The sequence below is a fragment of the Ruminococcus sp. 1001136sp1 genome (genome assembly GCF_039841815.1).
GTDB classification, from domain to species: Bacteria; Bacillota; Clostridia; order Lachnospirales; family Lachnospiraceae; genus Blautia_A; species Blautia_A faecis.
This window is the reverse complement of the sequence record NZ_JBDPGY010000006.1, coordinates 173,015-216,567: the sequence shown is the minus strand read 5'-3', so window position 1 is coordinate 216,567 and position 43,553 is coordinate 173,015. Positions and strand designations below refer to the sequence as shown.

The 43,553-nt window shown below is 42.8% G+C and carries 34 protein-coding genes and 2 tRNA genes (1 of these 36 cut by a window edge); 9 read left to right on the top strand and 27 right to left on the bottom strand.

The features are described from left to right. The coding region (locus tag ABHC48_RS07525) for a hypothetical protein (RefSeq protein ID WP_243284612.1) at positions 1-270 on the top strand (270 nt) is incomplete at its 5' end. Positions 271-556: 286 nt separating this feature from the next. Here ABHC48_RS07525 and ABHC48_RS07520 read toward each other — a convergent pair. From ABHC48_RS07520 to ABHC48_RS07505, 4 genes are all read right to left on the bottom strand, one after another. Continuing rightward, positions 557-625: transfer RNA gene (locus ABHC48_RS07520), tRNA-Gly, on the bottom strand. Between the two features lie 66 nt (positions 626-691). Beyond that, on the bottom strand, positions 692-1,150 hold the full coding sequence (locus ABHC48_RS07515; RefSeq protein ID WP_195700419.1) for a CYTH domain-containing protein: 459 nt from the start codon (positions 1,148-1,150) through the stop codon (positions 692-694). Positions 1,151-1,288: 138 nt separating this feature from the next. After that, entirely contained in the window at positions 1,289-2,824 is a 1,536-nt protein-coding gene (gene malQ, locus ABHC48_RS07510) for a 4-alpha-glucanotransferase (RefSeq protein ID WP_195700418.1), read from the bottom strand. A 436-nt stretch (positions 2,825-3,260) separates the two neighbouring features. Beyond that, the gene (locus ABHC48_RS07505) at positions 3,261-4,445 is read right to left on the bottom strand and encodes a DnaJ C-terminal domain-containing protein (protein ID WP_195589188.1); all 1,185 of its coding nucleotides are present in this window, start codon (positions 4,443-4,445) and stop codon (positions 3,261-3,263) included. A 536-nt stretch (positions 4,446-4,981) separates the two neighbouring features. On the opposite strand from ABHC48_RS07505, the gene ABHC48_RS07500 reads away from it, so the two are divergent. Continuing rightward, positions 4,982-6,352, top strand: coding sequence for an MATE family efflux transporter (locus ABHC48_RS07500; protein ID WP_195700417.1), 1,371 nt, complete (start codon positions 4,982-4,984; stop codon positions 6,350-6,352). 75 nt (positions 6,353-6,427) lie between these two features. Here ABHC48_RS07500 and ABHC48_RS07495 read toward each other — a convergent pair whose 3' ends face one another. The 7 genes from ABHC48_RS07495 to ABHC48_RS07465 all read right to left on the bottom strand — a co-directional run bounded on the left by ABHC48_RS07495 (position 6,428) and on the right by ABHC48_RS07465 (position 15,600). Further along, on the bottom strand, positions 6,428-6,871 hold the full coding sequence (locus ABHC48_RS07495; RefSeq protein WP_173719362.1) for a hypothetical protein: 444 nt from the start codon (positions 6,869-6,871) through the stop codon (positions 6,428-6,430). Next, positions 6,871-9,927: a glycoside hydrolase family 3 protein gene (locus ABHC48_RS07490; protein WP_195700416.1), complete on the bottom strand. Its 3,057-nt coding sequence runs from the start codon at positions 9,925-9,927 to the stop codon at positions 6,871-6,873. Before ABHC48_RS07490 ends, ABHC48_RS07495 begins: the two co-directional genes overlap by 1 nt. 144 nt (positions 9,928-10,071) lie before the next feature. Further along, the gene (locus ABHC48_RS07485; RefSeq protein ID WP_195700415.1) at positions 10,072-11,091 is read right to left on the bottom strand and encodes an ATP-binding protein; all 1,020 of its coding nucleotides are present in this window, start codon (positions 11,089-11,091) and stop codon (positions 10,072-10,074) included. A 257-nt stretch (positions 11,092-11,348) separates the two neighbouring features. Next, entirely contained in the window at positions 11,349-12,062 is a 714-nt protein-coding gene (locus ABHC48_RS07480) for a LytTR family DNA-binding domain-containing protein (protein ID WP_118582663.1), read from the bottom strand. Between the two features lie 50 nt (positions 12,063-12,112). Beyond that, entirely contained in the window at positions 12,113-12,838 is a 726-nt protein-coding gene (locus ABHC48_RS07475) for a nitroreductase family protein (RefSeq protein WP_195700414.1), read from the bottom strand. Between the two features lie 429 nt (positions 12,839-13,267). Next, positions 13,268-14,713 (bottom strand): M20 family metallopeptidase, encoded by a 1,446-nt coding sequence (locus tag ABHC48_RS07470; RefSeq protein WP_334285606.1) that lies wholly within the window; start codon positions 14,711-14,713, stop codon positions 13,268-13,270. Next, positions 14,710-15,600: a 4Fe-4S binding protein gene (locus tag ABHC48_RS07465; RefSeq protein ID WP_173717264.1), complete on the bottom strand. Its 891-nt coding sequence runs from the start codon at positions 15,598-15,600 to the stop codon at positions 14,710-14,712. Before ABHC48_RS07465 ends, ABHC48_RS07470 begins: the two co-directional genes overlap by 4 nt. Before the next feature lie 147 nt (positions 15,601-15,747). On the opposite strand from ABHC48_RS07465, the gene ABHC48_RS07460 reads away from it, so the two are divergent. Next, positions 15,748-15,921 carry a chorismate--pyruvate lyase gene (locus ABHC48_RS07460; RefSeq protein ID WP_118582657.1) on the top strand — a complete coding sequence of 58 codons (174 nt, stop codon included), beginning with the start codon at positions 15,748-15,750 and terminating at the stop codon, positions 15,919-15,921. A 38-nt stretch (positions 15,922-15,959) separates the two neighbouring features. On the opposite strand, the gene ABHC48_RS07455 is transcribed toward ABHC48_RS07460, so the two are convergent. Together ABHC48_RS07455 and ABHC48_RS07450 are read right to left on the bottom strand one after the other, a co-directional pair. Further along, complete coding sequence (locus ABHC48_RS07455) at positions 15,960-16,559, bottom strand: HDIG domain-containing metalloprotein (protein ID WP_195700413.1); 600 nt, start codon at positions 16,557-16,559, stop codon at positions 15,960-15,962. A 139-nt stretch (positions 16,560-16,698) separates the two neighbouring features. Beyond that, positions 16,699-17,736 (bottom strand): helix-turn-helix transcriptional regulator, encoded by a 1,038-nt coding sequence (locus tag ABHC48_RS07450; protein WP_195700412.1) that lies wholly within the window; start codon positions 17,734-17,736, stop codon positions 16,699-16,701. Positions 17,737-18,002: 266 nt separating this feature from the next. On the opposite strand from ABHC48_RS07450, the gene ABHC48_RS07445 reads away from it, so the two are divergent. From ABHC48_RS07445 to ABHC48_RS07430, 4 genes are all read left to right on the top strand, one after another. Next, a complete protein-coding gene (locus ABHC48_RS07445) occupies positions 18,003-19,022 on the top strand; it encodes an ABC transporter substrate-binding protein (RefSeq protein ID WP_195700411.1) in 1,020 nt (339 codons plus the stop codon). A gap of 314 nt (positions 19,023-19,336) precedes the next feature. Further along, positions 19,337-20,236, top strand: coding sequence for an ARMT1-like domain-containing protein (locus tag ABHC48_RS07440; RefSeq protein WP_195700410.1), 900 nt, complete (start codon positions 19,337-19,339; stop codon positions 20,234-20,236). 135 nt (positions 20,237-20,371) lie between these two features. Then, positions 20,372-21,484: a sn-glycerol-3-phosphate ABC transporter ATP-binding protein UgpC gene (gene ugpC, locus ABHC48_RS07435; protein ID WP_118582627.1), complete on the top strand. Its 1,113-nt coding sequence runs from the start codon at positions 20,372-20,374 to the stop codon at positions 21,482-21,484. A 224-nt stretch (positions 21,485-21,708) separates the two neighbouring features. After that, entirely contained in the window at positions 21,709-22,791 is a 1,083-nt protein-coding gene (locus tag ABHC48_RS07430; RefSeq protein ID WP_173717464.1) for a helix-turn-helix domain-containing protein, read from the top strand. 293 nt (positions 22,792-23,084) lie between these two features. Here ABHC48_RS07430 and glpK read toward each other — a convergent pair whose 3' ends face one another. The 5 genes from glpK to ABHC48_RS07405 form a co-directional block, all read right to left on the bottom strand. Next, positions 23,085-24,593 (bottom strand): glycerol kinase GlpK, encoded by a 1,509-nt coding sequence (glpK, locus tag ABHC48_RS07425; RefSeq protein ID WP_195700409.1) that lies wholly within the window; start codon positions 24,591-24,593, stop codon positions 23,085-23,087. Positions 24,594-25,337: 744 nt separating this feature from the next. Next, the gene (locus ABHC48_RS07420; RefSeq protein ID WP_195699138.1) at positions 25,338-26,240 is read right to left on the bottom strand and encodes an undecaprenyl-diphosphate phosphatase; all 903 of its coding nucleotides are present in this window, start codon (positions 26,238-26,240) and stop codon (positions 25,338-25,340) included. A 149-nt stretch (positions 26,241-26,389) separates the two neighbouring features. Next, positions 26,390-29,605, bottom strand: a complete 3,216-nt coding sequence (gene carB / locus ABHC48_RS07415; RefSeq protein WP_187565431.1) for a carbamoyl-phosphate synthase large subunit — start codon at positions 29,603-29,605, stop codon at positions 26,390-26,392. Then, positions 29,605-30,681, bottom strand: coding sequence for a carbamoyl phosphate synthase small subunit (locus ABHC48_RS07410; RefSeq protein WP_195699137.1), 1,077 nt, complete (start codon positions 30,679-30,681; stop codon positions 29,605-29,607). The genes carB and ABHC48_RS07410 overlap by 1 nt, the downstream gene beginning before the upstream one ends. Positions 30,682-30,917: 236 nt before the next feature. Continuing rightward, positions 30,918-31,001, bottom strand: a tRNA-Leu gene (locus ABHC48_RS07405). A gap of 267 nt (positions 31,002-31,268) precedes the next feature. Between ABHC48_RS07405 and ABHC48_RS07400 the strand changes: the two genes are divergently transcribed. Beyond that, the gene (locus ABHC48_RS07400) at positions 31,269-31,517 is read left to right on the top strand and encodes a helix-turn-helix transcriptional regulator (RefSeq protein ID WP_118579639.1); all 249 of its coding nucleotides are present in this window, start codon (positions 31,269-31,271) and stop codon (positions 31,515-31,517) included. Positions 31,518-31,554: 37 nt separating this feature from the next. On the opposite strand, the gene ABHC48_RS07395 is transcribed toward ABHC48_RS07400, so the two are convergent. The 9 genes from ABHC48_RS07395 to ABHC48_RS07355 form a co-directional block, all read right to left on the bottom strand. After that, entirely contained in the window at positions 31,555-32,019 is a 465-nt protein-coding gene (locus tag ABHC48_RS07395) for a signal peptidase II (protein WP_173771091.1), read from the bottom strand. A gap of 13 nt (positions 32,020-32,032) precedes the next feature. Beyond that, a complete protein-coding gene (locus ABHC48_RS07390) occupies positions 32,033-32,557 on the bottom strand; it encodes a zinc ribbon domain-containing protein (RefSeq protein ID WP_195699136.1) in 525 nt (174 codons plus the stop codon). Between the two features lie 107 nt (positions 32,558-32,664). Next, positions 32,665-34,098, bottom strand: coding sequence for an ATP-dependent Clp protease ATP-binding subunit ClpX (clpX, locus tag ABHC48_RS07385; RefSeq protein ID WP_195699135.1), 1,434 nt, complete (start codon positions 34,096-34,098; stop codon positions 32,665-32,667). 164 nt (positions 34,099-34,262) lie between these two features. Beyond that, on the bottom strand, positions 34,263-35,948 hold the full coding sequence (locus tag ABHC48_RS07380; protein WP_173719289.1) for a trypsin-like peptidase domain-containing protein: 1,686 nt from the start codon (positions 35,946-35,948) through the stop codon (positions 34,263-34,265). Between the two features lie 216 nt (positions 35,949-36,164). Then, positions 36,165-37,085, bottom strand: coding sequence for a glycosyltransferase family 2 protein (locus ABHC48_RS07375; protein ID WP_173716144.1), 921 nt, complete (start codon positions 37,083-37,085; stop codon positions 36,165-36,167). Positions 37,086-37,238: 153 nt separating this feature from the next. Next, positions 37,239-38,651, bottom strand: a complete 1,413-nt coding sequence (locus ABHC48_RS07370; RefSeq protein ID WP_118579654.1) for an LCP family protein — start codon at positions 38,649-38,651, stop codon at positions 37,239-37,241. A 14-nt stretch (positions 38,652-38,665) separates the two neighbouring features. Next, positions 38,666-40,069, bottom strand: a complete 1,404-nt coding sequence (locus ABHC48_RS07365; protein WP_173734901.1) for an undecaprenyl-phosphate glucose phosphotransferase — start codon at positions 40,067-40,069, stop codon at positions 38,666-38,668. A 228-nt stretch (positions 40,070-40,297) separates the two neighbouring features. Further along, on the bottom strand, positions 40,298-41,254 hold the full coding sequence (locus ABHC48_RS07360; protein ID WP_204453856.1) for a glycosyltransferase family 2 protein: 957 nt from the start codon (positions 41,252-41,254) through the stop codon (positions 40,298-40,300). A gap of 9 nt (positions 41,255-41,263) precedes the next feature. Next, positions 41,264-43,132: a glycosyltransferase family 2 protein gene (locus ABHC48_RS07355; RefSeq protein WP_347505341.1), complete on the bottom strand. Its 1,869-nt coding sequence runs from the start codon at positions 43,130-43,132 to the stop codon at positions 41,264-41,266. Positions 43,133-43,394: 262 nt separating this feature from the next. Here ABHC48_RS07355 and ABHC48_RS07350 point away from each other — a divergent pair, with 262 nt between their 5' ends. Beyond that, positions 43,395-43,553, top strand: the beginning of a protein-coding gene (locus ABHC48_RS07350) for a D-alanyl-D-alanine carboxypeptidase family protein (RefSeq protein ID WP_347505339.1). It continues 1,095 nt past the right edge of the window; only the first 159 of its 1,254 coding nucleotides appear in the window; its start codon is at positions 43,395-43,397; the stop codon falls past the right edge of the window.

Genomic DNA, 43,553 nt, shown 5'->3' with positions numbered 1-43,553 from the left:
TGTGGTGACTTAACAATACTACTTGTAGGACTTGGTTTCCACTGCTTTTTATTAAAGTGTAAAGAAAAACTGCGCCATAGCCTTGGCAGGCCATCGCGCAGCGATTTTGTTCAATTTGAAATTGTTGTCTTCGATACTCCAGCCCTCTTTGCCACCTCTGCTATTGTTACTTTTTTATCTGCCATAAATCCCTCACCTCAACTCTTACTGTCAGAAACCAAACTTTTTGTTTCTAACTTAATGCCAGTATATCCTATTTTGTCCAATTAGTGAAGCGGTTTACTAAACAAATAAAAAAAATTAACTAATCTTTTTTTCTCAATATCAGATTTTGGTAAATCGGTTTAGTGGAACGGTTTAGTAAAGCGGTTTACTTGTGAAATCTGAATTTATTATATTTTCGATTATCGGATTTGTCAATAGACTTTCTCATTTTTTATTTTTTTTGTACAAAATACATATTTTAAATTTGAAAATTTTGTGAACTTTATTTTTCAAGTTCTAGGATGCGCTTTTTTTCACAAAAAAACCGCATCTCTGCGGTCAGTCACTTATAAGCAAATAACGGAAATCGCCCCGCCCCTCAGCTTGGGAAGCTGATGTTCTACCAATGAACTATATCTGCGAACGAGTTTATTATAGTACCAGCATCTCCAAGATATAAGATGTGTACTGCAATTTATGGGAGATTTTACACTCCCACTCCTTTACTCAAGGTACTGTTGTGATACTCTGTGGAATACGTCACATCCTCCCCGAACCACTTTGGCGGCTGGTAAGCGTGAGCGGCTTCTTCGTTTGGGAATTCCACTTCTGCCAGGAGAAGACCTTCGTAGGGGGCTTTGAACACGTCCAGTTCGATGGACAGGCCGTCTTTCTCGGGGATCACATAGCGGATCTTGGAGATCACGATTCCGTCTGCTTTGGGTTTTAAGTGCTCATAAGCTTCTTTTGTCAGCGGCAGATTGTATTCCTCTCTTGCCAGAAGTCCCTTTGATTTATAAGTCAGATAGTAATTGTCATTGGATTTGCGGATCCGCACTACCGGCTCTGTGCACAGATAGCCCTGCTCAATTGCCTTGCTTGGATACTGTTCCAGGTTTTCCGGAAGGTTTTCTCTCTTAATAAGAAACTTTCTCTCAATTTCCAACTTAGTTTCCTCCTCATGTTTTTTATGAAAAGCACAAACTTTTCAGCTCTCCGTATATACAAAATTGAGGGCAAACACCCTTGCCCTCAATTTTACTCTTCTACTTTTTTTTATGCAACAACTGATTAAATATTAAATTTATTCCTTTTTCTCTTCCACCGGATCCGGGGTCCAGTTTTTCCTTCCGAATCTGGTTGCCAGCGTCAGCATTTCCTTCTGCAATTCTTTGCTGAACTGTCCTTCTTTCAGGCGCCACTTCCAGTTTGTTCCCAGAGTGGATGGCTGATTAATGCGGGCAGAATTATCAAGCTGCAGATAATCCTGAATCGGAATAATACATCTTCCGGCTACACTTCCCATAACCAGACGGATCATATTCCGGCAGATGCCTTTCTCATCATCGTGGAAGTTCCACAGATATTCCCGAACCATATGACGCTCCTCAGGAGTGATATCCCCATACCAGCCAAGCAGTGTCTCATTGTCGTGGGTTCCGGTATAAACCACACAGTTATTTGTGTAGTTATGAGGCAGATAATCACTGGCATTTCCAGTATCCCGCTCATCAAAGGCAAACTCGATTACCTTCATGTTTGGATAACCGCTCTCTTCCACAAGACGCTTCACAGAATCAGTCATGAAACCAAGGTCCTCAGCAATAATGTCCTTGTGTCCCAACCGATAGGAAACGGTGCGGAAAAGATCCATTCCAGGTCCTTTTTCCCACCAGCCACGTTTTGCATCCTTGTCACCATATGGAATCGCATAATATTCATCAAATCCACGGAAATGATCAATGCGGACAACATCATACATATTAAAGCAATGTGCCAGACGTTTGATCCACCACTCGAATCCGGTATTTTTATGCACATCCCATCTGTACAGCGGATTTCCCCAAAGCTGTCCTGTTGCAGAAAATCCATCTGGCGGACATCCGGCTACCTGTGTAGGCTCGTTATTTTCATCCAGTTTGAAAAGTCCTGGATTTGCCCAGGTATCTGCGCTGTCCATGGCAACATAGATCGGAATATCTCCGATAATACGAATTCCTCTTCTGTTTGCATACGCTTTCAGTTTCGCCCACTGTTCATAAAATTTGAACTGCATATACTCCTGGAATTCAATTTCAAAATACAGTTCTTTTCTGTAATAATCCAGTGCATTATTCCAGCGAAGACGGATGTCCTCCGCCCATTCTGTCCACGGAATTCCCTCAAAACGATCCTTCACCGCCATAAAAAGTGCATAATCGCCAAGCCAATGCGCCTGCTCCTGCTGGAATCTTACAAAGTCAGGATTTTTGGAAATATCGCTTCTCTCATAGGCTTTACGAAGAAGTTTGTATCGTCCTTTGTAAATTTTCTCATAATCCACATCATCTTCTCTGGAACCAAAATCCACAGCATCACACTCTTTTTCCGTAAGCACGCCCTCTTCGATCAGGTCTTCCAGACTGATAAAATAAGGATTTCCTGCAAAGGTGGAAAAAGACTGATAAGGTGAATCACCGTAGCTGGTTGGTCCAAGGGGCAGAATCTGCCAACAGCCCTGTCCAGCTGCCCTCAACTGATCCACAAACTCATAGGCACTTTTTGAAAAACATCCAATTCCGTATTTTGAAGGCAGACTACTGATTGGAAGCAGCACGCCACATTCTCTCTGATTTCCCATTTTTTCCTCCCTGTTCAAAAGCATCATACTTTAGCATATATTGTTACACTTATTACAGTTTAACATACATGTTTATATCATGCCACAATTCATGTACTTAAATCAATATCATTTTTTCAAGAAATATAGTGTTTTTTCTAATAATAATGATATTTCTTTTTATTCTTCACCAGACAGGACACAGAACCGGTCAATCCCAGAGCTTCTGCCATATGCGTTTTCTCTCCTTTTTGCTTTCCCGATCTGTAAAGCAGCACAAAAAATCCGAAATCGGACCTTTTTTAATAGATTTAGTCCGATTTCGGATTATGATCAAGACATAGAAACAAACTGCTTACATGCATTCAGCTTAGATTTAGCAAACCAAATTTTATACATGTAAGCTATATTGTACCTTTCGCTTATTTAATAAATAGTTATTTAATAGCAGGCAATTTTACGCTGTTCGGCTTCCTCTTGTACCAGCCATTCTGGTACTGGTATCAAATTCACGAAGTTTCCGTTTGGATTCCTCGCTTAAATTTCTCGGTACCTGAACCTGGACGGTTACGTACAGATCACCGTAGACTCCAGCTTTTCCCATTGCCTGGATACCTTTTCCTTTCAGACGGATCTTGCTGCCAGACTGTGTGCCTTCCGGGATACGGCACATTACCTGGCCATTCAGGGTCTGGACTTTTGCCTCACCGCCCAGAGCAGCTGTGATGAACGGCACATTTACGGTGGTGTAAACGTCGGTGCCTTTTCGCTCAAAGCCAGGGCGCTCGCCTACATGAACCTTCAGAAGAAGATCCCCTGCGGGAGCACCTCCGTAACCTGGATTTCCTTTGCCTCTCAGACGGATACTCTTGCCGTTGTCAATTCCGGCAGGAATGTGAACTTTCAGAGTCTGTTTGCCACTGCCGTCTGCACCAGAAAGATTAATCAGCTTGTCGCAACCAAATGCTGCCTCGTTGAAGCTGATGGAAATTTCTGCGTTCAGGTCCTGGCCTTTCTGCTGGTGACTGCCACTAAAGCCGCTATTGCAGCTGTTTCCAAAGCCATCTCCATAACCGGTACCATCAAAACCTCCACTGCCGAAACTACCATTAAATCCGCTTCTAAAAGAGCCGTTTTCAAAACCAGAGTGACCAAAACCGCTTCCTCCAAATCCGTGTGCGGAACCAGCCTTTCCAGAATTACTTCCTCCTCCGAAGCCTCCTCCAAACAGATTCTTCAGAATATCGTCCATGTCACCACCTTCGAAATGAAATTCCTGATAGCTGCCATCCGGACTTCTGTAAGCACCGCTATGACTATTTCCAAAACCGCCAAAGCCACTGAATCCAGAGCCGTCAAAGCCACCGTTTCTATTAAAGCCACCTTCACCATATCCGGCACCGCCAGCACCTTCTTCAAATGCTGCATGACCGAACTGATCATAGAGTTTTTTCTTCTCAGGGTCACTGAGCACATTATATGCTTCTGTGACTTCCTTAAACTTTTCTTCAGCATCCGGATTTCCCGCGTTTGAATCCGGATGGTATTTCTTTGCCATCTTACGATAAGCTTTCTTTATAGCATCTTTATCCGCGCTGCGACTGATTCCCAGCACTTCATAATAATCTCTCTTTGCTCCCATACTGGTCACCTCTGACTCCTCATATTGCGAAATAAATTCATTACTGCCCACAGCTTTCATCCATATACTTTGTAATATATTTTCTGAATACAGTAATGTCAATTTATTGTAACTATTCAGTATCTACAAATTCCCCGGAATCTCTTCCGGGGAATGCTGTTGTCCATCTCCCGAACATCCACGGGAAATAACTTTTATTTTTGTTCTATTTGTAATATAACATTCATTCTTTTAAAAGTCAAGGTATGGAACATAATTTCATATTTTTTTCACATTAGGCTTTTTCAAACAGGCTTTAGAGTATTTTCAAGGTTACTGTTCACTGGTAACATTCCGCGAGGTGTTTTTTGTGAACAAAGTTCACAAAAAACCCGAGAATTGCGGCGCGAAATCATGCGAATGCATGATTTCTGTGCATCGCGAAGCGAGTTACTGGTCACGGAGTGAATAGTAACTTTTCAAGTCATATTTCATCTTCTTAAAATGCGTTTTCTATGGTATAATAATGATACTTTACTATTTTCAGGAGATCTAAAATGAAAAAGAAACAATTAAATCTCACCTCCGGTCCTATTTTACGGACTTTGTCTGAGCTGGCACTGCCAATCATGGCTTCTTCCTTCCTGTCTACCGCCTACAACATTACAGATATGGCATGGATAGGAATGCTGGGCTCTAAAGCAGTGGCGGGTGTGGGCGTGGGAGGTATGTATGTCTGGCTCTCCCAGGGACTTTCTTCCCTGGCAAGAATGGGAGGACAGGTAAACATGGCGCATTCCCTTGGAAGAGGTGACCAGAAGACTGCCGCAGGCTTTGCACAGGCGGCTCTGCAGCTTACCATACTCTTCTCTCTTTTTGTTACCTTGATCAGTATGTTATTTACGAATCCGCTGCTGCATTTTTTTGCATTAAATGATGCAGAAACTTACAACAGTGCCAGAATTTATATGCGGATCACCTGCGGGCTGATCCTGTTTTCCTTCCTTTCCCAGGTGCTGACAGGTCTTTTCACAGCCCAGGGCGATTCCAAAACACCATTGAAGGCAAACTTCTTTGGCCTGATACTGAATATGATCCTTGATCCGCTTCTTGTTCTTGGTGTAGGACCATTTCCCAGATTAGAAGTTGTAGGAGCAGCAGTTGCAACTGTTACCGCACAGATTATAGTTCTGCTGATCCTTGTTACAGAAATTCTCCGTGACCACGGTGAAGCCAATGTACTACACAAAATCCGTCTGCTTTCACGACCGGATATTGCCTGTTTAAAAGGTGTCTTTCGCATTGGAACCCCCACTGCGCTTCAAGGAAGCCTTTACTGTATCATCTCCATGATACTCACCCGAATGGTTTCCGGATTCGGGGACGGTGCTATTGCCGTACAGCGTGTAGGCGGACAGATTGAGTCCCTTTCCTGGAACACAGCTGATGGTTTTGGCTCCGCCCTGAACGCTTTCATGGGGCAGAACTACGGAGCAGGAAAAAAAGATCGAATCAAATCAGGATACCATATTTCCATTCGGCTTCTGATATGCTGGGCTGCACTGATCACTATTGCCTTTGTATTTTTCCCGCGGCAGATTTCTGTGCTCTTTTTCCACGAGGAGGAAGTTATCCGGCTTTCCGTTGATTACCTGCGAATCATCGGATTTTCCGAAATTTTTCTCAGCGTGGAAATGATGACTGTGGGTGCCCTGTCTGGTCTTGGACGGACACAGCTTTGCAGTCTGATCAGCGTTGGCCTGACTGTTATACGAATCCCCCTTGCACTGGTTCTGTCAAACACTGCACTGGGACTGAATGGAATCTGGTGGGCACTGACACTTTCCACCGTTTCAAAGGGAATTATTTTTTATTTTGTGTTCCAGTATATTTGCGAACATAGTTTGTTAAGAACTACAAACAGATAAAAAAAGATCCGACAGATGGTATTTTCATACCTGTTCTGTCGGATTTTTTTATAATTAAGTTTTACACTTCTGAAATTATTTTTCAGAAACAACCACCTTCATTGCATTCTTTTTCTCTCTGCTCAGGAAACAGGATACGATTTCCAGCACCAGCATGATAACCATAACCACCGCTGTCACAATAATATAACCGATCACACCAGAAGAACCGAACATGGAAATTCCGTTCAAGGCATCTGCAAAAGTGTTGATACTGTTTACGATCATTTTTCCAATGGAAAGTGTAATAAACACAACTGCAATCAGATTGAAAATATCCGCAATCACATAATCTGCAAATACGTAAATCCCACAGCACATAATGGCCAGTACAAGATAAAAATCAACAGCTTTATTAAACTCATTTACACGGTTTGCGTTGATACTGTAATAAATAATGCAGAACAGGCCGAGCAGAATATTTAATGCATTAAAAATGCCGCTGATTCTTTTTCCTAATATCTTATCTTTGATATTCATTATGCATTTTCTCCTCTCTTTTTACTCCAAACCAGCATTTCCAGATAGTAAAGTACAATAAACAGTATAGTAATTGTTCCAAATCCAATTGTTGCCGCTTTCAAAGCTGTTTTCCACCATGGAGTAATATGTACTACATGAGAGGTTTCATCCAGTCCATTAATCAGGATAGAATGAACCTGTGCATAAACATTGTGCTTGGTTGCATTACGCAGAGTCTGAAGCATGTAACCGTCACCATTTTCGATGGCTTCCGTAACCATGTCTTTACTGAGCACTACAGAAGAATCATCGGAAGCTCCGAATCCTGCCATATCCCAGCACCAGTAGTCAAGTCCTGCTGTAATGTTAGAAGTATAATGTTTCTTGTAATCCATATTTACAACCGCATCAGAAGTAACATGTCCTTTGTAAGCCCATTCTCCTCTCATAACAGTTGTAAGAAGTGCTGAGGAGCTTCCGCAGTAAGTGCAGCCGATTCTGTTAAATGCTGTCATACAACCCATTGCGCCGCCTTTTGTATAAGCTCCCTCAAAAGCTCGCAGATACTGCTCACGAAGAGCCTGTTCATTGGTAAAGGTTGCCGCACTCTCACGATGTGCTTCCTGGTCGTTTACAACCATGTGTTTATAGCCAAGGATAATTCCATATTTCTGAACGTTTTCAGCAACAACAGTTCCTACCAGATATCCCATGTTTCCATCTTCAGAATAGTAAGCAGAAGCTCGTCCGTTAAACTGTGTACGATGGCAGTTCGGGCCGCCAGACCAGATTTCTGTTGCGCCCATAAAATAAGCTTCATTTGCAGTCATGCTGCTTCGTTTCGCAACATCATCTTTATTCCAGGTGCAGGTCATAACAACGGTGGAAGGCCATACAATACCGGATTTTCCAGTAAGTTTGAAAGTTACCTGCTCCAAACAGTCCATATCATCCCCACGGTAGGTAGACGGCATTGCAATACTCTCAACTAGTACAGAACCGTTCTGGTCAGGGAGAATAGAAGCCATTTCTTCTACCGTGAGTTGGTCAAGGAATTTATCCCATGTGGCATCGTCATCGTAATCTACATCTTTCATTGCAACAAAGTTAATGCCAGCATCTACTCCCTGGGTAAAATCATCTACAGATGGTGCATCTTCTGGTTCTGTATAAAGATCACCATTTAAAGTTTTCATCATATCCTCAGTTGCAGTTACAGAAACCTGCTCTGCTGGATATGTTCCCTCCCAGTCACTTCTGGAAAGATAAGTTACAGTGTCTGTTCCAAGGTTATTTAAATTGGCATCGTCGAACTGGTTTGTTACTTCCATATCAGAATAGCGGGACATTTTATAGGACTCTGTATCCAGTTTTGCATTGTTCCAGGAGTATGCTTTCTCTGCATCTCCTTTAGCCTTCTCGCCCAATGCATCTGTCATTCCCTTGGCACCTTTTGCAGCAAGAATATTGTTCAGGGCATCGTGTGCATCATCGCCGATGGCAAAGTAATAATCGCCTTCGCTTAAAATATAGCCTTTGGCATTGGTGTAATCGTAGCTTGCAAGGAGATATCTTTCTACTGGAATTTCCAGTGTCTCAGAAGCACCTGGCGCCAGGATATCTGTCTTATCAAAGCCCACAACCTGGACTGCAGATTTCTCCACATTGTTCTCTTTTTCATAATCCCCATATGGGGTCTGTGCATAGACTTCTGCAACAGATTTTCCAGCTACATCACCAGTATTTGTCACGGTAACTTTTACGTTGTAAGTATCTGTTGTTTCGTCATACTCTACACCATCAAGGGTCTGGGAAAAGGTTGTGTAGGAAAGTCCATAGCCAAATGGATAAGCGATTTCGTCATTATAATTCCATGCTTTTCCAGTTGAGGAACCAACTATACTGTCTGCATTTCCGTTTCCAAGTACGGTATCCTCATAACGGGTTTCATAATATTTATATCCTACATAAATATCCTCTGCATAGATCAGATAGTTGGAAACATACTGATCGCTGTCTGAACAATATTCCAGAACCTCATCCAGATTCGCCCACTCTGGCGTATTTTTCATCTGTGCATAGGTGATAGCCGGAGCTGACAGGGAATTTTTCGCATAGGTATCAACCAGTTTTCCAGATGGGTTCGCCTCTCCTTGAAGCAGATTTACAACACCTGTAAATCCAACAATACCAGGGGAACCAATCCACAGGCATGCATCCACATCATAATCATCCAGGTCTCCAAGCTCCATAGCCCAGTTAGAATTTACAAGAAGAATAATTTTCTTAAATACGCCCTGCTCTTTCTGTTCTTTCAGCATATTCAAAAGATCTTTTTCGTCCTGATGAAGAGCCAGCTGACTGATTCCCTCTGAATCTTCAAGAAGAAGGTCACAATCCTCACTTGCCTGTCTTGTAAGCATAACAACAGCTGCATCATTATACTGATCCTGCCAGCTATTTTTCAGATTTTCTGTGTAAAAATCTGCTGGTGCTTCTCCAATCTGCGGATCGTCAACAGATTTTACACGCATATAACCGCTCTCCTGATAAGCCTTTACCATTGTCTGATTAACATCATAAACGGACTCCATTGCTCCAAGATAAGTTACCAGTTCCTGGGTAGAATTAGCCGTAGAATGATAACTGTAAAAAGGTCCTGAGTAGGATTGCGGACCGCCAAAACCTGTACTTCCAGCTACACTTTCCGTACTCTCAATAGAATTTTGTCCAAAAAGTGTAATGCTGCTTCCAGCCGCCAGTGGAAGTGCATTGTTGTCATTTTTCAAAAGAACAGAACCTTCTTCCTGTTCTGCAACTGCCTGTGCTGCCGCATCATCCTCCAGCTGCTGCAGCTTATCTCCATCATAAATATCAGTTCCATAATCGCTTTTATAATAATCTGTATCAACATCTAAGCCTTCATCCGAAACTGTCTTTGTAGTTTCAATGCCAAGCACTGTGTTTAGTCTGCCCTCATAGGCCTCTGCCACAGGAGTTCCTATGGACACAACTGTAAGCAGACAAGCTGAAACAGCACCCAGACCACGGGTGATTTCCTTCTTGATTTTCATATGTTTCCTCCCATTTGATCAACAATAAATATTGTTTTTTGCTTTTCATGACCGCGCGTTCATCATGGTCAGGAGCTTAACACATACTCAAAAAGGATATTTTAAGATTTCGTAACAGGCATTCCAGATTTCGTAATTTGCACTTTATTTTGCGACAGGTATAATAATCGTCAGGCTGAACATGTGATTTTCCGCTGTAATATCCATACTTCCATTATATTTTTCCACACATTTTTGCACACTTTTCAACCCATATCCGTGACCATCATGTGCATTTTTTGTAGTCACAGGAAGCCCTTCTGAAAAGTTTATTTTCTCGTTTTCCATATAATTCTGTATCTGAATAAGGAGCAGATTTCCCTTGGTCCAAATAGATGTGGAAATCACTTTTTTCTCTTCGTCAGAAACCATAAGTACACTCTCAATTGCGTTGTCAATTACATTTCCAAGAATAGTATATAAATCCACAGCAGATATAAAATCCATTTTCTTCCCGTCTGCCACACAGGTTAATTCTATGTTATTTTTCATGCATACCAGTCTTTTCTGGGACAGCAAAGTATCCAGAACTTTACTTCCGGTTTCCACTTGAGAATCATAAGACTGGATAGTTTTACACACCTGTTCATAGTATGCTTTTTGCTGTTCTTCATCTGAGAAAAGCTTCAGTGGCTCCAGCTGTTTTTTTAGATCATGGCAGATCAGATTGATCCGCTCCACATCATCCTGTCTCAGCCGGAACAATTCCTTTTGTTTCAGCCGAACCTGTTTTTCCAGATCCTGCTCTCTCTGTTTATTCAATTTATTTTTGTAATCCATCTGTTCCCATAATACAAACAGACAACAAATCAGATCGTATGCTTTACATAGGTAATAGAGATTATTTTCTTCTGCATTAAACATGGTATCTGCTGCAATACTAAGCCCCAGAGCGAGCATGATAATAAGGAAAAACGACATCATAGAGAAACGAATATCCACATCATAATGTCCATTTTCAGGTAATTTTCTTCCGATAAACCAGTACAGCAAAAGTGCAATGCACACTGCACACACAATATATGCCGGTGCATAAACCGGTATTCCATGAACTGGTCGAAACAAAATCAGATATACACAATAGCTGATATGCTGTACTGCATAGGCACATGTAACGCTATACAAAGCCTCTTTCCAGGAAATTTCGTATGCAAAATAACTGCTGAATACAAACAAGGTAAACTGCATGATGTATGTAAAAAGCCCATGAGAAAAGGGCGCAGAACAACATACGGATATCAGAAAGCCAAGGACAATTCGCCATGCAAAGTGTTTTCTTTTCTGAATTCCAATTGAAAATAACAGTATGATTGGGAACACGTTGATTGAAAAAAATGCATGTCCTATGTATATGGGAATTTGGGATAAAATTTCTGATACCATCAGCGCAGCCCTCCTTTGTAATAATCAAGTAATGCCTGTTTTACCTCTTTTTTCTTCGATCGGCTGACTTTTAATTCTGTTTTATCATTCAAGGTTATAATATCCTTTTGAAAATCTGTGACGTATTTCATGTTAATGCAAAAGGAACTGCTGCAGCAGATAAAATGATAGTCTGCCAATTTTGCCGCAAATTCTTTCAGGGTAGAAAGAAGCTGATATTCTTCATCTACCGTAAAAATATGCAGCCAGTGATCACGAATCTCCACATAAACAATCTCATCGGAGGACACTTTTTTCATCCCGTCTTTGTATTCCAACAGAATATTAACAGACTCCTGGCCTTTCACAGACTTCAGGGCTTTTTCCAGTTTCATAGAAAAAGAAAAATATTTTATAGGCTTCAGGACAAAGTCCAAGGCACCCACTTCGTAACCATTGATTGCATATTGCGCCATGTTGGTTATAAATATAATCAGCACTCTTTGATCCCTTTTTCGGATTTCTCTGGCAGCATCCATACCATTCATTTTTGGCATTTCAATGTCCAGTAAAAGAACATCATATATGGGTTCGTATTTAAATACCAATTCATTTCCATCTTGAAAAAAAGACGCCTGGATATCTATATTTGTTTCTTTTTTGTAACGCTCAATATATTCGGAAATTGTCTTCTGGAATGAGGGATCATCCTCTGCTATTCCAATTCTGAACATCCTATTGTTCTCCTTTTCCCTGATATAAGTAATTCTAAAAACTGCAATATTCACTCAAACTGCTTCAGATATTCCCCCACCGACCGTGTCATTTCTTTTGAAAAATCGGAATTATATTTTCTTTTGCAGAAGGCTTTGCACCAGTCTTCGAAGGTGGAATTTTTGTATTGGTGACTCAACATTTCACGAAGTTCAGTGTCGTCCATACTGCGGTAGGTATTCTCATGGACAATATGTTCCTGTGCACATCTCTGGGGTTTAGGGCGATTCTTTTGCTGCTGGGTGGGCCAGCCAAATACCAGCATAACAGCTGGAAAAACATAATCAGGCAAGTTCAGAAGTCTTCTTTGTTTCTCATAATTTTCCATAATATCACCAATGTAGCAGGAACCGATACCAAAGCTCTCCGCTGCCACAACTGCATTTTGTGCGGCAATTGCCGTGTCTGTCACCGCAAGCATAAGGTCTCCTATACCTGGTTTTCTTGGCTCACAGCCAGCTTCCAGATATGCATCATACCACTTCTTGCAGTCAGCACAGAAAACCAGTACCATAGGTGCTTTCGCAATAAATGGCTGGTAGTCGCAGGTCTCAGATAAAGCCTTTTTCAATTTTTCATCTGTAATGTCCAAAATAGTATAAAGTTGCTGACAGCCTGCTGTAGGCGCCTGGGTTGCAGCTTCAAGGATGACCTTCTTCATCTCCTGCGGAATGGACTTTTCTTCGTATACGCGCATGGATTTTCTATTATATAAACTTTTTATAATTTCATTCATTTTAAATTTCTCCCTTTTCCTCTAAACAGCTATCATCGAATGACATAACCGTATAAAAATTATCTTTCTTCGATTTTTCTCACAAAAAACCAGATATTCCCAATAATAATACCGAGAAATATCTGTTTTTTCAAGTCAATATGGAGTCCACAATTTAAGCTGTCTGTGCGCTGCTTTTCATCATCCTGTAATAGCAGGGAATCAGCAGTGCACACACCGAACCAGGCCAGTGGACTGGCAATACAGACAGCCGTATAGCCATTCTTCAATAAAAAAACGATTCGGGTATTGTCATTTCTGATACAGATATTGACATTTTTTTAAGAAGTATTACAAAGTAATTTCCTAATCACGTAAAAAAGCCCTCGGATGCCAGAAACATTCGAGGACTTCTTCTTTTATTTTTATATTTAAACTTGTTGGGTTTGGTTAAATTGCTAACAAATTCTTAATTGCTTCCATATACACTTCCACAGCCTCTTCCATCTCGGAAACAAGAATGAACTCATCTGCACCGTGAATACGATAATCCACACCCAGCTTTTCCGGACCAAATGCAATAATATTTTTCAGAGATTTGGCATAGGTACCGCCGCCAATTACCATTGGCTCGTTCTCTGTGTCGCCTGTCACATCCACATAAGCCTTGTACAGGGCCTTTACCAGTGGAGATTCTCTTGGGAAGAACAACGGATTACCGATTTCCCCCACCTCAATACGGCCATTTTCATCTTCCAGATTACCCTCTATACGATTCAGAATATTATCCTTTTTGAAGGTTACAGGTACACGGATGTCGATGGTGCAGGAAATCACACCATTCTCTGTTTTTACGATTCCATTGCAGAAGGTCAGCTCACCAAATTCATCGGCAATTTTAAGGCCAACACCGGAGCCATCACAGGCAGTTCCAATGTGCTGATTATAAAATTTAACAAAATCGTCTTCAAAGCCTGCCTTTGCAAGACATTCCATGGTAACACCTGCTGCGTTGATACCAAGTGTCGGGGTGCTGGCATGAGCCGGTACGCCTTTTGCATAAATGGTGATCTGGTTTTCGGCTTCCGTAACTTTATATTCCTGCAGTTTTGTTTCGGAAAGCATCTGCTCCAGTTTCTCCTTAAGACCAGCTTCCGCCGGAATCACAGTGGTACAGTTATCGCATACTGCATTAGAAACAAAGCCACCATTCATGGAGATAATTCTGGTATTTTTGGAATATGCCATCATGGACATATAGCCTTTTTCACCATGAATACATGGGAAATTTGCATCAGGTGTAAAGCCGCAGGATAACTCTTCCTCTACCTCATTATAATGTGCCATACATTTGGAACCGGTCTCCTCATTGCATCCCATGATCAGACGGACTCTTTTGTTCAGTTTCACACCGGAATCCTTTAGAAGTTTCATCGCATAGAGAGCTTCAATTACAGGTCCTTTGTCATCTGTAGTTCCACGTCCGTATACATGGTCGCCATCTCGTGTCAGCTTAAATGGATCGTAGGTCCAGTCACCACCTACAGGTACAATATCAAGATGACCTGCAATACCTACGATTTCCTCGCCTTCTCCCATTTCGGCGTAACCACAGTAATTATCAAGATTTACGGTTTTAAAACCAAGCTCTCTGGCAATTTCAAGCCCGATCTCAAGTGCCTCTGCCGGTCCTTCTCCGAAAGGTTTCCCCTCTGACGGGGTGCCAAGCTGGGAATCAACGGCAACCAGCTTTCCAAGATTTTCAAGCATTTCCTCAGATAATGCATGGATCTGTTCTCTTGTATTCATAGATGTTATATTTCCTCCAAATTCTATTTTATCTGTGCAGAGCATTTCCACCAATTGTAATGACTCTCCCGGGTAACGTCTTTTCACAGCTGCTCCAACAGCTGCTTCTCCACATTTTCAAAGCCAATTCTCTCAATAGTCTCCGCAAAACGTTCTCCCTTTATTCCATTGTCACGGAAGAAAAGAATGGCCTTTTCAATTACATCCAGGGCTTCTTCTTTGGATGTAAAAATCCGGCCAAGGGCTTTTCCCTGAGATACTTTTTTACCCCAGCGTCCACCTATGTATATCTTATAGCCGTAAGCGCCGTCCTCAATGGTATGGAACGGACATTTTCCAACACAGCGGCCGCAGTTTTTACATATGTTTTTGTCAATCTGAATCTTCCCATCAACCACCTTTGCCACTTTGTTTGGACAGGCAGCCTCAATGGCACATTTCTTGCAGCCTTTACATACATCTGCATTGACGTTTGGAATTCTCTGTCCAATAATTCCTACATCATTCAGGTCTGGTTTCACACAGTTATTCGGACAGCCACCCACTGCAATCTTAAATTTATGCGGAAGTGCAACCTCCCTGTAGCCTTCATAAAAACGTCTGTAAATTTCTTCTGATACTGCATAGGAATCCAGAAGTCCATACTGGCATGTAGTTCCTTTGCAGGACACTACAGGACGTACCTTAGCCCCTGTTCCACCTGTTACCAGGCCTTCCTTCGCTATAAATTTCTGAAATTCTTCAATCTTGTCATAAGGAATTCCTGGGATTTCCACAGAGAGTCTGGTGGTATACAAAAGCTCACCGTTTCCGAATTTTTCTGCTGCATCTGCCATACAGCGATGCTGTGCTGCAGTTACTTTTCCATTTGTCGTGAGAACTCTTGCAGAAAACAGATCGGTTCCTCTGTTATTCAGAAAGCCCATTCCTTTTACTCTTTTTTCATCCTCCGGGCTGATTGTTAATGCTGACATTTTTGATACCTCATTTCCTGTTACTATTCACTGATAATTTTTTCATCTGTGAATTCTATTATAGCACCTGAATTGGTGTTTGAAAAACGTTTTTCTCTGTGGTATTCTATAAGCATATAAATAATACAAACCAGAGGGATAATTTCTATGTTAATTTGTGATTATATTGTAGAATCTATTGACGGCGACTACGCTCATCTGCGCAGGACAGATCTTCCCGAGGAAGAACTGAAGCTGGTAGCAAGAGCGCTTCTGCCATTTGACATTACAGAAGGATGCAGATTACATTATGAAATGATGCAGTATACCATAGTTGACTGATATACTGCATAGTAATTCATTCGATTGTAAAACAACATTCAGGCATTTTCCAGTTCCGCATTAATCGTATCTTCACTGGCTGCCATTGCCTGCAGTGTCATAGTCAGCAGTTTTTCCAGGTCCCAGCCAAGCTGCTGCGCACCGCGCTCAATTACTTCCCTGGAGCAGCCTGCTGCAAAACCTTTGCTTTTGTACTTTTTCTTCAAGGATTTCAGTTCCATATCCTTAGTGCTCTTGGACGGACGCATTAATGCTGCTGCCCAGATCAATCCGGTAAGTTCATCTGCTGCAAAAAGCACTTTTTCCATCTCCTGTTCCGGTGCTACATCGATTGTTACACCGCAGCCTACGGTTATTCCATATCCGTGAGATACCACACTGTGTATCACATCTTCGCCTACCCCTGCCTCGCGAAGCATTTCCGGTGCTTTCAGGCAATGCTCTTCCGGATAAAGCTCGAAATCAATGTCGTGAAGAAGCCCTACGATTCCCCAGTATTCAGCATCCTCTCCATATCCCAGTTCGTTTGCATACCATTTCATGACAGCTTCCACAGTCAATGCATGCTGGATATGAAATGGATCCTTGTTGTATTTTTTTAGTAATGCAAAAGCCTCGTCTCTTGTGATTGTTTCCATTGTTGTCACTCCTCGTTTGTCTTTCTATACTCTATTTGCCACATAAGCATGTTCATGATTTTGAATAAAAGAAAAAACCTTGCATATACTATACATCGTTCTTTTTTTATATACAACCATTTTAAGGAAAGTGATAATTTTAATTCCCTGATAACAATTTTTCCCAGGGTTCATATCCTTTCATATAAGCAAACTCTTCTGCGTTTCTGAAGCCTTCCAGCAATTCTTTTTTCATTTCTTCCGTATATGGATTTTCAACTTCCTGGAATTTCATATGTTTGTATAATTGGGATTCCTGAAAATCACATATGGTATCCACATTGTTCAGCAATTGCTTTGCAACCTGGAAAGTACCCTCCACATTGTTCTCTGCGGTCACAACATTCAACATTGCTGCACATTCATTGTATTTTCCCATATCAAATCCTGAAGCTAATGTACACATTTTCTCTGCCAGAAACCTTGCGTATCCATGATCTTTTTCCTCAAGAGCCTTAGTAATCATGATTCCAAAAGCCAAATTCAAGGTGGTATACTCTGAAAAAACAGCCTTTTCCAGCATCTCAAATGCCTCTTCTTTTTTCCCCTGCTTCATATATAATTGTCCCTGCTTCACCTTTTTCATGGGATCATAATCGGAAAAATAGTTTAAATATTTTTCTGCCATTTCATAATTCTTTTTTCGCAAATAGAAGCCGAACAGGGAATCAGCTGCATAGTGCTGAATTTTTTCATCTTTATCACTCAGCGCCATTTCGTACCAGGAATTGATCTGCTCATCGTACCTGTCCGGATTCTCGCACATGCCAATGATCCGGCGCGAATCAAGCATTACCGCAATCTGCCAGATCAGCAGATTGCAGTTTGGATATTCTTTTATGGTATTTACAGCCCACTGATAAGTCTTCTCAAAGCCTTCCTCAGAAAACATTTTGTCCATTTTGTGGATCAACTCTTCGATTTCAAAGTCAGTCAGATTTTCGCGAAAAGACAGCAGGGTATCAATGGAAATATGCAGTAATCTTGCAATAGGAGCTAACAATTCAATATCAGGATTGGAGTTCCCATTTTCCCACTTATTCACCGCCGGAGTGGTTACTCCCAGACGGTTTGCCATTTCTTCCTGCGTGTAACCTAATTCTTTTCTATATTTTTTAATCACATTTCCAATATTCATTTTATTTTTCTCCTGATTGAAATTCCAAAAGCTTTTGTGATTAAAGCATAGCAGAATTGACAGATGAGCACAATTGAATTGTTGTTAAATACATTTCATATTTTTTAACTGTTAGGAAAGTTAAAAATTCAATTACAAATTTTATCAGAAAAGGCAGGTAAATAACTTTTCTCGACCCTCTTTTTAAGCTTTGCAATATACTTATTACGAACATCTTTCCCATATTTTGCATATCCTAACAGCAGAAGTCAAAAAGGAGTCTCTGTATGAAGAATAAAAAATGGATCTCACTGGCAGCAGCTGTGATTCTTGCAGTAACTGCACTGCCAGCCACAGTCTTTGCTGCAAAGGATGGAGAATCAAAAGAGGAGCTTACAAAGGTTACCTTAAACGAAGTGGCGCATTCAATTTTCTATGCACCGCAATATGTGGCGATTGAAGAAGGGTATTTCGCAGAGGAAGGGCTGGATCTGACACTTGTCACAGGATTTGGTGCGGATAAGACTATGACTGCTGTCATTTCCGGAGAAGCTGATATTGGATTTATGGGGGCCGAGGCATCTATCTATGCCTATCAGGAAGGTGCCACTGATCCGGTTGTGAATTTCACACAGCTCACCCAGAGGGCTGGAAACTTCCTTGTGGCAAGGGAAGAAATGCCGGATTTCTCATGGGATGATCTGAGAGATAAGAGAGTTCTTGGCGGTCGTAAAGGTGGCATGCCGGAAATGGTATTTGAGTACATTTTAAAGAATCATAATATTGATCCGGCGTCGGATCTGGAAATCGACCAGAGTATTGATTTTGGTTCCACTGCAGCTGCATTTACCGGCGACATGTCAGCAGATTTTACTGTTGAATTTGAGCCTTCTGCAACCGCCCTGGAAAAAGAAGGAAAAGGCTATGTAGTGGCTTCTCTGGGCGTGGATTCCGGCTATGTCCCCTATACCTCTTACAGTGCAAAGACCAGCTTTCTTAACGAAAACCCACAGATTATCCAGAGCTTCACAAACGCCCTTCAAAAAGGCATGGACTATGTACAAAGCCATTCCCCTGAGGAAATTGCGCAGGTGATTTCCCCTCAATTCCCGGAAACAGATATGGATACCCTTACCACAATTGTCAAGCGTTATTATGAGCAGGATACCTGGAAAGAAAATCTGGTATTTGAAAAAGATAGCTTTGAGCTGCTGCAGGATATTCTGGAAAGTGCCGGAGAATTGGAAAAACGGGTGGATTACGAACAGTTGGTTACCACAGAGTTTGCAAATGCAGCCATAAACTAACTTATACAACAGCTTACAGATGCCAATAGATAATAAAGAGGTATAGCCACTTCTATTCACGGCTATACCTCCAACTTTAAGCATAATTTTTACATTCAAAGATTCTATTCAATAGTTTTTTCCACATTTGTACTCTCCCGTTACTGAGCATTTCTTTAATTACACTGAATCTTATCCATTTTAATTGAATCATATCAATCTGAGAAATTTAATACAAGATTATTTTTTCATACTGTTTTCCGATTTCATGATTTCTGTTATAATATTTTTTAACTGATAACTTCTTTTCAGAGTTTATTACAAAGGAGGCATCTATGAAATTAAATCCAAAATGTATGACCTGTCAGCTTCGCAAGCAGGAAGCTAAAATCCGTCATTTTGACGATGAGGACAGGAAGAAACAATATATGGAAAAAATCCGCCGACGTTTTGACCAGCCAAAGGAGGAGGACTGCGTTCCCAGCATTTCCACAGAGCTGAAAAAGTTCTACTGTTCCTTCTGGGGTGTTCCCATGGAGGATTTTTCCGGGATTAACAGAGAGTACGATCAGCTTATGCTGGATCTGGAAGAAGATCTTCTCTCTGCCATCCGCTATTCTGCGGATCCATTAAGGGCTGCACTTATTTACGCCCGCACTGGCAACTATATTGATTTTACCGCGCTTCCGGAAGTCAGCAAGGAAACTGCACTATCTCTTATTAAAAGTGAAAACAAAGATGAACTGGATGAACAGGAATACAGGACTTTCTGCCAGGACATGAAAAAAGCATCAAATGTTGTATATATTACCGATAACTGCGGCGAAATCGTCCTTGATAAGATTGCCATTCAGATGCTGAAGAAAACATTTCCGAATATACGGGTCACAGCGCTGGTGCGCGGTCTGCCTGCCGGAAACGACGCTACTATGGAGGATGCGGAATTCTGCGGTCTCACAGATATTGTCCCTGTGCTGGGAAATGGCAGTGATGTGGGAGGCACCTGGTTTCATGGAATCAGTGCACATGCCCGGGAGCTTTTGCAGAGCGCAGACGTCATTTTAGCCAAAGGCCAAGGCAATTATGAGACCATGCATGGCTGCGGACTGAACATCTACTACCTGTTTTTGTGCAAATGTGACTGGTTTCAGCAGCTTTTTCATGCAAAATTACTACAAGGAATGTTCATAAATGAGAAGCGGGCGCCAAAGGCTACTGCTTTTTCGTCAGATTGACAAGAAACTGTTTAAAAGTTTGTACGATTCTGCCCTAGCCCTTTTGGATGGTTTTCGCTATACTAACATCAGATGAAAAAAGCATCGAAACAATTTTGATTATAATAATTAATTTAGAAATTTGGAGGAAAAATCATGGCAAGCTTATCATTACAGCACATTAACAAAACTTACCCGAATGGTTTCCAGGCAGTTAAAGATTTCAACCTTGAAATCGAAGACAAAGAGTTCATCATCTTCGTTGGACCATCTGGATGTGGAAAATCTACAACACTTCGTATGATCGCAGGTCTTGAGGAGATCAGCGGTGGTACATTAAAGATTGGTGACAAGGTTATGAACGATGTAGAGCCGAAAGACCGTGATATCGCAATGGTTTTCCAGAACTACGCTCTGTATCCTCATATGACAGTATATGATAACATGGCATTTGGTCTGAAACTTCGTAAAGTTCCGAAAGATCAGATTGACAAAGCTGTTAGAGAAGCAGCCAGAATCCTTGACCTTGAGAAACTTCTTGATCGTAAACCGAAGGCTCTTTCCGGTGGACAGAGACAGCGTGTTGCTATGGGACGTGCTATCGTTCGTAATCCTAAGGTATTCCTTATGGATGAGCCTCTTTCCAACCTGGATGCTAAGCTTCGTGTTCAGATGCGTATTGAGATTTCCAAGATCCATCAGAGACTGGGCGCAACAATCATCTATGTAACACATGACCAGACAGAGGCTATGACCCTTGGTACCAGAATCGTTGTTATGAAAGATGGTGTTGTTCAGCAGGTTGATACACCACAGCACCTTTATGAGCAGCCAGGCAACCTGTTCGTTGCAGGATTCATGGGATCCCCGCAGATGAACTTCCTTGACGCTCAGATTGCTGAAAAAGGCGGCGACCTTATTGCTAAAGTTGGTGAGTATGACATCGTTATCCCGGCAGCGAAAGCGAAAGTGCTGAAAGACGGCGGTTATGTTGGCAAGACAGTTGTTCTTGGTATCCGTCCAGAGGATATTCATGATTCCCAGATGTTCATCGAAGCTTCTCCAAGCGTTCCAATGACATCTACCGTTAAAGTTTATGAGCTTCTTGGTGCTGAAGTATTCCTGTACTTCGATGTAAACGGAACTCAGGTTACAGCACGAGTTGATCCTCGTACAAACTCCAAGACAGGCGATACAATCAAATTCGCATTCGATATGGAGAAATCTCACTTCTTTGATAAAGAGACAGAGCTTACTATCTGCAACTAATATTTAGAAGAATGAATTTAGTTAGGCCTCAGGGGTTTTCCCCTGGGGCTTTTTTGTGGTATACTATGAGCACTTAATGAGCGTAAGCCCACAGGTGCAGTGCGAATTTAGTGCGAATGCACACCCAGACACTTAGCAAGTCCAAGCCACAGACGCCGGACGCGCTTCGTGTGAACGCACACCTTGAGCAAACTTTATTACTTTTCTACTAAAGGAGCACACCTATGAAATTACTTCAGATTCTCCAGAAATGTCTGGAAGACTGGAAGAATATCAGTCATCTGGATTTCTGCCTTGTAAATTTAGATAACACTATTTATATCAGCACCTGCGACAGAGCCCTTCCATCTGAAGAGAAGCTGGAAGAATTTAAGGAAGATGAGGCGCTGTGTATTTCCAATATGAACTGCCGGCTGTATAAAGTGACAGAGAGTCACCAGCTTCAGTATATCCTGATTGTATGGGGAAATTCAGAGGCCGCTTCCACCATCGGGGAACTGGCTGTCTGCCAGATTGAGAGCCTGCTTACCGCTTACATGGAAAAGAGCGACAAAAACGTATTTATGCAGAATCTTCTCCTTGGCTCCTATTCTGAGGTAGACGCTTTTAACCGTGCGAAAAAGCTTCATATTACAACCACTGTACGGCGTGCTGTTTTCCTGGTGGAGACCAAACAGAGCAAGGACGAAAATGCCCTGGCTACCATCCGTAATATTTTTGCAGCTAAGACAAGAGATTTTATTACTGCTATCGACGATTCCGGAATTATTATTCTCCGTGAGCTCCAGCCTTCTGAGGATTATTCCGATCTGGATGATATTGCCCATATGCTGGTGGACATGCTGAATACAGAGGCCATGACTTCCGCCTGGGTTTCCTACAGCAATATTGCAGATGACCTAAAGCAGCTCCCGGATGCTTATAAGGAAGCGAGAACTGCCCTGGAAGTGGGCAAGATTTTCTATACTGGCAAAAATGTTTTCGGATATAACCGCCTGGGAATCGGACGTCTTATTTATCAACTGCCGGTGGAGATCTGCGAGATGTTTATCGATGAGTTTTTCAAAGAAGAGACTCTGGATTCTATTGATGACGAAACACTCGCTACCATCCGCACCTTCTTCGAAAACAACCTGAATCTTTCCGAAACCTCCAGACAGCTTTACGTACACCGAAATACACTGGTGTACCGCTTCGAAAAGCTGCAGAAAAAATTCGGGCTGGATATCCGAACCTTTGAGGATGCGTTAACGTTTAAGTTAGCGATGATGGTGGTGAATTATATTAAGTATAAGAAAGCAGAATAAAATTCCCCCTCTTAAACAATCATTTTTAACTTAACAATTTCTCTTTTAGTGGCTTTTTCAATTTGCCGACTCTGTTCTTCTGTCAGCTGCTGATTCCTATTCAAAGTAACTGTCTTGATCAAAGTAAATGCTACTTTCTTGAAAGACTGTCCATAGAGCAGAAAGGAGATTCTGGGAAACCTGAAATTGCTCTATGGTCAGATCTATTTTCTTTATTATACATGTTAAAGTGGATTTTAAATCACACGTTTATTGTAAAGTGTAAAAATAAATTCCTGATTATGTGGCATTTTTTACTTATATTCTTCTTCATCCTTCGCCCACTCAAACGTACACTTCACAGCCTTCTTCCACCCTTTCAGCTTCTTCTTACGCTCCTCTTCTGTCATCTGTGGGGTGAACTGACGGCCGATCTGCCAGTTGCTTTTTACTTCGGAGGCGTCTTTCCAGAAACCGGTGGCGAGCCCTGCAAGATAAGAGGCGCCAAGGGCGGTGGTTTCGATGCAGCTAGGGCGGACTACCTGAGTGTCGAGAAGGTCAGCCTGGAACTGCATGAGGAAGTTATTGGCGCTGGCGCCACCGTCTACGCGGAGGGCGCTGAGATCAATGCCAGAATCCTTCTCCATGGCTTCCAGAACGTCGTGTACCTGATAGGCCAGGGACTCTACCGTGGCACGCACCAGATGAGATTTTCCTGCGCCTCTGGTAAGACCAAGGATAGCGCCTCTTGCATACTGATCCCAGTATGGTGCACCGAGACCTGTGAACGCAGGAACCACGTATACGCCGTTTGTGTCCGGCACTGACAGACAATATTTCTCAGAATCCGGGGAACTCTCCAGAATTCCCACTTCGTCTCTCAGCCACTGAATAGCAGCACCTGCCACGAAAACACTTCCCTCCAGGGCATATCCCGGTGTTCCGTCTGCTTTCACTGCGATGGTGGTAAGAAGTCCGTTCTTTGACTCTACTGCCTTATCTCCTGTATGCATAAGCATAAAGCAGCCGGTACCATATGTATTCTTTACATCACCTGACTCAAAGCAACACTGTCCGAAAAGAGCTGCCTGCTGGTCTCCTGCCGCCCCGGCAATTGGGATTCTGCCCCCGATCAGGTTCTCATTGGTATAACCATAAATACAACTGCTTGGCTTCACTTCCGGCAGCATGCACTCTGGGATATCCAGGTATTCCAGAATCTCTTTATCCCATTTTCTCTCATGGATGTCAAAAAGCATGGTTCTGGAAGCGTTGGTGTAATCCGTCACATGAACTTTCCCTTTTGTCAATTTCCAGATCAGCCAGGTATCTACTGTTCCAAAGAGAAGTTCCCCATTCTTCGCACGCTCTCTGGCACCTTCTACATGATCCAGGATCCATTTCAGTTTCGTTCCGGAAAAATAGGCGTCCGGAATCAGACCGGTTTTCTTTCGAACCAACTTTGACATGCCGTCTTTTTCCATCTTCTCAATCATATCAGCTGTTCTGCGACACTGCCATACAATTGCCGGATAAACCGGCTCTCCTGTCTTCTTATCCCACACAATCGTAGTCTCTCGCTGATTCGTGATTCCGATAGCGTGAATATCCTCTGCATCTACACTGATCTTACTCATGGCTTCTGTAGCCACTGAAATCTGGGAGGACCAGATTTCCTTCGGATCATGTTCCACCCAGCCTGGCTTCGGGTAATACTGTTTGTACTCTTTCTGTGCTACGCTGCACATATTTCCCTTTTTATCAAATAAAATACATCTGGAACTGGTAGTTCCCTGGTCCAATGCCATTATATATTTTCCCATAGTACACCTCGTTTACTTTGCTTGAATTATTTATATTATAGCCTATTTTCACATACAAGAAAATACCTTAACTTGTTATTTAATGTGTTGAAAGTTGTTCAAGGCGGACGCATTCGGGCAATGGTGATTGCTCACTCGCCGGCGCAACGCTCCAGCGAACTAACTGCTAACTGCGACTAAATCGTTCAGGAGAGCCTTCACGATTAAGTCTCCGTAAGCAGTGGATTTCGCCTACGCTAAAACCGCGCCTGAAATGGCTCGCTAGAGCAATCACCATTGCCCGAATGCTGTGTACTGGCTGGGACTTATTTGTGCGTAGGAACTTTCGACAGAGGGGGAGGGGGAGTGATTGGTTTCCCGATACTTTCTTGGCAATGATAGATTGGCAAAAAACAATAAAGTTGCGGGATACCAACTACTTCACCCCACCCCCGTTGTTGTCGTTACTGTTTCTTTCTTCCCTTTCCAGTAACCAGCGATTTTGCAATGTATATTCGCAAGCCGCGCATTTTAGGAGCGGTTTTAGTGGAGGCGAGATCCATGACTTACGGAGACTTAGGCGCGAAGGCTTTCCTGAGCGTCTTAGTCGCAGTTAGTCATTAGCTTGCCGGAACGTTGCGACGCGCGGCGGTGAATATACATTGTGAAATCGCGTCCGGGATAATGACCAACACATTAAATAGCAAAAACGCCAACCTGCAAATTTTCCCCTGCAGGCTGACGCCGAAATTTCTTATATGTAATTTATGCCAGTAAAATCTTACCAATAAAGTAAACCAAAACCAGCGCACCAAGTACGATTCTGTACCATCCAAATGCCTTGAAATCATGTTTCTTGATATAGCCCATCAGGAACTTGATTGCCAGGATAGAAACTACAAACGCTACCACCATACCGATCACCAGAATCAGCACCTCTGTACCGGTAAATCCAAAACCGAATTTCACAATCTTCAGAAGGCTGGCTCCGAACATAACCGGGATTCCAAGGAAGAAGGTGAACTCAGCTGCAACGGTACGGGAAGTACCAACCAGGATTCCTCCAATGATGGTAGAACCAGATCTGGATGTTCCTGGAATAACGGAAAGCACCTGAAAACAGCCGATGAGAAACGCCGTCTTGAAAGATAAATCTTCCAGACTTGTGCACTGCGGCTCTCTGCTTTTATTATAGTTTTCCACAATAATAAACAGAACACCATAGACGATCAGTGCAATGGCAACAACCACATAGTTATTAAAATGTTCTTCAATGAAATCATCAAACGGAAGTGCGATCACAATGGTCGGCAGACATGCTACCACAATCTTAAACCACAGCACCCATTTCTCTTTATCGCAGAAGCGCTCCACAAAATTCAGGATCACCTGTGCCCATTTGGGCTTCTTCGCAATAGCCATCTGGGTTCTTCTTGGAAGCTTCTTTATGTAAAAAGGCCACAGCTTATTCCAATACAAAACAACAACTGCAAGGATGGCTCCAAGCTGGATTACAACCAGAAATACGTCCATAAAATCCTGTGAAACATTCAAATGAATAAATTCATCAACCAGGATCATATGCCCGGTGCTGCTGATAGGGAGCCACTCAGTAATTCCCTCAACAATACCCAGGAAAATTACCTTTAAAAGTTCGATAATATCCATTTCTACCCCTTTCTAACTTCAACAAAATGAGGACGGAGACCTGAACTTCTCCGTCCTCTTTAGTATATTACACAACTTTGCTTTCGTAAACTTGTATTTTGCATTTTTCGCAAAATTTAGCCTTTGTTTAATGTCTTAGAGCGTGTTTATTACCTTCTTGCAATAGTCGCAATATCAATCAGGCTCAGCTTGTTAGCATCTGTGTTTTCCAGACTTGTTACCAGAGCCTCTGCAGTATCGAGGCTGGTAAGAACGTTTACTCCCGTCTCAATAGCATTACGTCTGATCACGAAACCATCCTTCTGATGCTCAACACCCTGGGATGGGATATCAATAACCACATCAATCTTATGACCAAGAATCAAGTCCATAAGGTTCGGTGCAGGCTGCTCCAGCTTGTTGGTACGGATCACCTTAACACCATGCTCTTTCAGAGTATTGGCTGTTCCTCTTGTGGCATAGATACGGTATCCAAGTGCCTCAAATCTCTTAGCGATCGGTACAGCGTCCTCCTGCTCTTCCGGTCTTACAGTCATGATCATGTTCTTATACTTCGGCAGACGGATTCCAGCTCCAAGGAATGCTTTGTAAAGAGCCTCATTGAAGGTCTCTGCAATACCAAGGCACTCACCGGTAGATTTCATCTCCGGTCCAAGGCTGATATCAGCGCCGCGGATCTTCTCGAAGGAGAATACCGGCATCTTGATGGCAATGTGTTTTGCCTCTGGCTGAAGACCAGGCTCATAGCCCATATCTTTCAGTTTGTATCCAAGGATTACCTTGGTTGCCAGCGGTACAATCGGGATTCCGGTAACTTTGCTGATGTAAGGTACGGTACGGCTGGAACGTGGATTAACCTCGATTACATATACATCATCCCCAAGAACGATGAACTGGATATTGATCATACCCACTACATGAAGTGCTCTTGCAAGACGTCTGGTGTACTCTGCAATAGTCTCTTTGGCTTTCTCGCTGATGGTTCTTGCCGGATATACGGAAATACTGTCACCGGAGTGGATTCCGGCACGCTCAATATGCTCCATAATACCAGGAATCAGGATGTCCTCGCCATCGCAAACGGCATCAACCTCGATTTCTTTTCCCATCAGGTACTTGTCAACAAGAATCGGATGCTCCTGTGCAATCTGGTTGATCACACCAATGTACTCTTCCACATCCTCATCGCTTACAGCAATTCTCATGCCCTGTCCGCCAAGTACGTAGGAAGGACGAACCAGAACCGGATAGCCCAGCTCATTTGCTGCTTTCTTCGCTTCTTCTGCGGTAAATACAGTGTGTCCCTTCGGTCTCGGGATCTGACATTTCTCCAGGATTTCATCGAACAGCTCACGGTCCTCAGCAGCGTCTACATTCTCAGCAGATGTTCCAAGGATCTTTACGCCCATCTTGGTAAGGGCTTCTGTCAGCTTGATGGCGGTCTGTCCACCGAACTGTACAACAGCTCCGTCCGGTTTCTCAATATTTACAATATTCTCAACATCTTCCGGTGTAAGAGGCTCGAAATACAGTTTATCTGCAATATCAAAGTCTGTACTAACTGTCTCTGGGTTGTTGTTGATAATGATAGTTTCATATCCTTCTTTTGCAAAAGCCCAGGTACAGTGTACAGAGCAGAAGTCAAACTCAATACCCTGTCCAATACGGATCGGGCCGGAGCCAAGTACCAGGATCTTTTTCTTATCCGGTGTGGCAATTGCCTCATTCTCAGTGCCTTCATCACCATATACAGAATAGTAATATGGAGTTGCAGCTGCAAACTCTGCTGCACAGGTATCTACCATCTTATAAGCAGCCTTGATACCGTAATCTGCACGAAGATCTTTGATCTCTTCTTCTGTTTTGCCTGTAAGACGGGCAATGATGTAGTCCGGGAACTCCATACGTTTTGCTTCCAAAAGAAGCTCTTTGGTAAGTTTTCTGGTCTTCAGGGCATTTTCCATTCCAACAAGGATTGCCAGCTTGTCAATGAACCAGATGTCGATCTGGGTAATGTCATGAAGCATGGACTGCGGCATACCACGGCGGATTGCTTCTGCAATCTTCCAGATTCTGCGGTCGTCCACGATTGCCAGCTCATCCAGCAGTTCCTCATCTGTAAGCTGTGTAAAATCGTAAGACATCAGACTGTCAACATGCTGCTCCAAGGAACGGATTGCTTTCATAAGAGCACCCTCAAAGTTATGGCAGATACTCATAACCTCACCGGTAGCTTTCATCTGAGTGGTAAGGGTTCTCTTAGCTGTGATAAATTTATCAAATGGAAGTCTCGGGATCTTAACAACACAGTAGTCAAGCATCGGCTCGAAACTTGCGTATGTTTTTCCAGTGATGGCATTTGGGATCTCATCCAGTGTATATCCAAGTGCGATCTTCGCTGCAACCTTTGCGATCGGGTAACCAGTTGCCTTACTTGCAAGTGCAGAGGAACGGCTTACACGAGGGTTAACCTCGATAACACAGTATTCGAAGCTGTCTGGTTTCAGTGCGTACTGAACGTTACATCCGCCTGTAATTCCAAGCTCTGTGATAATGTTCAGAGCAGAGGTACGGAGCATCTGGTACTCTTTGTCTCCAAGAGTCTGGGACGGAGCAACTACGATGGAGTCTCCTGTGTGGACACCAACCGGGTCAATGTTCTCCATATTGCAGACAGTGATGCAGTTTCCTGCACTGTCACGCATTACCTCATACTCGATTTCTTTCCAGCCTGCGATACAGCGCTCTACCAGAACCTCCCCAACACGGGAAAGACGAAGACCATTCTCCAGGATCTCACGAAGCTCGTATTCATTGTGGGCAATTCCGCCGCCGCTTCCGCCAAGGGTGTAAGCAGGACGAAGAACAACCGGATAGCCAATGGTATTGGTAAATGCAAGACCATCCTCTACTGTGGTAACGACCTTGGAGGCTGCAACCGGCTCGCCGATTTTCTCCATGGTATCTTTGAATTCCTGACGATCCTCAGCTTTCTTAATGGTCTGGGCTGTAGTACCGATCAGTCTTACATTATGTTCTTTCAGGAAGCCTTTCTCATCCAGCTCCATGGCAAGGTTCAGACCTGCCTGACCGCCCAGGGTAGGAAGAACGCTGTCTGGCTTCTCTTTCAGGATCAGCTGCTCTACCACTTCTACGGTAAGAGGCTCAATGTAAACACGGTCTGCAATATCTTTATCTGTCATGATTGTAGCCGGATTGGAGTTCAGAAGAACAACCTCCAGACCTTCTTCTTTCAGGGAACGGCAGGCCTGTGTTCCTGCGTAGTCAAACTCTGCTGCCTGGCCGATGATGATCGGACCTGAACCAATAACAAGTACTTTTTTAATGTCTTTATTTCTTGGCATTATTTATTTCCTCCCATCATATCCATAAATCTGTCAAACAGGTAACTGGAATCCTGCGGTCCCGGGCATGCCTCCGGATGGAACTGTACAGTGAAAATATTCTTTCCAACGTATGCCATTCCTTCGTTTGTTCCGTCATTTACGTTCACAAATGCAGGATGAGCAATGTTTTTCTCCTCAAGGTCCTTGGCATCTACTACGTAGCCATGATTCTGGGAAGAGATGTAAACTCTGCCTGTTGTAAGGTCTTTTACCGGATGGTTTCCACCGCGGTGACCATATTTCATCTTATAGGTATCTCCGCCTGTTGCAAGTGCCATCAGCTGATGTCCAAGACAGATTGCAAAAATCGGAACATCGGAATCGTAAAGTTTCTTTACTTCTTTAATAATAGAAGCGCATTCTTTCGGGTCTCCAGGGCCATTGCTGAGCATGATTCCGTCCGGATGATCTCCAAGGATCTCCTCGGCCGGTGTAAGAGCCGGGTAAATAGTTACCTGACATCCGCGCTTGTTCAAGGAACGGGCAATATTACGTTTCGCACCAAAATCCATGAGGGCTACCTTCGGACCATTTCCAGGAAGGATTTCTTTCTCACGGCAGGTTACTTTTTCCACTACTTTACCAGTTGTATATGCTTTTAACTTGGGGAGAATTGCGTTTAAGTCATAATTTTCATCCACTGTGATCATACCGTTCATGGTACCTTTCTCACGGAGGATCTTGGTAAGAGCTCTGGTGTCGATTCCTGCGATTCCAGGAATATCATGCTTAGTCAAGAAATGCTGAATGGTATCAACGCTTCTGAAATTGCTTGGAACACGGGATAATTCACGTACGATAAATGCGTCGATCCACGGTCTGGTGGATTCCTGGTCATCATAACAGATTCCGTAATTTCCTATTAATGGATAGGTCATGCATACCGCCTGTCCTGCGTAAGACGGGTCTGTCATTACTTCCAGATAACCGGTCATGGAAGTATTAAAAACGATCTCGCTGATGACTTCCCTTGCAGAACCAATGCTGGTTCCTGTAAATACATGGCCATCTTCTAATATCAGAAATGCTTTCATACAATCTCCCTTTCTTATGTCATTTTCTTTCTTATTTTATCCTAAATCTTCAAGATTGTATCATAGCAAAATGCTTTTTTCAACAAAATATGAGCAAAAAAAAATTCTGTTGTGCTTAAAAAAATTGCACAACAGAAAAAAGCTACTGGATCCGAGTCTGAATAAAAGAGACATCCTGTGCCTCACAGCCAACCTTATACGCAACTCTGGTATTCGTAACAAAAGAAAAAAAATAATGCAGGAGATGGGACTTGAACCCACACGATCTTGCGACCACAGGCACCTGAAGCCTGCGCGTCTGCCAATTCCGCCACTCCTGCATTTCTTATGTTTCAATCGCTCTCTCGCGACTGCTTGATTATAATACAACACATTCAGTCAAATGTCAACACTAATTTTCAAAAAAATTTGAAAAATTTAAAAAATATATTTTTGTATCTTTTAGGATTCCGGCATAGATTTGTTCTTAGTCCATTTTGGTCTTTTTAACTATTCCAAGGGAACCGCAATTTATAATGAAATCAACCGTTATCCACCTGTGGCTGACGGCTGATACTATTTATACTTTTACACCAGAGAAATGAAATATGACGTACAAAAGAATCAGAGAGCTGCGGGAAGATCATGATCTGACACAGAAATATATGGCTCACTATCTCAATGTGATCCAGCGTACCTACTCACGTTATGAACGAGGGGAAAGAATCATCCCTCCTGATGTCTTATGCAAAATTGCAGACTTCTATAATGTAAGTGTAGATTATCTGCTGGAACGCACAGATACAAAGCAGCCTTATCCTCCCTCACTGCTCTCCCGAAAAACAAAAGACACCTAGCGCACTGTGCCAGGTGTCTTTTGTTTTCTGTCTCAGATTATTTTTTCCTATATGAAAATAAATTTCCTGCTGCCCACAGAATGGTACCTGCAGCAATACATACGTCAGACAGATTAAATACGATCTTACGAATTTCTTTTTTCTTCACATTCAGGCTCACATAATCTGTAACATATCCTTTATTTCGACGGTCTGTGTAGTTGGACATTCCACCACCCAGGATCATGGCAAGACCGGCTCTGCTAAGCTTATTTCCGCCGTGGAGAAGCTGGTGCCAGTATTCCCCTGCCACACAGCCCATACCGGCTGCTGCAAGCTCCTGGCAATTCTCCCTGCCGATTTTTACCTTACCAAGAATCTTATCTTTATTGTGACAGTTCCGAAGGAGCAGTCTGCCTCCCAGTACTTCTTCTTTGCTTCCCTGAAGGCGGGTACTGTCAATATGTTCTTTTATCTTATAATCCAACAGAAAAATTCCGCCGGCAATTGTTAGCGAAAGCATAAATGCAGCCTCCTTATTTACCTGGAAAATCCTGACCACTTTTCTCAGTTTCTGTTGAGACCCTTTCTTCCTCTGTACCTGCCTCATTCTCTGCCTGCTTCTCTTCTGTCTCTTCTACAGGTTCTGCAGTCTCAGTGTCCACCACATCGCCCTCAGCTTTCTCTGGTTCCGGAGTCGGGCATACAGAGCCACAGTATGGACAAAAGGAGACACTTCTGTCTACAGATTTTCCACATGCCGGACAGATTTTCCGTCCCTTCATCTCCGCTGCTGCATCCTTATATCCGTCAATAATATCCAGATGCTGCTCAATCTCTTCACAGAACCCTTTAAGAGCTTCTTCTACTTCTGCACCTTCTTTGTACTTCTCAAAGATCACATTTCCAATGTCTGCTTTCAGTTTCTGTACCATCTGCTCTTCACTGGAAATCTTGCTTCTGATCTTCTGTGCCTCATAAAGCTGACCGGCTTTTTTTCCAAGATCCTTGGTTGTCCTTGTAATTGTGTCACTTAACTCGTCAAAAAAATCGCGTGCCATAATACCATCTCCTTTACATATAAAAAGTGTTGTAACTATTCAGTACTTTTACGGCTAAAAGCTGTCTCCTGAACAGCTGCAAAGTGATGAAACACCTGTTTCCCTGTCTACTGAGCCATCCCGATCAGGGGAATTTCCTGTCCGCGAAGCAGGATTCTCGGACCGCCTGTACCTTCAATATATTCTCTGGTAATGATCACCTGTCCAATACTGTCATCTTTCGGAATCTCATACATGATATCCAGCATATATTCCTCCAGAATGGCGCGAAGACCTCTGGCTCCAGTATGCTTCTCCAGTGCCTTGACCGCAATCGCGTGAAGCGCATCCTCCTCATAATCCAGCTTCACCTCATCCAGGGCAAGGAGCTTCTGATACTGTTTCAAAATTGCATTCTTCGGTTCCTTCAGGATCTGCACTAACATATCCTCATTCAGTCCGTCCAGTGTATATATAATCGGCAGACGTCCTATAAATTCCGGAATCATGCCAAATGCACGGATATCATCTACTGTTACCTTCTCCAGAATATGTGGATCATTGTCATATTTGTCCTTCAGGTCTGCGTAAAAGCCGATAGATGCCTGCTTATTCAGTCTCTCCTTGATAATATTCTCCAGATCCGGGAATGCCCCTCCACAGATAAACAGAATATTTCTGGTATTTACCGTTACCATAGGAACCATGGCATTTTTGCTGTTGGCTCCGACCGGCACCTCTACCTCGCTTCCCTCCAGAAGCTTCAAAAGTCCCTGCTGAACCGCTTCACCGCTTACATCACGCTGATTGGTGTTCTTTTTCTTGGCCAGCTTGTCAATCTCATCAATAAAGACAATCCCATGCTCTGCTTTCTCCACATCATTATCTGCTGCAGCAAGAAGCTTGGAGATCACACTCTCAATATCGTCACCAATATAGCCTGCCTCTGTAAGAGAAGTAGCATCTGCAATAGCCAGCGGCACGTCCAGAAGTCTGGCAAGAGTTTTTACCAGGTAGGTCTTTCCGCATCCGGTAGGTCCGATCATCAGCATATTGGACTTCTCTATCTCAATCTCATCCATAGTGTCTGTAGCCACACGCTTATAATGATTATAGACAGCAACAGACATTACTTTCTTGGCTCTCTCCTGACCAATTACATATTCGTCAAGGCTTGCCTTGATCTTATGTGGTGCCGGGATCTTCTTAAGATCAATCTCTGGCCTGGCATCTTCTTTTTTCTTCTTTACTTTCTTCGGACGAGGAATTGCATCCTGAATACTGCCAAGATTGATCATACTCACATTAGGCATATTAAGAAGATCGTTCAGATTCAGTCCGTTATTCATCTGCTGGGTCATGGTGTCAAAGCTTTTCTGCATACAATCATTACAGATATGTATATTGTTAGGAAGCTCGATCATTTTGCCTGCCTGGCTCTCCGGACGATGACAGAGAAAACAGAATTTCTCATAATCGCTGTCATCTTCGTGATCATCGTTCTTCTCTGTTATATCGCCATCGATGATTTCGTCTTTTTCATCGTCAAAATGTTCAGTCATATAATTATTTCCTTTCCTGCTGCTGTTATCAGGCTAACCAGCAGTCTTTCCTATCTTATGTAAAAATCATTTTTGTTTTCTTATTGTACCATACTTTTCTCTGATTTAGAAATTAACTTTTTATAAAATGTGAAAAGGGGAGCCTTATCAGCTCCCCTTGCATATTACTGATTACCATCCGGTCTTGCACTCAATGTAACAGTTACTGTCGATTCCTCATACTCTCCGTTATTTAACCGTGCCACCTCAATTTCGATTTCTTCACCAGCTGAATAATACTGAAGCTTATCGTTGATATCAGCCTTACTTGAAACCTTCTGGCCATCCAGCTTGGTAATAATATCACTTTTCTGGATTCCGGCATTATCTGCTGCCTCTCCCGGATACACATCCATAACAAATGCACCAGATGGCATATTATACATCTGGATCGCTTCTCTGGAAAGATCGGCGAATTTAACTCCCAGATAGCCAATCTGTGACTCATCTGAAACTTTATCCCTTGTCTTACGATTCATAAGTTCTTCCAGAATGGGCTGTGCCTTGGAAATCGGAATGGCATATCCGGTTCCCTCTATACTGCTTGATGCAATTTTGGCACAGTTAATTCCAATCAATTCTCCCTGCATATTTAAAAGGGCACCACCACTGTTGCCAGGATTAATTGCTGCATCTGTCTGGATCAGCTCCTCATAAGTATTGGAATCGGACTGAACAGTGCGATCCAGGGCACTTACCCAGCCAGATGTTACAGTCTGACCATAACCAAGTGCATTACCAATGGCAACCACCTGCTCACCAACAGCAAGATCATCCGAATTGCCAAGCTGGGCAATTTTAATCTGGCTCATGGTTTCTTCCGGAATGTCACTTTTTTCAACTGCAATCACCGCAAGGTCTGTATCCTCGTCAGTTCCTTTTATCTTTGCGGAAACTGCACCATCAATATTCAAGTCTCCATTTCCATTTATATAATTCTCAGTTTCCTGTTCTGCACTTACCACATCACTTCCGATAAAGCAGACACTCAGTGTAGTAGCGCCCTCCACTACATGATTGTTGGTAGCAATGAGAAGTTCATCATCATTCTCTCCGACAATAATACCAGAACCGCTTCCTGTACTGGGATATTCCATTCCATAGCCGAAAAAGCTGCGAATTTCCTGCATGCTTACTGAAGTGATTGCCACGACTGAGGGCATTGCAGCCTGGGCAACCCCTGCAACGGGACCTTTTTCATTTGCTACGATTTCTGCATTGATGCCTTCGCCTGCATCTGTGCTTTCTTCTGCCGTGGTACTGGCAGATGCTGAAGAAGTAAGTGTCTCTGCAGACCCTACTGCAGTCTGAGTTTCTTTCTTAAAATATTTATCCGACACCATATTCACTGCCTGAAATACCAGACCTGCCACCAGACCAAAAATCACAGCCAGCGTAATAGTATTTCCTGCTTTCCTTCCAAAACCGGAAGATGCTGCCTTATCATTATGAAGTCTGTGATGTCTTCCTTTCTTTTTTTCCTCAGGCTTCTTCTCCTGTTCATCAACCTGATAATGCGCATATCTGGGTTCCGAAGATTGGGACTCAAAACCGCTGTCTTTGGATGAATTTCCGGAAGTATCTGAATTATTGCTGGAAGCGTAATAATTTCCATTGTCTGTGCTTCCTGCACCATCTGAATTTCTGCTGCTGGTATATTTGTAATGATAAGTTACATTTTCATTCAATTCATCTTCGGGGGCCGCTGTCTGATCCGATGCAGCCGATCCGGATTCATCTGTATTCTCTGGCTGTTGGGAGCTGCCATCCGTTTTCTCTGGCTCCTGTCCCCAATTCCATTCATCACTCATTTTCTGCTCCCTTCTATGTTCATAAACAGTGCTGCTGTTCACGTTGGAATCTGCAGCATTCTGTAACATTTTCTTTTATTTATGATACAAGTTTAGCAAGCAATTGTGTTGAAAATGTGATAGATTCATTAAGAAAAGGTGACACGAAAAAAAGTGTCACCTTTCATAGCCACAGTCCCTATTCACGAAGTGCATAACTGTAAAAACACTGAACAGTTACTCGTTTTTCCAATATTCACGGTTCATAGTACAAAACAAAATCACCTTTTTCGGCAGCTTTTTATATCTTTTTCCAAGAAAATATCCCATATATTTGAAGCCACTTTGCCCTGCCAGCTTGGGAACCAGCCAGATATGCCCTGTTTTTATAAGATAAGCCAGGCTCTTTTTCACAAGGCGAAGTCCCTCTCCCTCTGATGGTACTCCCTCAAAAATCTCCGGATGATCTGCCTGGGAAACACCCAGATCAAAATTCCGGTGAAACTGCTGTCTGCATGAATAATTGTGTGAATGGATCACACAGGCATCTGCAGCATAGGCAATTCCATATCCCCGCTTTGCCATAGTTCCTGCATAGATCATGTCTTCATTAAAAATAGCTTTTTTTACAAAACCGCCAATTTCCTCATAAATACTTTTCTTATAAGCTGCACACACATTGGAGCAAAAATAAGTTTTTATTCCATATATGCCAGTATCTTTTTCCCATTTTATAGAAGAAGTTTCCGGATAATTAAATCTTCTGGTGTATTTTTCCAGGTAAGCACAGTCCTCCCGAGCCAGCTGTCTTGCATAGGCAGCTCCAACTTTGGAATTTTCCTGCAGTGGACGGATCAGATTTCCAATCAGATTTCTGTCTGCCGGAACTGCATCCTGAGTCATAAATACCATAATATCTGAATCAGACAGTCTTGCTCCCCGGCATCTGGTTCCACCGTGGTCAAAATCCGCCTTTTTTAAATGTACCACGTTCACTTTTGGAAATTTTTTCTCCCAGGCCGTGTTCCAGAATTTCTCTTCTGTATTCATAACAAGAATTTTTTCCACTGGATAATTCTGTGTGGAAAGAGAATCCAACAACTTCTCAAATTCTTTTCCCGGACGGTATGCAGGAATAATTACGTCAACTGTTTCCATAGTATCTCTCCTCTTTCAGGCTCTGCACGAATAAATATACTTTTGCAATATGGTAACACTGCTGGCAGAGCGCACATCCTTTTCGCGAAAAAGGGACCACTTCCTTTCGGATGGTCCCTTTAAATTTTCAATCATGGAATATTTATCTACTGATCAATATCCGCTTCCATCTTCGAAACCGCCATCGCCGGAGCTGTCTCCACTATAATCTCCGCCGCTGTAGTCTCCTCCATTATCGTAACTGCTGCCAGAATCACTTCCACTGTCATAACTGCCATCGCTATAATCGCCGCTATCGTCTCCACTATAGTCGTTTCCGCTGTCATAGCTATTGTCGTAGCTGTTATCATAGCTGTTGTCGTAGCTGTTATCATAGCTATTGTCGTAATCGCTTCCACCATAATCGTTGTAATCATAGTTTCCGCTTCCGTCACCCTGCCATACAATATCAGAAGAATTTCCTGCTTCATTACTTGCAATCGGAGACTGGTCAACCAAGGTATCTGCACCGCCTACAAGCTCAATGATCCGGGCATTCGCCTCCACGATGTTCTGTGACGGCTGGTAATTCTCGTCAGCACCATACAGAAACTTATGAAGTTCCTTTACATTATCCTCCAGCGTGTCTGCAACAACCATGCTGGCCTTCTTCACATCCGCAAATTTGTACTTGGCTGGGAAACCGGTAGTATCTGCAATGTTATACCCCATCAGCGTCGGAATCAGGTTCAGAATCTCAGTCTTCGTGATGGATGTGGAAATCATAGGAAATACCTCGTCCATAATATTGAAAATGGTGGTAATTCCTGCTGCCTTTGCTTTGTCAACCATCATTCCGATCACACGGCGCTGACGCTCAGTACGTCCCATATCCATGCTTGCAGTGTAACGGATACGACAGTAAGAAACTGACTGTACACCATTCAGATGGTATGTTCCAAGGATTTCCTCCTCGTTCTCCGGCTTGGGATCCGGCAGTTCTACTGGCGTGTAGCTTTTGCCGGTCTCCTGGGAAGTTTCTATACAATAGTCATTCATAAACACCATTTCCGCATAGGAAAGAGGAATATCAAGACCGCCAAGTGCATCTATTGCAGCTACCATTGCATTAAAATTAACAGTTACGTAATCCGTAATTTTCAGGTCAAGCATGGTATTCAGCATGGAAATGGCCTGTTCCGGACCACCATATGCGTAAGCAGCATTTGCCTTGGTATAAGTATCATTTCCAATATCCAGAAGAGTATCACGATATACGGAAGCAAGCTTCACCTCTTTGGTATCATTATTAATACTTGCAATGATAATGGTATCACTGTTCTGTGCATCAAGCGCAGCATTCTTGGAACGCTGGTCGATTCCGAAAAGTGCATAAGTTGTATAGCCAGACATCTGTGGTGCTGTCACATTCGTAACAATCTTGCTCTCATCCAGCTGAGGTGTCTCAATCTTGTTCAATCTGGAATCAATCTGTCCATATACATACAATCCGCCAATAAACAGCAAAAGACAGATAATTTCCACAATAAACAAAGCAGTCCTCTTTTTTCTACCAGGTCTTGCCATTTTTCTTTCCTTTCTCAATACGCATTCTTATTAATGAATCCTTTAAAGATCGTCATAAACATTATCTTGATATCAAGCCCTACAGTCCAGTTCTCGATATAGTAAAGATCACACTCAATCCTCTTGCGGATGGAAGTGTCACCTCTGTATCCGTTTACCTGTGCCCATCCGGTCAGCCCGGGTCTTACCTGGTGCTTCACCATATATCTCGGAATCTCTTCACGGAACTTTTCCACAAAAAATGGTCTCTCAGGTCTTGGCCCTACCAGACTCATATCTCCCTTTAAAATATTAAAAAGCTGGGGAAGTTCATCAAGGCTGGTTCTTCGCATAAATCTGCCGATTGCTGTAACCCTGGGATCATTTTTTACTGTCCATGCTTTCTTCTCCTCTGCCTCCGGCTGAATCTCCATAGAACGGAATTTATACATCCAGAAAGTCTGATTATGGAGACCCACACGTTCCTGACGGTAGATCAGCGGTCCAGGAGAAGTGAGCTTTATCAGCGCACATAGTACCAGCATGATCGGCGACGCCACAATAATTCCAATAATAGAGCCACAGATATCCATTATTCTTTTTATCATGGCATTAAAAGTATTACTAAGAGGAACATACCGGATATTGATCACCGGAAGTCCCAGAATATCCTCTGTATATGGTTTCGTAGGAATAATCTTATTATAATCCGGAATAAATTTTGTATGCACTCCTGATTTCTCACAAAGCGCTACAATCTCCTCCAGTCGGTAATATTCACTTAATCCCAGTGTAATCGCAATCTCGTCAAGCCTGTTCTCCGGCAGGATCACGTTTAGATTGGCAATTCTTCCGATCACCTTGACGCCTTTATACATGGTACCTGCAGTAATATTGTCATCCAGAATGCCTCTTACCACATATCCCCACTGAGGGTTCTGCTGAATGCGGTCAATATACTCTTCTGCTGCCCGGCTGTACCCAACCAGCACTACCTGTTTCTGGTTCAGTCCTTTCTTTCGCATTTTGCGCAGGCTGTAGAAAATGAACATTCTTGCTCCCCAGCTTGCCACAATGCAGATTCCATAAAACATATACAGTACAGAACGGGAAATATCGCCTTCTTCAATGGTATACAAAATAAATGTAGTGATCAGAATACCAAGAGAATTGGCTTTTACAATATTAGACAGCACAAGACGTCTTCCCTGCATCCGCATTGGTTCATACAGTGAAAACGCATGATACAGCAGAATATATGCCGGCAGGATAAATACCAGTGCAGACATATACTGCTGGAAGCTTCTGGCCCGGACAGCATTTGCTGCAAAAGGTCCGATAAATCTCAGCGCCCAGGCAAACATATAAGATAACGTAATTACACAGGCATCTATAACGACATGGAGCCGACTGAAGTTCTTCTGATTATCTTTAATCAATCTCTGCCACCTCTGCCCTTCTTCACATGTTGCCGGGTTTGTCACTCACAGCAACCTTCACAAACCTGTTCCTGCTGCGCGTTTCATCCACATCTTACGCTTTAAGCACTATCTGGTCTGTGACTTTCTCTATCTTATAATAGATAAAACAGAATTGCAATAAATTCTTCATACATTAATGTGAAAAATAGTTACGAAATACTAACGAATCACTTCTGCACAAACTTTTTATACCATAAATCTGTAAATTATATTCCACCACAATTCCAGCTGGATTCTTGCATATCTTCCAAGATTTCTCATGTGGAACTTCACTTTTTTATTTCTGCGGCTGATCTGGAACCCATTTTTGATTCCTGCCACATACTCCCTGCCCATTCCCTTCTGGGAAAAAAACAGGATCTTCATGCCAAAGCCCGGCACCAGAAAAGGAAGATTCAAAATAATCTGAAGAACCGGCATATTTTTGTAGATCAGATAAATATTATTTCTTGAAGAATATCTGGTCTTAAACTGATTGTATCTGGATCCGCTTGTTCCGCTGCCTACATGATAGACCAGTGCAGCTGGCACATACCAGTTCTCATATCCAAAGATCCTGGCACGATAGCCCACATCAATATCTTCCAGATATGCAAAATGCTCTTCATCAAAATATCCGATTTTCTCAAAAACCTTCTTACGGTAAATAGCTGCGCCAGCGCATGAAGCAAATATCCGCCCTTCCTTCTCAAAGGAATGAATATCCTTTCCTTTGCCCCGGGCATATGCCCAGCCAAGAGCAGAATAATAATTTCCTGCATCATCCAGTTTATTCCGGTCATGATAACAGATCATCCTTGCACTGCAGGAGAAGGCCTTCTTATGACGCTTTATAGCTGCCAGCATTTCCCCCACAAAATTCTTATCTACTTCTGTATCGTTATTCAAAAGGAGCACATAAGGTGTCCGTGATGCATAAATCCCCTCATTTACAGCTCTTGAAAAGCCGAAATTATCTGGCAGCTCCACAATGTGTACCCAGGGAAAGTTCCCCATTACAAAGGCAACGCTTCCATCTGAGGATCCATTGTCCACCAGAATGGTCTCAAAATTCTGAAACGCCTGCTGCTCCAGGCTTGAAAGCACACCCTCCAGATATGCCATCCCATTATAATTGGGAATAATGACTGATACTTCCTGCATAATGTCTTCTTAGTCTTCCTCCTTTTTGCCGGTCATGCCCGGAAGTGGTCTTAAAGAATAATTCCACTTGGTCAGGGAAAGATTCTTATTATAATTGGGATCACCGTTCTTCAGAATATCGATCCAGTTACATCTCATATATTCGATTTCCCGCTGGAAACGTCTGACTTTCACCTCATTGTTCTCTGCTCCGCGGGTCTTGGATTCCATATGATAAAGCCTTGCATAAGGATCATAAACCACCAGATAACCTGCTTTCGTAGTCTTCAGGCACAGATCCACATCGTTAAAGGCGACTGCAAGTTCTTCTGTGAAGCCGCCCACTTTGTCAAAAGCACTGCGCTTCATCATCATACAGGCTGCAGTTACAGCGCTCATATCCTGTAAAATAGACGCCTTGTGGAGATATCCGGTACGATCCGCAGGCATATCCACAAACATATGACCTGCAATTCCACCAATTCCGATCACACAGCCTGCGTGCTGGATGGTATTGTCCGGATAGATCAGTTTCACACCTACCGCGCCCACTTCTCTTCGCTGACACACCCCCAGCATTTCTCCCATCCAGTCCTCTGTAATGACCGTTACATCATTATTCAGAAAAAGGAGATATTCACCTCTGGCATTTTTAACCCCAAAGTTGTTGATCGCGGAATAGTTGAATTCCTTTTTCCAGCAGATCAGATGGATCCTGGGATCCTCTGAAATCTTCCTGTAATAATCAAAAATCTCATCTGTAGTGCTGTTATTCTCCACGATAATGATCTCATAATTGTCGTAGAGTGTGTTCTTCTTAATAGATTCCAGGCATTTCTCCAGAGTTTCCTTCTCGTCTTTATTGGGAATGATAACGGAAACAAGCGGATGTCCCTGTACCGGGTATTTCACTCTGTAAAATCCAAGATCCGGAGTATGGCTTACAGTGCCTTTTACTCCAGTCCTCTCAAGATGTGCCTCGATAGCACGTTTGCCTGCTTCAAAAGCGTACATCTTACTTGCAGGATTATCAGCAGTAGATGCCTTGTGGGTACGCCAATGGTACAAAATCTCCGGTACATGCACCACTTCCCTGGCTTTTTCCACACAACGGAAAATAAAATCATAGTCCTGTGCTCCGTCAAATTCCCTGCGGAATCCGCCCACTTCTTCTACAAGCTGCCGCCGCACAACAAAAAAGTGACAGATATAGTTATTGGAACGAAGCAGATCAATATTAAAATCTGGCTTCAGGTGCGGCTGAAAATGCTCATCCAGTTCAGCAGTCACCTTATCCTCATCTGTGTATACTGCATCCCCGTGCTCATGCTGGTTCAGTGCATTCACAACCTCGTAAAGAGCATTTGGCGCAAGAAGATCATCATGATCCAGAAGCCCCACAAATTCTCCCTTTGCCATGGCAAATGCAGCATTGGTGTTCTCTGCAATCCCTTTATTCTCAGTGAGTTCCTGCCAGCGTACTCTCCTGTCCCTGCTGCTGTATTCTTCCAGCACTTTTCTCATGGACTGATCTTCCGGACTTCCATTGGCAATGCAAAGCTCCCAGTCCTCATAGGTCTGTGCTTCCAGTGAATCGATCATCTGCCGCAAAAATAATTCCGGAGTACGATAAGCCGGAACTACCACGCTGATAAGAGGTGCGTAAGCAAATTTTTTCTTTCTTTGTTTGTCAAGGACCGTCTGGTCCGGCACATATGCCGCGTACCAGGGACCATAAGGGATCTCCTCCGGCTCAAAGCGCTCGTGCAGCCGTATCCAGAACTCCCTGGGACCATAATGCTTCAGATACAAAAGTCCCTTCTGGATCATGTAAGGAGATAATTTTTTGAAGAAACGAGACCACTGGATCCGTCCCTCTGATCCGTTTTTATCGCTCATATTAAAATCCTTTGCTTTTATAATGACCCTATTTTAACATTGAAGAAACAATTTTGCAAGGAAGCTGTAAAAGAAAGGTTGAATTGAACCACATTTTAGGATATGATTATATTTGTATTATATTTTTCTATTTTACAGGAAAAATATACTATATGTTATACTTGCAGCAGAATTGTATCTGCACTGTCAGAAAGAGTGTTACCATGTTGTTCACAGACAGCACTGCAGATACCCTTATTTTAATACAGGAGTTCATTATACTATGAAAAAGCGAAAGATAACCTCAGTTTTTCTGGCTCTTGGTCTTTTTGCATCTCTTCTTTTCCAGGTTCCCATATCTGCAGAAGAGGCAGACCAGAGTGCAGCAGTTGAAGCATCAGGTACCATATCTACCAATTCCATTTCCGGATGGCCACAGGCT

Bases quoted from the DNA above. Each gene is read 5' to 3' on its own strand.
- ABHC48_RS07400 (WP_118579639.1), top strand. From the start codon at position 31,269: ATGACGTACAAAAGAATCAGAGAGCTGCGGGAAGATCATGATCTGACA.
- ABHC48_RS07370 (WP_118579654.1), bottom strand. From the start codon at position 38,651: ATGGCAAGACCTGGTAGAAAAAAGAGGACTGCTTTGTTTATTGTGGAA.
- ABHC48_RS07440 (WP_195700410.1), top strand. From the start codon at position 19,337: ATGAAATTAAATCCAAAATGTATGACCTGTCAGCTTCGCAAGCAGGAA.
- ABHC48_RS07375 (WP_173716144.1), bottom strand. From the start codon at position 37,085: ATGGAAACAGTTGACGTAATTATTCCTGCATACCGTCCGGGAAAAGAA.
- ABHC48_RS07495 (WP_173719362.1), bottom strand. From the start codon at position 6,871: ATGAATATCAAAGATAAGATATTAGGAAAAAGAATCAGCGGCATTTTT.
- ABHC48_RS07455 (WP_195700413.1), bottom strand. From the start codon at position 16,559: ATGGAAACAATCACAAGAGACGAGGCTTTTGCATTACTAAAAAAATAC.
- ABHC48_RS07490 (WP_195700416.1), bottom strand. From the start codon at position 9,927: ATGAAAATCAAGAAGGAAATCACCCGTGGTCTGGGTGCTGTTTCAGCT.
- ABHC48_RS07380 (WP_173719289.1), bottom strand. From the start codon at position 35,948: ATGAGTGATGAATGGAATTGGGGACAGGAGCCAGAGAAAACGGATGGC.
- ABHC48_RS07480 (WP_118582663.1), bottom strand. From the start codon at position 12,062: ATGTTCAGAATTGGAATAGCAGAGGATGATCCCTCATTCCAGAAGACA.
- malQ (WP_195700418.1), bottom strand. From the start codon at position 2,824: ATGGGAAATCAGAGAGAATGTGGCGTGCTGCTTCCAATCAGTAGTCTG.
- ABHC48_RS07500 (WP_195700417.1), top strand. From the start codon at position 4,982: ATGAAAAAGAAACAATTAAATCTCACCTCCGGTCCTATTTTACGGACT.
- carB (WP_187565431.1), bottom strand. From the start codon at position 29,605: ATGCCAAGAAATAAAGACATTAAAAAAGTACTTGTTATTGGTTCAGGT.
- ABHC48_RS07460 (WP_118582657.1), top strand. From the start codon at position 15,748: ATGTTAATTTGTGATTATATTGTAGAATCTATTGACGGCGACTACGCT.
- ABHC48_RS07465 (WP_173717264.1), bottom strand. From the start codon at position 15,600: ATGTCAGCATTAACAATCAGCCCGGAGGATGAAAAAAGAGTAAAAGGA.
- ABHC48_RS07360 (WP_204453856.1), bottom strand. From the start codon at position 41,254: ATGCAGGAAGTATCAGTCATTATTCCCAATTATAATGGGATGGCATAT.
- ABHC48_RS07390 (WP_195699136.1), bottom strand. From the start codon at position 32,557: ATGGCACGCGATTTTTTTGACGAGTTAAGTGACACAATTACAAGGACA.
- ABHC48_RS07505 (WP_195589188.1), bottom strand. From the start codon at position 4,445: ATGGGAGCAAAGAGAGATTATTATGAAGTGCTGGGAATCAGTCGCAGC.
- ABHC48_RS07355 (WP_347505341.1), bottom strand. From the start codon at position 43,132: ATGAGCGATAAAAACGGATCAGAGGGACGGATCCAGTGGTCTCGTTTC.
- glpK (WP_195700409.1), bottom strand. From the start codon at position 24,593: ATGGGAAAATATATAATGGCATTGGACCAGGGAACTACCAGTTCCAGA.
- clpX (WP_195699135.1), bottom strand. From the start codon at position 34,098: ATGACTGAACATTTTGACGATGAAAAAGACGAAATCATCGATGGCGAT.
- ABHC48_RS07430 (WP_173717464.1), top strand. From the start codon at position 21,709: ATGAAATTACTTCAGATTCTCCAGAAATGTCTGGAAGACTGGAAGAAT.
- ABHC48_RS07420 (WP_195699138.1), bottom strand. From the start codon at position 26,240: ATGGATATTATCGAACTTTTAAAGGTAATTTTCCTGGGTATTGTTGAG.
- ABHC48_RS07410 (WP_195699137.1), bottom strand. From the start codon at position 30,681: ATGAAAGCATTTCTGATATTAGAAGATGGCCATGTATTTACAGGAACC.
- ABHC48_RS07445 (WP_195700411.1), top strand. From the start codon at position 18,003: ATGAAGAATAAAAAATGGATCTCACTGGCAGCAGCTGTGATTCTTGCA.
- ABHC48_RS07395 (WP_173771091.1), bottom strand. From the start codon at position 32,019: ATGCTTTCGCTAACAATTGCCGGCGGAATTTTTCTGTTGGATTATAAG.
- ugpC (WP_118582627.1), top strand. From the start codon at position 20,372: ATGGCAAGCTTATCATTACAGCACATTAACAAAACTTACCCGAATGGT.
- ABHC48_RS07450 (WP_195700412.1), bottom strand. From the start codon at position 17,736: ATGAATATTGGAAATGTGATTAAAAAATATAGAAAAGAATTAGGTTAC.
- ABHC48_RS07475 (WP_195700414.1), bottom strand. From the start codon at position 12,838: ATGAATGAAATTATAAAAAGTTTATATAATAGAAAATCCATGCGCGTA.